The organism is Mesorhizobium sp. M1169, from assembly GCF_040318345.1.
Taxonomy (GTDB): domain Bacteria; phylum Pseudomonadota; class Alphaproteobacteria; order Rhizobiales; family Rhizobiaceae; genus Mesorhizobium.
The window spans coordinates 1-56603 of sequence record NZ_JAMYME010000023.1 but is presented as its reverse complement, the minus strand read 5'-3'; the positions used below and the strand labels follow the sequence as shown (position 1 = coordinate 56603).

Sequence of the window (56603 nt, the reverse complement as noted above, 5' to 3'; positions counted from 1 at the left end):
CCAGTGCCAGGCGCACCGGGTTGATGTCGGTGATGACCACTTTTCGCGCGCCGACGCACTGCGCCACCAGTGCACCCATGATGCCGATCGGCCCGGCGCCGGTGACCAGCACGTCCTCGCCGACCAGATCGAAAGACAAGGCCGTGTGGACGGCATTGCCCAGGGGATCGAAGATGGCGGCGATCTCGTCCGGCACATCGTCGGGGATGGGCACGACATTGTGCTGCGGGATCGCAAGGTATTCGCCAAAGGCGCCCGGCCGGTTGACGCCGACGCCGAGCGTGTTGCGGCACAGATGCCCCCTGCCCGCCCGGCAGTTGCGGCAATGGCCGCAGACGATATGGCCTTCTCCGGAAACCCGCTGGCCGAGTTTGTACTCGGTCACCGCCGTGCCGAAATCGGCGACGGTTCCGACAAATTCATGGCCGGTTACCATCGGCACCGGCACGGTCTTTTGCGCCCACTGGTCCCAATTGTAGATGTGTACGTCGGTGCCGCAGATCGCCGTCTTCCTGATCTTGATCAGCACGTCGTTCGGACCGATTTCCGGCACCGGCACTTCTTCCATCCAGATGCCCGGCTCGGCCTTGGCCTTGACCAGCGCCTTCATCATGTTCGACATTCTTTTGTCCCCAGAACCTTAGTCGCTTGAATCTCTTGATCCGGCCGCTCAGGAAATCACGCCGAGTTCGCGACCGACTGCGGCGAACGCCCCAACCGCGCGTTCGATGTCGGCGCCGGAATGGGCGGCCGACATCTGCGTGCGGATGCGCGCCTGGCCCTTCGGCACCACCGGGAACGAGAAGCCGATGACATAGATGCCGCGCTTCAGCATCCGCGCCGCCACTTCCTGCGCCAGCGTCGCGTCGCCCAGCATCACCGGGATGATCGGATGGTCGGCGCCGGCCAGAGTAAAACCGAGCTTGCCCATCTCGGAGCGAAACCGCGCCGCATTGGCATATAGGCGCTGGCGCAACGCATCGCCATTGCGGATCATCTCGAAAACCCGGATCGAAGCGCCAGCGATCGCCGGCATCAGCGTGTTGGAAAACAGATAGGGGCGCGAGCGCTGGCGCAGCCAGTCGACCACCTGCTTCCTGCCCGACGTGTAGCCGCCGGACGCGCCACCCAATGCCTTGCCCAGCGTACCGGTGATGATGTCCACCCTGCCCTCGACGCCGCAATGTTCGGCCGAGCCACGGCCGTTCCTGCCGACGAAGCCAACAGCATGGCTGTCGTCGACCATGACCATCGCATCGTATTTGTCGGCGAGGTCGCAGACGCCTTTCAGATTGGCGATGATGCCATCCATCGAGAACACGCCGTCGGTGGCGATCAGCCGGAACCGACAGTCGCGCGCCTCTTTCAACCGCGCCTCCAGATCGGCCATGTCGTTGTTGGCGTAGCGGAAGCGCTTTGCCTTCGACAGCCGTACCCCGTCGATGATCGAGGCGTGGTTCAGCGCATCGGAGATGACCGCATCCTCCTCGCCGAGCAGCGTCTCGAACAGGCCGCCATTGGCGTCGAAGCAGGAGCCGTAGAGGATGGTGTCCTCCATGCCGAGGAAGTCAGAAATGGTCGCCTCGAGCTGCTTGTGTTCTTCCTGCGTGCCGCAGATGAAGCGCACGGATGCCATGCCGTAGCCGTACCGGTCGAGCGCCTGCTTGGCCGCCTCGCGCAGTTCGGCGCTGTCGGCGAGGCCGAGATAATTGTTGGCGCAGAAATTCAGCACCTTCTCGCCGCCGACCTCGATCTCGGCCGATTGGGTCGAGGTTATCACCCGTTCCGATTTGTAAAGGCCGGCCGATTTCAGTCCTTCAAGCTCGCTGTCGATGTGGGAAAGGAATGCTTCGGTCATGATCAGGCCCTGTTGAGATCGATGAGGACTGTCGCGCCGCGCGGACGAAAAATCCATCGCAAAAGCGACCGCTTCGGTGGCGGCAATGGCACGGCAGAGGCCACGATGTTCAAATGCGGAGGCGCCGCGAAAGATTGCAATAACCACTTTGCGGGTTTCTCGCCACGGTCGCCGCCGCCGGCATGCTGCCGTCCCAAACCTGTTAACACTTTGAAGCCAAAGGTTGTCGCACAAGAATTCGTTGGCGAGAGGGCCGCCTCAGAAAATGTCACAGCAGCCGGTGCACGCCGTTTCGGGCAGGCTCATACTCCTGATCAAATCCGGCTACTGGCTGGCTCTGCTGATCATCGCCGCCATGGTCGTGGCCTCCTTCATCCTGCTGCAGCAGATGATGGCGGCCCAGCAGCACAACCAGGCACTGCTCGATGTGGTCAGCACACAAAAAGCCCTATCGCAGCGCATCGTCTTCCTTGCCGGCGCCACCGGTACCGCCTCACGCGACCAGCAGCCGGCCCTGGTTAGCGCGCTCAAGCAAGCGACGGTGGAGTTCGAGGAGAACTACGATCTGCTGCTCGAACGGACCGCCGCCGATCCGGCGTCGCCGGCAAGGTTCGATCCGAGATCGATCGAGAGCGTACTTTTCGCCAAGCCGTACCATCTCGACTATTTCTCGGTCGGGCTTATCGCCAACGGCGAACGCCTGATCTCGTCATTCGAATCGCGGCTCAACATGGCCGGCAATGGTGGCTACAAAGGCGGAGAGGAGCGCGTCAACCTGAACGCTTCCGTTGCCAACGCAACATTGTCGGGCTATGCCGCACTTGGCCAGCGCATCAGTGCCTTTGCAGACCAGCGATCCGAAACACTTCTCGATCTTAACCGCACATTGTTCTACTCGACCATCGGCGTCATCGTGCTGGTGGCGCTTTTCATTTTCAGGCCAATGTCGAATGCCATCCTGCGCAGGACGCGCGAGCTGGTCGATGCGCGCAATTCCATGGCCTTTATCGCCGTGCATGACGGGCTGACCGGCCTGCACAACCGCACCTTTTTGACCGAGCATTTCGATACGCTGATCAATGCCGCGCGGCGACGGCGTGAACGGGTTGCCGTGGTGCAGTTCGATCTCGACCGGTTCAAGCAGATCAACGACACGTTCGGCCACGCCGCCGGCGATTATGTGCTGGTGGCGGCTGCGCAGCGCATGCGTGATTCGTGCCGTACGTCGGATCTCAACGTGCGGCTCGGCGGCGATGAATTCGTCATGATTCTCAACGGTGCCGGCAGCACCGAGGACATCGATACCGTCGCCCGGCGCATCCTGACCAAGCTCAACAAGCCGATCGTCTTTCGAGGCACGACAATCCATCCGGGCGTAAGTGCCGGGATTGCGGTCTACCCTGTCGACGCCGATAATGCGCAGGATCTGCTCGTCCATGCCGATCTGGCGCTGTATTCCGCCAAGAAGCAGGGCGGCGGCAGCTTGTCGTTCTTCTCCGAGGAGCTGAGGCACGAACTCGATTATCGCAAGCAGCTCGAGCTCGATATCAGGACCGCTATCTCGGAGAAGGCGTTCGAAGTCTATTTCCAGCCGCAAGTCTCGCTGTCGGACGGCGCCATCAGCGGCATCGAGGCTCTGGTTCGCTGGAGACATGCCGAGCGCGGCATGATCGCGCCGGGCGAGTTCATTCCGATCGCGGAAAAATGCGGTCTCATGCCCGAGATCGGCCGCATCGTCATCGCCAAGGCGATCGACGAAGCAGCCGAATGGAACCGCGCAGGCATCGCCTTCGGACGGATCGCCGTCAATGTATCCGGCTCGGAGCTGCGCGAGACAGATTTCGAAGTCTTCCTGTTCGACATGCTGGAGAGGGCTGGCCTGCCAGCGCACAAACTGTCGCTGGAGATCGTCGAATCCGTCATCCTCGACGACGAGAAGACCGGTATCGCGGCAAAGCTGCGGCACATCCGCGCCGCCGGCATCCATCTTGAGCTCGATGATTTCGGCACCGGCTACGCATCGCTCAGCCATGTCAATCCAAACGAGATCGATCGGCTGAAGATCGACCGCCGGTTCGTCCAGAACATCAACGAGAACAGCGGCAACACCAAGATCGTGCGTGCCCTCACCGAGCTCGCCCGCGGTCTCGGCATCTCGATCGTTGCCGAGGGCGCCGAAACCGAAGCCGAGCTCGACTCGCTGATGGCGATCGGCTGCGACCAGGTGCAAGGCTATTCCATCGCTTTCCCGATGCCGCCGGACAGCGTGCGCGAATGGCTGGTGGCGCGAACGCCCAAGAAGGCCAGGCTGACGGTGCTGCAGGGCTGCCGGGCGTAGGAAAGTCGGAACTACTGCAATGGCGGCAGGTTTCTCAGCGGATTGAGCATCGGCACCCCAAGTGGTGCGAAATGACGCTCGTTATCCGTCAGTATCACCAGGCCGTGAAGCTCGGCCGTAGCAGCAATCGCTATATCTTCAAATCCCGGCCGATGAGCCCTTGCGCGATCAAGAATAGAACCCGCGGCATGCGCGGCTCGCAAATCGAAGGGCAGAATCCTTGCCCCGTAAAGGTGCTCGACTGCCTGCCACCAGTCGCGTAGCAGCGCGGCCTTTGTGGTCGCGCCGTCGCGCTCCGCCTTCGCTATCCCCGCCGCGATTTCGGACGCAGTCACAACGGATAGGAACAGGTATTCGCTCGCCATATCGAGCCATGCCATCAGCGCCGCCCGATCAACCTTCCTGGCTGGAGCCATTGCCGAGATGATGTTGGTGTCCAGCAGAAACATCAGGGCTGGTCGCCGCGCTACAACGCAACCTTGCGAGCCGGCTTACGGGAACGAGGCGGAATGTCGTCCTTGTCCCCGGGAAAAGCCGCCAGCAGCCGCCCGAAGCTCGGCACCCGAGACAGCCGCTGATAATCTTCGAACGACAGGATGACGGCCTGCTTCCGACCGTGGCGTGTGATAATGGCAGGCTCTCCTGCAACTGCCTGATCGACGACTGCCGAAAGCGTCGCCTTGGCGTCTTTCAACTGAATTTCGCGCATGTTGCCACCCTCGCATATGACTACCATGGTCATATAACATTGCAGACGGCTTGGAACAAGGGTTGCGGTCCAATCGGTATCAACTGACATTGGCCCGCAACGCGGCCAGCACCTGTGCAAACTCTGCCAGCCTGTCGTCGGACAGTCCTTTCCGCAGCCGCTTGTCGAAGGCTAACGCGGCGGTGCGCAATTGCAGGAACAGCGCTTCTCCGGCTTGGGTCAGCTCCACCTGGTGAACCCGGCGGTTCTCGGGATCGCGGCGGCGCATCAGCAGGCCTTGCGTCTCCATGGCGTTGAGGTGGTGGGTCAGCGTTGCGCCCCGGATGCCGATCATGCCGGCGAGCTCGCGTTGGTTGGCCAGCTCCCGCGACTTGACCGACAGCAACGTGACCCAGACCGGCAGCGTGCCGCCTGCCTCGACCAAGGCAGCGTCGAAAGCCTGCGCAACCAGCTTGGCGGTGCGCGCGAGATTCATCCCGATCGGCGGGCGGTCAAAGGGTGTCATGATCCGACACTAGAACAAGGGCAAAGCCTATGGAACCGGCTCGAGCTTATGCGTTGACATCTAATCATTTGATATCTATCGATATGCCTGGCGGTGGGCAAGAGAGGAAATGCGGTCATGCAATATGTCTACATCATCGTCCTCGGCCTTCACGTCATGGCGGGCGTGTTCTGGGCCGGCACCACCATCGCGGTCGCCCGCGAACCGGAGATCAGGGCGGAACGTTTCTTCCGGCCGCAAATGGGCGCAGCCGGCGTGGTTTTCCTCACCGGCTTGCTGCTGTGGTATTTCTTCCACAACGGCTCTTTCGGCTCGATGGAGAAGGTCTTGGCGCTCGGCATCTTGACGGCGTTAATCGCCGCCGGGGTTCAGGGCGCGCTGGTGGGTTCCGCCAGCAGGCAGTTGGCCGGCGCTGATGCGGCGAAGCAAACCCAGTTGCGCGCCAAGATGACAAAGGGCGAACGCATCGCCGGCGGCCTGCTGGTCATCACCGTGTTCTGCATGGCCACCGCCAGGATGTTTTGAACGTCCTGCCGCAATCGCAAGATCGTACGGTGCCCGGCGATGGCCGGCGGCGTGCGCGGCGCGCAGACCGGACCGACGTACCGTGGTGGCTCTCCGTACGGAGGTTCGGCTGCGCGCCACCAATCAATCCAAAATATTCCTCAGATTCGCAAGCCGAACCTGATGCCGTCATAGATCGCAGCGTGGATATTGCGTGAAGCTACCGCGTCGCCGATGCGAAAGACGACGAAACCGCCTTGCGGATTGCGCGCAGGAAAGATGTCGCCGCCATTGATCAGTTTTTCGTAATCGATCGCGCCGGCGTTCTTCGACAGCGGCTTCAGCGCCAGGTAGAGATCGTCGAGCGGCAGCGTGCCGTGCTCGACCACCACCTGGTCGACCCGCCGCTCGCCGCGCCAGCCATCGGCGAAGTCGGAGGCGAGCTCGGCGATCAGCTGGTTGCCTTCACGCCGCACAGAACGTAGCCGTGTGTTGATGGTCACCGTGACACCCTTTTCCTGGAAGGCGCGCATGTAGGGCACATGATTCATGCCGCCCATTTCCGGGGCGAAGAAGCGCTCTGGTGAAACCAGCTCCAGCCTGGCGCCGCTATTGGCGATCAGTTCGGCGGCACCCATGCCCTGATGGCCGCCATTGTCGTCATAGAGCAGCACGTTCTCGGCCGGCTTGACGCTGCCGGCCATGATGTCCCAGCTCGAGGTGACGAGATCGTCGCCCGCCGTCAGAGGCGGGTTCTGCGGCAGGCCGCCGGTGGCGACCACCACCACGTCCGGCGACAGCGCCAGCACGTCGTCCGTCTCCGCCCATTTGTCGTAGCGGATCTCGACGCCCAGCCGGTCGAGTTCGGCCAGGCGCCAGTCGATGATGCCGATCAATTCCTTGCGGCGCGGGTTTTGCGTTGCCAGCCGCACCTGGCCGCCGGCCTGGCTCGATGCTTCCAGCACCGTCACCTGGTGCCCGCGCTCGGCGGCGACGCGCGCCGCCTCCAGCCCGCCGGCGCCGGCACCGACGACGACCACCTTCCGCTTCGGTCCCTCGGTTTTCGGAATAATATGGGGGATATCAGCCTCGCGGCCCGTCGCCGCATTGTGGATGCACAGCGCCTCGCCGCCCTCATAGATGCGGTCGAGGCAATAGGTGGCGCCGACGCAAGGGCGGATCTCGTGCTCGCGGCCCTCCATCACTTTTTTGACGATATGCGGGTCGGCAATGTGGGCGCGCGTCATGCCGACCATGTCCAGCTTGCCGGTGGCGATGGCGTGACGCGCGGTGGCGACGTCGGAAATCCGCGCCGCATGGAAGGTCGGGAATTTCGTCGCTGCCCTGATCTCGCCGGCAAAGTCGAGATGCGGCGACGACCGCATGCCGGTCACCGGGATGACCTTGGTCAGCGCCGCATCGGTCTCGATCGAGCCACGGATGATGTTGAGGAAATCGACCTTGCCGGAGCCGGCCAGCCGCCTGGCGATTTCGACGCCCTCCTGTTTCGACAGGCCTTTCTCGAAATCCTCGTCGGCGACCATGCGGATGCCGACGACGAACTTTTCGCCGACCGCGGCACGCACCGCGTCGAGCACCATTCCGGTGAAGCGCAGCCGGTTGTCGAGCGAGCCGCCGAAATCGTCGTCGCGCTGGTTGGTGGCCGGCGACCAGAAACCGTCCATCAGATGGCCGTAGGCTTCGAACTCGATGCCGTCGAGGCCGGCAGCCTGGCAGCGCTGCGCGGCCGCCGCATAGTCGGCTACGATGCGCTCGATATCCCAGTCCTCGATAGTCTTGGGAAAGGCGCGATGGGCCGGTTCGCGCACCGGCGAAGCCGACAGCACGGGCAGCCAGTCGGCCTTGTTCCAACCGGTGCGGCGGCCGAGATGGGTGATCTGTATCATCACCTTGCAATCGTGCTCGTGGCAGGCATCGGTAAGCTCGGCGAGCCACGGCACGATGCGGTCGTCATAGACATGCAGATTGCCAAAAGCGGCCGGGCTGTCGCGCGAGACGATCGCCGAACCGGCGGTCATGGTCAGCGCCATGCCGCCCTTGGCCTTTTCGGCATGGTAGAGCCGGTAGCGTTCCTTCGGCATGCCGTCCTCGGAATAGGCCGGCTCATGGCTGGTCGACATCACCCGGTTCTTCAGCATCAGATGCTTGAGCTGATAGGGCTGGAGGAGCGGGTCGTTGCTGGTCATCGTCTTCCTGCTGTTTCAAATTGTGCTAATGAGCGGCAAATTTTGTTTTTACGCATGTCGCTGTCCCAAAATCGCTGCGCAGTTTTGGGCGACATGCAGCAAGGAACCTGCTCATGACCGATACGAAAAACCTCACCCAGCTCGGCACCAACGTCGAGGCGCCACAGAGCCCTGAAGCGGCAGTCCTGGAAACCGTGCCGTTTTCGCGCGGCGACGGCCCGCCGGCCATCGTTCGCTTCACCTGCCCGGAATTCACTTCGCTCTGCCCGGTCACCGGCCAGCCGGACTTCGCCCATATCGTCATCGACTACGCACCCGATGCGCTGCTGGTGGAATCGAAGTCGCTCAAGCTGTTCATGACCTCGTTTCGCAACCATGGCGCCTTCCACGAAGAATGCACCGTCATGATCGGCCGCCGCATCATCGCCGCGACCAAGCCATTGTGGTTGCGCATCGGCGGCTACTGGTATCCGCGCGGTGGCATTCCGATCGACGTGTTCTGGCAAACCGGCGCGCCGCCGGAAGGTGTGTGGCTGCCCGACACCGGCGTCGCCGCCTATCGCGGGCGCGGCTGATCGGACGGAGCGGCTCACCTGATCCCGGTCCGGCACAGGTTGGTCTCCAGGAAAGGCATCACCGCGTCGCGGTACCGCTGTTGGTCATAGCGATGGAGATCAACATGCCGCGCGCCGTCGAACCAGACCAGCTTTGCGTCAGCGCCTGCCGCATCTTTCAACGCCAGTGTCTGGCTGCGAGCGACAAACGGATCCGAATTGCCTGCTAGCAGCAATATCGGCCGATCAATCGCGCCGATGCGATCGACCGGCCTGACATCATCTACCCCGAAGCCAAGGCGGAGCTGCATCTGCGCCAAGAGGATGGTCGCCTGTACGTCGCGCAACATAGGCAAGGGCGCTCGCAACGCCGTGGTTTCCAGCAAAGTCGCGTAGAGCTGCTCCAGGACATAGGCGTCGGCATGCTCCTGCTGAGCGCCAAATACAAAAGCAGCCGCACCGAGCGACGAGCCGATGGCCGCCACCTTGCGACCGGCGAAGCGTTGCCGGGCAAAGGCGAGGATGCGGCTGGCGTCCTGCCGTTCGATGTAACCAAAGCCTCTGATATCGCCGCCGCTTTCGCCATGTCCCGACAGATCGAACAGCACGATCGAGTAGCCGCTTTCGAAAAGCAGCTTCGCTCGTGGAACCATGGCCAGCTTGTTTGAACCACGTCCGTGTAACAGCACGATTGTTCCGCAACTGTCCTGCCGATCCGCCACCCAACCGGCAAGGTCGGGCGCGCCCTCCCGCTTCAGAACGATGCGCTCCACCGGTAACCCCACAGGCAGCGTGAAGCTTTGCTGAGGGACGCGGGCCACCGCGTGGCTTCCTGCCTCCCAGGTGACAGCGCAGGCCAGGACGCAAACCGCCGCGAATAAAGCAACCACGACAGGACCTCTTCTCATCGATCGGTCACGTGCACTTCGCATCAGTTGAGCGGCAGCCGCCGGTAGCGGCTGGGGCTGTTCGGGTCGCTGAAATGGTGCATCGGCCCGTGTTCGGCAAAGTGCGCTGACCAGCGTTTCATTGCCGCCGGATCGAGTTCGACGCCCAGCCCGTCACCCTCCGGCACGCGCACCGTATTGCCCGTCTGGCGGAAAGGACCGTCCTTGATGACATCGCCGATCTGCCAGCGAAACAACGACTGCGACGCCTCGGTGATCCACGGTGTCGCCGCCACGACGTGCAGATAAGCCGATGTCATGATGCCGAGATCGTTCGAATAGCACCAGAACCCCTTGCCCATCGCCTCACAGGCGGCGATGAATTTCAGAGTTTTCGACAATCCGCCGAGTGCTGCGAAATTGCAGACGAAGTAATCCGGCGCACCGAGCGCGACTGCCCGTCTGAGATCCGGGATGTGCGTCGAGAACGGAATGCGCGAATGCTGGCGCAGCGCAGCCATCTCCTCGAAGGTCGCGACCGGATCCTCGTAGTTGCGGATGTTGAACGGCTCGATCTCGCGCAGCACCCAGCGCGCTGTGGTCAGCGACCACTGCATGTTGGAATCGAGTTTGATCTGCGCTTTATCGCCAAGCGCCTCGCGCAGCATGCGCACTGTCCTGATCTCGTGCTCGGGATCGCCCATGATCAGCTTGCCCTCGAAAATCGTCGAGCCGTGCTGTTCTCGCATGCCGAGACAGTAGTCGACGATCGCTTCGGCGGTCATCTCGCCGCCGGCTCCGCCGTGAGCGGGGCGAAAGGCGAAATATTCCGAAAACGGAATGTCCTTGCGCACCGCGCCGCCGAGCAGCTTGTAGAGCGGCATGCCGAAGACCTTGCCTCTTATATCCCACAGCGCCAGTTCGACGGCGCCGAACGCCACCGTGGCTGCATTCTCGCCGGTGTTGGCGGTAATCTGCCAGGGCGGCACGCAGCGCGCCTCGCAGTCGGCGATGTCGAGGGGATCGGCGCCAATCAGCGCCGGCGCGATCTCGGCCTTGATCACCTCGCCGAAATGCCACCATGGCGCCTCGCCCAGTCCGACCACGCCTTCGTCCGTCTCGACCTCGATGATCGATTTCGAGGCGCCGCCGTAGAGACCAGCCGTCCACCAGAACGGAGCATCGAGCGGGACGTTGACGTGGGTGACGCGGATGTTGGTGATCTTCATCGGTTCCGTTCTCACTCACACTGGTATTGGCTTAGCGCCCATTCGCCGGTCACCGAGAGCAGGTCCGATATCTTCCAGTCGCCATCGATCTTTTTGAACTTCCATTCCAGCCGGTGCGGATTGCCGGCGACGACAAAAGCGACGACGACCTTGGCCTCGTCGCCCTTGATCGCTTCGATGGTCTTCAGGCTCTTGTCGATCTCCGCCTTGTCGTATTCGGAATTGTCGAGCGCCATGTTGGGATCGAGGCACTCGCCCTGCCCCGACTTCCGCAGCGCGTCGCTCTTGTCCAGCACCGACTTTGCCGGGTCGGTGAAATGGCCCCGCTGAGCCGGATCGACCTCGAGCCCGGCATGCTCGTAGAACGGCTTCACCACCGCGGTCGGCGAGCCCGGCTGCACGGCTGCGGCCGGCGCGTTTTCTGCCGGCGGCGAAACTGCCGGCGGAGGTGCCGCACTGTCGGCCGGCGCGTTTGCGGGCGGCGCGCCGAACAGGTCCTGAGCGGCGGCGCTGCTCAATCCGGCCAGCAGGCACGCAGTCGCCAAAATCCAGGGACGGCAGCGAAGCACGGCATCACTCCGGCGACTGCCCGGCCAGGCATTCGAGCGCACTCAGGGTCCAGCCGCTGGTCTTCGAGGTAATGTCGGCGACCTTCCACTGGCCGTCGATCTTCTTCAACGACCAGACCATTTCGCGTTTGGAACCATCGCCTTCCGGAAAAAGGTTGAACGTCGCCGTCACCTCGGCGCTGTCGCCATCCAGCGTTTCGGCCAGCGTCAGCGTCTTGGCCACGGTCTTCTCGTCATAGTCCTGCGCATCGAGACCAGGGGCGAAGTCGATGCAGGGAACTTCATCCGGATGGTTCTTTGCCGCATTGTCGTTCAGTTCGAACAGTTTCGTCACCGGTTCGGTGAAGCGGTCGCGATATTGCGCATCGGCCTCGAACTTGACCGACGGGACATAAAAGAACTTCACGGCGTTGGCAGCAGGGCCGGCAAACGCGGCCGCCGGCACGGCCATCGAAAGCGCGGCAACAAAAAGTGGCAGTTTCATGGGTGTCCCCGATTGTTCACTGACGGAAGCTATCAGTACCACGCATCTTGCCCGTCGGCCTTCTTGCGGTCCATGAAATCCTGCAACGCGTCCTCTGCTGGCAACTCAGGCGTTCAGCCAGACGTTCTGGAGATCCATCTCGAAGGTTTGGTGGACACCGTAGTTCTTCACCTTCTCGTTCATGTGGCTGAACAGCTTCTGCCAAAACGGCTGAATGATGACGCCCGAATCTTGCAGGATCTGCTCGATGTCCTTCATGACCTCGCGGCGCTTCTCGACGTCGATGAGCGAAAGAGCCTGCTTGAGCTTGGCGTCGAAATCAGGGTTCGAGTAGCCGGTTTCGTTCCAGGCCTCGCCGGTGCGATAGCCGAGCGCCAGCACCTGTACGCCAAGCGGGCGCATGTACCAGATGGTCATCGAATAGGGGTATTTCGTCCAGTCGTTCCAGAATGTCGATCCCGGCAGCACGGTGCGCTTCACCTTGATCCCGGCATCGCGCAGCTGGCCGGCAATAGCGTCGCCGGTGTTCTTCTGCCAATCGTCCTCGACGGTGATCAGTTCATGCTCGAAGTCGTCCTGCCCGGCATCGGCCATAAGCTTCTTCGCGCCCGCGGCGTCGCGTGTCTTCTTGGGCAGCGCGTAGTATTCCGGATGAATCGGGCTGACGTGGTGGTTTTCACCAACAGTGCCTCGCCCGGCGTAGCCAAGTTCGAGCACCGCTTTGTTGTCGACGGCCATCTGGAGGGCGTTGCGAACCCGCTTGTCGTCATAGGGCTTGTTCGTGATGTTGGTCCGGGCGACGAGCGTGGTCGCTGTCGCGACCTCCGATTTGACCAGCCCCATCTTGTCGAGAATGTCTATGAAGTCGGCCGGCGTCTCGAAATTGAGGTCGATTTCGCCGGAGTCGAATGCATTTATCGAGGCGTTGAAATCGGTTCCGTAGTCGATGAATTCGACGCCGTCGAGAAGCGCTTCACCGCCCCACCATTTGCCATTCTCACGACGCTTGACGACCGCTTTCTGGCCGACCGCATAAGACACCAGTTCGAACGGCCCGGTGCCAATCGGCTTCTCGATCGGATTGGCGCCGTCGGCGTCGAAGTTGCGATGGACCACCAGCGCCGGATAGTCGGTGAAGTTCGGGATCAGCGAGACGTCCGGCTCGTTCAGCTTCAGCTTCACCGTGTTGTCGTCGACCTTGGTGATCGCCCCTTCCCTGGCCTTGCCGGTCTTTGCATCGATCAGCGCACCGACGCGCGCGGCCATCGAATTGCCGGCGGCAGCCTTCTCGCACCAGCGCGTCAGATTGTAGGCCACGTCATCGGCGTTGAAAGCATCGCCGTTGTTCCAGGCGATGCCCTTGCGCACATGCAGCACGTATTCGGTGGCGTCGTCGTTGACCTCCCAGCTTTCGAGCAGAACCGGCTCGAATGTGAACTGGCGGGTGTAGCGTACGAGCGGCTCGAGCCAGCAGCGTGAAATGTTCGCAAGTTCCACCCAGTCGTAGGTGCGCGTGTCCTTTTGCGCCTTCACCGACATCGAAACGTGCAGCGTTCCGCCTTTCTTCGGCTCTTCAGCCAAAGCCCGCTCCGGCACGGCAAGTCCAATCATGCCGTAGGCAAGGGCCGTCGATGCGCCGAAAGCGCTTGCCAGGGCCAGAAACTCCCGCCGGTCGACGCGACCGGCGCGCGCCTCGCTGGCCATTGCTTCGATGGCGCTCGGTACGCTATCGCCGTTGCTTCTGAAGAGTGTCATTTTTTCCTCCCTTATGGTTCGCATCGGGTCTTCGCCCGTGATCAACTAACGCTGTCCGGCAGTTTCTCCTCGCGCCGCGCAATCAAATCTTTGAGACCATCGGCGATGCCCTCATCGAGCTTCGGCTCCTCATAATCGGCGAGCATGTTGCGCGCTTTCTCGCGGCCGCGGGTGTCGTGGTCCTTTGCTCCTTCCGCCTTCCACTGTTCGAATGAATTGAAGTCCATGATGCTCGGTATGAAGAAGGCGGACTCGAAATGTTCAAGCGTGTGCTGGGTGCCGAGGAAATGGCCCTGCGGTCCGACCTCGCGGATAGCCGCCATAGCCTCCTTGAAATCGTCGAATGGCAGCCCGCCAGCATATTTATACCAGCCGACAAGCTGCTCGCAGTCGGTGGCAAATTTCGAATAGCCGCAGGTCAGGCCGGCTTCGAGCCAACCGGCGGAGTGCCAGATGTAGTTGGCGCCGGCAAGGATGGCGGCATGCATCAGCATGTTCGCCTCGTAGCCCGCCTGGGCGTCGTTCAGCTTCGAGCCGACATGGAAACCGGACGTGCGCCACGGCAGACGATACTTCCGCGCCAGGGCGCCCATGAGATACATCATCTGGGCCGCCTCCGGCGTGCCGCCCATGGGAGCGCCGGTCTTCATGTCGACCGTCACCATGAACTGTCCGTAGATCTGCGGCGAACCCGGACGCAGGAGCTGTGTGAACGCGACGCCCGCCAGCGCTTCGGCATTGACCTGCGCGACCGCACCGACGGCAGAGGCCGAAGTCGAGGCGCCGCAAAGGGCGAAGGGGGCGAGGATCAGCGGCTGGTTGTGGCGCGCATAGACTTTCATCGCGTCCAGCATGGTGGCGTCCCACACCAGCGGCGAATTGCAGTTGGTGATCGACACCAGAACCGGGTTGTCGCGGACAAAATCCTCGCCGAACACGATGCCTGCCATCGCCATCGTGTCTTCGGCTCGATCCCTGGAGGTCACGATGCCCATGAACGGCTTGTCGGAGTGCTTCAGCGCCGAATGGATGATGTGGAGGTGACGTTTCGGCACCGCGATTTCCATCGGCTCGCAGATGATCGAGCTCGACGAGTGCAGCGCCGGCGCCATGTAGGCGAGCTTGTGGAAATTGTTGAGGTCGGCGAGTGTGCCGTAGCGCCGGTTGTTGTCGAGGTCGCGCACGTAAGGCGCTCCGTACATCGGCACGAAGATGGAGTTGTTTCCACCCACACGTACGGAACGCTGGGGGTTCCTCGCATTGAGCGTGAACTCCGACGGGACCTTCGAGATGAGCTCCATCAGCAGGGCGCGGTCGATCCGGACCCTTGTCTCCGAGACATCGGCGCCCGCCGCCTTCCACATTGCGATCGCCTCGTCGTCGCGGAACTCGCATCCGACTTCTTCGAGGATGGAGAGTGACTCCTGGTGGATCAGCTCAACCGCCTCGTCCGGGACCATCTGATAGACGGGAATCTGACGGACCAGGGTTGGAAACGACGCTATGGGTGCGCCCCGCAGCGCCTTGCGCCCCAGGCGGCCGCCGCTGCGGCGGTTGGTGTGTTCGCTCACTTCAACGGCCGGTGCGTTCATGAAGGCTCCATCTTCCTGTCTCGACCAATCTAGCCAGACAAAATGCGGCTGTGACGCTGGAAAATCCTGATCTCTTGTATAAGCTCAGCTTATGCGAAGCTTGCGCCACCTGCTGCCGTCGGCCGGCAGCCTGATCGTTTTCGAGGCCGCGGGGCGGCTGTCGAGCTTTACCGCCGCCGGGCGCGAGCTCGGCATGACGCAGGCTGCCGTCTCCTATGCGATCCGTGGGCTCGAAGAGCAGCTCGGCGCCAAACTCTTCCAGCGCCGCCACCGGCAAGTCAGCCTGACCGAGGCCGGCGACCGCTTCCATGCCGACGTCTCGCTCGGCCTGTCGCACATTCGCAAGTCGGCGGAGGATCTGCGCCAGATCGCCGTCGGCGCGCATGTGACACTCGCCGCCTCGACCGCCTTTGCCTCGTTCTGGATGATGCCGCGCCTGCAGCAGTTTCGCGACGAATTGCCGGGCATCGACCTGCGCATCCAGACCGCCGACCGCGATCTCGACATCATCGCCGAAGACATCCCGCTCGGCGTCCGCGGCGGCGAGCCCAGGGAATGGCCGGATTATCATTCGCTGCCGCTGGCCGATGAGGTGATATTCCCCGTTGCCGGTGTTAGTTATGTGGCACGGTTCGGGCTGCCGGAGGGTGTCGCGGACCTTCAATCGCACCGCCTTATCCATCTTGAAGAGCCGTTTCGCGAGGCCGCGAGCTGGGACGAATGGTTCGCCTCGGCCGGTGTCGACATCGCCGATGCCGGACGCGGCTTGCGCATCAACGACTATGCGCTGGTGATCCAGGCAGTCATGGAAGGGCAAGGCATCGCGCTCGGCTGGGGTCACCTCGCGGAGCGGCTGCTGGCATCAGGGCTGCTGGTGCGCGTCACCGGCCACACGATGACGACCGGCAAGGGCTTTCATGTCATCTGGTCGAAGAACCGCGAACTCAGCGACAACGCCCGCAAGGTGCGGGACTGGCTGGCGGCGCAGGCGTGAGGCCGATAAATGCCCGGTCAAACGGTCACGACGATCTTGCCGAATTGCTCGTTCGATTCGAGATAGCGGTGCGCCTCGACGATCTGGTCGAACGGAAAGGTTCTGGCGATTGCCGGCTTCAGCGAACCCGAGCTCAGTCCGTCGAGGATGAACGCCTTGGCGGCCTGCAGCCGGACCGGATCGCGCACGATCTCATGGACGAGATAACCGCGCAGCGTCAGTGTCTTTGCCAGCACTGCAGGTAGCGGAAAGGGTGTCGGGTCGAGGCTCAAGCCGCCATATTCGATGAGAATGCCACCCGGTGCCATCGCTGCCGTCAGAGGCTTGAAAATCGGGCCGCCGACGGCATCGAACACCACGCGCACGCCGTCCGGGCCGGCGATTCGCTTCAACCTGGCTTCCAGGTCCTCCTCTGCCGAGGCGATGACGTGGGCCGCGCCGAACTCAAGCAAAGCCCGCTTCTTGGCGGACGTCCGTGTGACCGCGATCGGGGTCGCGCCAATCATGTTGGCGATCTGGATCGCGGCAAGTCCGACGCTGCTCGAGGCCGCAGTGATGACGACAACGTTCTGCCTGCCAAGTTTGGCAATGTCGATCAGCGCACCGTAGGCGGTGAGATATTGCATCCACGCTGCGGCGGCTTCTTCCCAGCTCAGCGATGGTGGATGCTTGACGACGAGCTCGGCGGGATATGTGGCAATCTCACCATAGGCAGGCCAGCGGGCCATCGATAATGGCGGCACGATGCTGACGGCATCGCCAGGCGCAAACCCGTCCACGCCTTGGCCGACCATCTCGACGATACCCGCCGCCTCGAGCCCAAGACCGGAAGGCAACGGCGCGGTCTGGATGTAGGTCCCCGAACGCAGCAGCGCCTCGGCGCGGTTTATGCCCAACGCCTTGACGCGGATCTGAATCTCACCGCTCGCGGGCGCAGGCGTGTCAACATTCTCGATGCGCAGGACCTCGGGACCACCGAGCTCATGAAAGCGAACGACACGTGCCATCGGTCAAACTCCAAAATATTTGAACTGAATCAGCTATGCCAGCGCTCATCAGGCGGATAAATGGCCGCTTGAGTAGATCAGCAGAAACTGTAGGTTTTGAATATGGATCGCCTTACGAGCATGGCCGTGTTCGTCAAAGCCGTCGACCTGGGCTCGTTCGCAGCCGCGGCGGCGGCTCTCGATCTGTCCGGGCCGATGGTCGGCAAGCATGTCCGGTTTCTCGAGGAGCGCCTGAGCGTGCGCCTCATCAACCGGACCACGCGCCGCCAAAGCCTGACCGATTTCGGGCGCGCCTACTATGAACGCTGCCGGCTGGTGCTTGCCGAAGCGGAGGCCGCGGATGCACTCGCCGCCGATCAGCTTGCCGAACCGCGCGGAAAGCTGCGTGTCCTCATGCCGGTGCATTTCGGCCGGCGCTGCGTTGCCCCGATCCTGTTCGGGTTTGCGCAGCAATATCCGGCGCTGGAACTTGACCTGTCGTTCAGCGATGCCATCGCCGACCTCGCCGAGGACGGCTGCGATCTTGCCATCCGAACGGGCGATCTGGAGGACCAGGCCGGGGTGATGGCGCGTCGCATCGCGCGCCAGCACATGGTCGTCTGCGCGTCGCCGTCCTATCTCGACCGGCACGCCGAGCCACATGAAATAGATGACCTCGGCAGCCATCACGCGATCATCTACCGCCGTTCCGGGCGTGCCGTTCAGCCGTGGCTGTTTCCGCGCAACGGCCACCCCGCGATTGAGGTCAGGCCCATCAGCAGATTGCGGCTCGACGATCTCGATGCCATCGCCGATGCCGCGGCCGCCGGCATGGGGCTCGCCTGGCTGCCATACTGGCTGGTTCGCCAGCGCATCCAGGCGGGCGCGCTTGTCCTGCTATTGCCGGAACAATCCCGGTTTCTCTACGACGTTCATGCCCTGTGGTTGCAGACGCCTCATCTGCCGATGAAAGTCCGCCTTGCCGTCGATGCACTGGCGGCAGCGCTGCCCAAGCTCATGAGTTGAAGTGCACGAGCGGCCAGTCGCGATCAGCTGCGTGGATTTCCTCAATTCCGCCCTCCCGCATCGACCACGAATCCGCCTATAGTGCCCCATGCCGATCCGCCAGCTTTCCGAAACGATGATCAACCAGATCGCCGCCGGCGAAGTCATCGAGCGTCCGGCAAGCGTGGTCAAGGAACTGGTCGAGAACGCGCTCGATGCCGGTGCTGCGAGAGTCGAGATCGTCACCGCCGGCGGCGGGCTGAACCTGATCCGCGTCAGCGACGACGGCTCGGGCATTCCGGAAAAAGAACTGGCGCTGGCGGTTGCGCGCCATTGCACCTCCAAGCTCGCCGACGACATTCACGACATCCGCTCGCTCGGCTTTCGCGGCGAGGCTTTGCCGTCAATCGGCTCGGTGGCGCGGCTGTCGATCCGCTCGCGCACCGCGTCCAGTGAAAACGCCGCCGAGATCGGCATCGACGGCGGCCGCGTCTCCGCGGTCCGGCCGGCGGCGGCCAATCGCGGAACCACGGTCGAGGTGCGCGACCTGTTCTTCGCCACGCCCGCAAGGCTCAAATTCATGAAGGGCGAGCGCGCCGAAAGCTCGGCCATCGGCGACGTGGTCAAGCGCATCGCCATCGCCTTTCCCGCAGTGCGCTTCACCCTGGCCGGCCCGGACCGCTCGACGCTGGAACTGCCGGCGACCGACAACAGCCCGGAAGGCCGGCTGCGCCGGGTGGCGCAGGTGATGGGCGCCGACTTTCCGAACAATGCGATCGCCATCGACGCGATGCGGGACGGCGTGCATCTCGCCGGCCATGTCTCGGTCCCCTCCTTCACCCGCGCCAACGCGCTGCAGCAATACGCTTATGTCAACGGCCGCCCGGTGCGTGACAAACTGATCGCCGGCGCCATTCGTGGCGCCTTCGCCGACGTGCTGCCGCGCGACCGCCATGCCGTCACCGTGCTGTTCCTGACGCTCGATCCGGCGATCGTCGACGTCAACGTCCATCCGGCCAAGGCAGACGTGCGCTTCCGCGACCCGGGGCTGGTGCGCGGGCTGATCGTCGGCGCTATCCGCGAAGCGCTGGCCAATGCCGGCATCCGCGCCGCCACCACCGGGGCCGCCGGCATGATGGCGGCGTTCCGGCCAGGCGCCGCATCCTATGCGCATGGCGGCCCGGCCAACGGTCACCGCAGCTACGAGGCCGCCTATCGGGCATCGGGCTTTTCCGGGTTCGATCCTGCCCGTTCGCCGCAGCGGCCGCTCAATATGGGCGACGGGTTCGGCGAGGACGAGCAGGCGGCCTTCGACGCCGGGCCGTTGCACAGCGCCGATGCGCGCGCCGGGCAAAACGAAGCGGCGGAAACGCTGCTCGGCACGGCGCTGGGCGCGGCGCGCGCGCAAGTGCACGAGAATTATATCGTCGCCCAGACCAGGGATTCTCTTGTCATCGTCGACCAGCATGCGGCGCATGAGCGGCTGGTCTACGAGGCCTTGAAGAACGCCCTCCACTCACGCGCGGTGCCGTCGCAGATGCTGCTGCTGCCCGAGATTGTCGATCTGTCGGAAGAGGATGCCGAGCGGCTTGCCAGGCATTCCGAGACGCTGGCCCGCTTCGGCCTCGGCATCGAGCGCTTCGGCCCCGGTGCCGTCGCGGTGCGCGAGACGCCGTCGATGCTCGGCGAGACCAACGTCCAGCAGTTGGTGCGCGATCTCGCCGACGAGATCGCCGACAACGACACGGTCGACACGCTGAAGGAGCGGCTGGACAGAATAGCCGCGACCATGGCCTGCCACGGCTCGGTGCGTTCCGGCCGCCTGCTCAAACCGGAAGAGATGAACGCGCTGCTGCGCCAGATGGAGGCGACGCCCGGCTCCGGCACCTGCAACCACGGCCGCCCGACCTATATCGAGCTCAAGCTGGCGGATATTGAGCGGTTGTTCGGGCGGCGATAAGAAACTCGCAGGGCGCAGCCCCCACCCGCACCTTCGGTCCGACCTCCCCACAAGGGGGAGGTAGGGAGCCTACCCGCCGACGCCTCGCTAGGAGCTTACCCTCCCCCTTGTGGGGAGGGTCGCTGCGAAGCAGCGGGGTGGGGGTACGAAAGAGCCGCTGTACAGCGGCTCTTTTCGAGTCAGGCACAGCCCCAAACCCTTTGCTCATCTCTTCAAATTCACCACGATGACGCCGCCGAGCGCCAGCGCCCCGCCGATGATGCCGAGCAGCGTCGGTACTTCGCCCAGCCAGAAGAAGCCGATCAGCGTCGCCACCGGCGATACCAGATAGAGGAAGTTCGAGGCACGCGCCGCGGGCAGGCGGGAAAGCGCTGTTGCCCAGGCAGCGTAGGCGATCAGGCTGGGTACGATGCCGAGAAAGATGACGGCGCCGAGCCCGGCGGTGTCGGCGACCGCCGCCTGCGCCAGACCGCTCGGCAGGAACGGCGACAGGCAGAGCGCGCCAAGCACCATGTTCGAAGCCGAGATCGTCAGCGGGTGATGGCGGGCAAACAGCGGCTTCTGGACGATGGTGTTGACGGCCGAGCACAGCGCCGAGCCGAGGACAAGCAGCGCACCATTGTTGAAATGCAAGCCTTGCCCCTCGCCCATGGCGATGATCCCGATACCGGCGAAGGACAGGAACGTGCCGGCCCAGGCCAGGCCCGAGAACCGTTCGCCGAGCAGCGCCATGGCCATGATGGCGGTGAAGATCGGGCTGACATTGATGATGAAGCCGGCCGCACCGGCCGAAACGGTCAGCTCGCCGAAATTGAGCATCACCGTGTAGAGCGCGACGAAGACGGCACCACCGAAGACAAAGCGCCAGAGTTCATCGAGCCTGGGCAGCGCCGGCCGCTTGACCGCGAGGAAGATCGCCGCCGGAACCGCGGCGATGGCAAAGCGCAGCGCGCCAAGTTCCAGCGGCCCGAAAGCGGCAAGGCCGGCGCGGATCGCCGGAAAGGCGGAGGCCCAGCCGACCACCGTCAGCGCCACCGCGATGGCAGCCGTGGCATCCATGCGCTGTGTCGTATTCAACGTGCCGGTGTAAGCGCTCATCTGGTTGTCCTCGCGATCCAATGCCATGAAGTAGAGAAACGCTATTGCGGGTCGGTTGACAAACGAACAAATCGAGGATCACCTGTGACTATGGATCACAGCTTAGACCCGATGCTGCCGCTCGAAACGCTGCGCGCCTTCGACGCCGCGGCTCGGACCGGCAGCTTTTCGGCGGCGGCCGAGAAGCTCAACATCACTCACGGCGCCGTCAGCCGGCAGATCGCCAAGCTCGAGGGTTGGCTCGGGCTGAAAGTCTTCGATCGCGGCGCGCGCGGCGTCTCGCTGACCATCGAGGGCAACCGGCTGCATCTGCGCACCACCGAAGCCTTTGCCCTGATCGCCAGCAATTCGGATCGCTGGGTCGAGCCGCGCGGCACGGCGGTGGTGCGGCTGACCTCGATCCCTTCGGTCAGCGGGCTGTGGCTGATGCCGCGTATGGCGGCGCTGGAGAACCACCCGTCGAAGCTGCGTATAGTGCTCGACGTCGACATCCGCCAGGGCGATCTTGCCGACGAGGGCATCGACCTGTCGATCCGCTGCGGGCGCGGTCGCATTCCGGGCCGGATCTCGGTGCAGCTTTTCGAAGAATATGTGTTCCCGGTCGCCTCGCCGGAATTGGCCAGGGAGATCGGCCGCGGAGATCCTGCCCGGCTGCTCGAATTTCCGCTGATCAACGATTCCGACGCTTCGGCCTGGCGCGCCTGGTTTGCGGCGCAGGAGATGGACTATCGGCCGCGGCCGCACGACCGCCGTTTCGAGGACTACAATCTGGTGCTCGACGCCGCCGCGCACGGGCTCGGTATTGCGCTGGCACGTCCGCCGTTGACGGTGGACCAATTGAAATCGGGCCGCATCGTCGCCGTCGACGAACGCAGTGCGCTGAGCCCGATATCCTACTGGCTCGACCGGCCGCTGGGGCGCCCGCGCGCCGCCGCCGCCGAACTCGCCCGGCGCATCGCCGTCCAGGCCGGGCTGCCAGCGAAGAAGATCGAGCAGTTTATCACCGCCGAGGAATGAGAAGCGCGTCGCGTTCGACCGGCCTCATGCGACGCGCTTCAGGTTCTTGTGTTTATGCATGTCGCGCAAAACCGCTGCACACTTTTGCGCGACATGCATTGGCATCCGCTTTGCCGGCTTGTTCGAGCAAGTGTCACCAGAAACAGAACCAGGCGAGGCCAACCGAGCTTGACCTCGCCGCAATTTGTGGCGATGACATCGTCATGAATTTCGGCACCACCCCATGATGAACCGTTTCGAAGGACCCGGCGGCAAGGAAGCCCGCATCCGCTATCTCGACGGCGACTTCCAGGTGACCAGCCCCGGCGCCTTCGTGCGCTGTGCGGTGACCGGCGAGAGCATCCCGCTCGACGAGCTCAAATACTGGAGTGTCGCCAGGCAGGAACCCTATGTGAACGCCGCCGCCTCGCTGCGCCGCGAGATCGAAGCGCATCCGGAACTGCGCCGCCGACGCTAGTCCAGCGCAAATGGAAGCCGCCCCGTTGCGATCCTGCGCCCTCTGCCGCGGCGTCAGGCCGGCAACACCGAAACCTTAGAGGCTATCTTGAAATAAAAACCCGCCTCGAGGGCGGGTCACCAGCGAATCATCACCATACCCAAATTACTAGCATAGCTGCCGGCACAAAGCAAGAACAAAATACGTTCGACCGGCGGAAAGCTGCAAATTCCAGTCCCGCATTGCCTCGGTGCTCAAGCTTCTGGTCAGCCTTTAAGCCGGCGCTGCCGCCAGGCGTCCAGCGTCTCGTCGATGATGCGTTGCGGCACATGGTCGAGCTCGAAGACGGTGTCGATCTCCAGCACATCGAGCCCGTCGAGGAATTCCGGCGGCGCCGCGCCGTGACGCAGGCGGGCAGCGTCCTTGGCGGTGGTAATGAGGCCAAGCCCGGCTTTACGCGCCGTCGCCGCCAATTCGGCAAGTTCGTCCTCCCCATAGAAATGATGGTCAGGAAACGATTTGGTCAGCGCAAGCTCGCCGCCGGCCTCGCGGGCAGTGTCGAAAAACCTGTCGGGATGGCCAATGCCGGCGAACGCCAGGAAACGCCTGCCGGCCAGCGTCACCTTGCTGCTCGGGGCAGTGTGCGCCTCGAAGATCGGCCTGCCGGCGCGCGCTGCCTGGCGCACGACCGTGTCGGCCGCGGTGCCCTCGCCCATCTTCAGCAAGGCGCTGGTGAAGACCAATTGGTCGACGATCTTTGCCCGCAGCGGCCCGCCGGGGATGACGCGGCCATTGCCGATGCCATGTCGCGCGTCGACGACGACGAGCGCATAGTCGATGTGGATGCGCGCGCTCTGAAAACCGTCATCCATGATCAGGAAATCGCAGCCGAGCTTCTCCAGCAGAAGCCTGGCGCCGGCGGCCCGGTTCGGCGTCACCGCGACCGGGGCGTGTTCGGCCAGAAGCAGCGGCTCGTCGCCGACATGCTTGGCGGCATCGTGGTGCGGATCGACGATATGCGGCTGCGCGAAGGAGCCGCCATGGCCACGCGACAGGAAACCCGGATTAAGCTGCATGCGCCTGGCCTGCTCGGCCAGCGCGATCGCCACCGGCGTCTTGCCGGTGCCGCCGACGGTGAAGTTGCCGACGCAGAGCACCGGCGCCTCGACCTTTTCACGCGGCGCGTGCCGCATGCGGCGACCGGCGACAAGCGCATAGACGGCGGAGAGCGGCGACAGCGCCGTGACCCGCCAGTCCGGCTCTTCCCACCAGAAGGGCGGCGCTTCCGAGGTCACGTCAGCGCCCGTTCGCGCCCTTCAGGCGCGACTTGACGACCAGCGGCTGGATATAGGGCTCGAGCGACCTGAGCGTATGCGCCAGCGCACCGCGCATCTCGTCGACCGTCGCCGCACCCGCCGCCATCATCTCATGGCGGGCCGCCTCGTTGGTCAAAAGGAAATTAACGGCGCCGGCCAGCATATCGCGGTCGCGCACCAGCTTGGCGCCGCCGCTATCGAGCAGGCGCTGATAGGCCTCGCGAAAATTCTGGACGTTGCGGCCGGCAAGCACCGCGGTCTCCAGCATGGCTGGTTCCAGCGGGTTCTGGCCGCCCTCGGAAGTCAGCGAACGGCCGACAAAGGCAATTTCCGTCAGCCTCAGATAAAGCCCCATCTCGCCGATCGTGTCGCCGAGCAGAATATCGGTGTCGGCGGTGATCCTGTCGCCCTTGCTGCGCTGCGCCAGCTTCAGGCCCATGCCGGAAATCTGGGCGGCCAGCTGCCCGGCGCGATCGGGATGGCGCGGCACGATGATCGTTAAAAGCCCGTGGTGGCGCTTGTGCAGCATGGCGTGAACTTCGGCGGCGACCGCCTCTTCGCCGTCATGGGTCGAGATCGCCGCCCAGGTCGGGCGGCCGCCGATCTGGCGTTTCAGCGCCGCCAACGCCCGCTCGTCGGCCGGCGGCGGCGCGGTGTCGACCTTGAGATTGCCGGATACAGTGACCGGCCTGGCGCCGAGCGAAAGGAAGCGCTCGCCATCGAGGTCCGACTGGGCAACGACATGGGCGAGATTTTCGAACAATGCTTCGGCAATGTTGGCGCGCTTCTTCCACGACTTGAAGGAGCGGTCGGACAGCCTGCCGTTGACCAGAACCTGCGGCACGCGGCGGGCGCCGAGTTCCAGGATGGTCATCGGCCAGATCTCCGATTCGGCGATGATCGCCAGGTCCGGCTGCCAATGGTCGAGGAAGCGGCTGACCGCCGGCTTGAGGTCGAGCGGCACATATTGGTGGATGATGCGGTCGCCCAGCCGTTCTTCGGCGACCTGCGCCGAGGTGACCGTGCCCGTCGTCAGCACGATGTTGACGCCGTAATCGAGAATGCTCTCGACCAGCGGCACGACGGCGATGGTCTCGCCGACGCTGGCTGCATGGATCCAGATCACCGGGCCTTCGGGGCGCTCGCGTCCGGCGACGCCGTAGCGTTCGCGCCGGCGAATGCGATCCTCCTTGCCTCTGGAAGTACGCCAGGCGACATAAGGCCCGGCCAACGGGTAGGCGGCCGCCCCCGCGAAACGGTATGCGGTCAGGAAGGCGCGCGCCCAGCGCACACTCATTTCGAACCGTCCACAAGGCGATAGGCCTCGGCGGTCGCGGCATTAAGCGAGGCCGTGACCTCCTGGCGCTTGCGTTCCATTTCGGGGGCGTCGGCGTTGGCCGGCACGAAGACAGGCGTGCCGACGACGATCGAGGAGCGGCCGAAGGGCAGGTTGATCGTCGTCTTGTCCCAGCTGCCCTCGATCACCTTGCGGCGGCTGGTGGCTATCGCGGCAGGCAGGATCGGCCGGCCGGACAGCCGCGCCAGAAGGACGACGCCGAGCCCCGCATCGCGCGGCGTGCCGTGGGGAATATCAGCAATCATGGCGACATTCTTGCCGGTGGCGAGCGACTTTTTGAGGGCGATGAGCGCCTTGGCCCCGCCCTTGTCGAGATGCCTTGCGCTTTCGCGCCCGCCAGAGCCGCGCACCGCCTCGATGCCGAATTTCTCGACCATCAGCGCGTTGAGCTCGGCATCGGCGCTGCGCGATACCATGGCAACCAGCGGCCGTCCCTTGGGATAGTAGGCCGGGGTCAGCAGGTGCTGGCCGTGCCAGAGCGCGATGATGCCAGGCTCGAGCTGCGCATAGGCGCCGCCGGAAAACTTGGCCGATCCGTCGACCATGCGGTTGGTCAAGCGGACAAGGCGGACGAAATACGCAAACAGCGCGGCAAGCGCATTCTTGACGAATCGCGACTGCGCCAGCGGTTCGCGGATCTTGCGCCAGAACGTCTTCGGCTTGCGACGTCTGACCGCCGACCGCGGGGCTGATCGCTTGACCGCTTCATGGTTCATCGATGTCAACCGACAGCCTTGTTTTCGGGGTCGAGGAGGCGGTGCAGGTGAACGACGAAATAGCGCATATGGGCGTTGTCGACGCTAGCTTGCGCCTTGGCCTTCCAGACGGCGTGCGCCGATTGGTAGTCCGGATAGATGCCGACAATATCGAGCGCGTCGAGATCGCGGAATTCGGTGCCGCCCAGCTTCTTGAGTTCGCCGCCGAACACCAGGTGCAAAAGCTGCTTCTTTCCGTCTTCAGCGGCCATGTCGATCCTTCACATATCGTGAGTTTGGGACAGGTCTAGACCAAAGCCGCCGACTTTGGAACTATTGATAGTGGTCAATTGTCCAGCCCGGCGATGACGCCGGCGAGCACGGCGAGGAGTTCGCCGCTGCCGGCGGCAAGCGGTCCGTGACGGATCACTTCGCCGGCATAGAGCGGCGCGCGGCCATGCCGATCGAGCAAGGCGCCGCCTGCCTCGCGCAGGATGAGATCGGCCGCGGCGATGTCCCAGTCATGTGCGTTGGCCTTGACGAAGGTGGCATCGAGCTGGCCGCCGGCGATCATCGCCAGCCGGTAGGCGAGCGAAGGAATATAGGGCACGCGCTTCAGCCGTTTGTGCCATTTCGCCGGCATCAGGTCGATCATCGCCTTCGGTCCGGCGATTTCGGCCGTTTCCGCCGGCGGACGCACGCTGATGCGCCTGCCGTTCAGGAACGCGCCCTCGCCCGGCAGCGCCCAATAGATTTCGCCCTTCGCCGGGCAGTCGAGTACACCGGCAAGCGTTCGACCGTTCTCGACCACCGCGACGCTGACGCACCATGTGGGCAGGCCCTCGAGGAAGCCGCGCGTGCCGTCGATCGGATCGACGACGAAGGTGCGGCGCGCGACAAGCCTTACCGGGTCGTCGACGGTTTCCTCCGACAGCCAGCCATAATCCGGCCGGGCCGCCAGCAAGGTCTCGCGCAGATATTTGTCGGCGGCGTGATCGGCTTCGCTGACCGGCGAGGTGCCGCCCTTCATCCACACTTTTGGATTGTTGTTGAAGTATTGCATGGCGATGAGCCCCGCCTCGCAGGCGGCATCGCGCAACAGCTGCAGGTCTTCAGTAGCGCCGGCCGAGACGGCCGGGTCAAGCTCCGGCAAGGGTCATTCCTTCGATCAAAAGCGTGGGCGCGGCGGTGCCGAAATTGCGGTCGAGATCGCTCGCCGGAACCATGTTGAGGAACATCGTCTTCAGATTGGAGGCGATGGTCACCTCGGCGACGGGATAGGCCAGCTCGCCATTTTCGATCCAGAAGCCGGAAGCGCCGCGGCTATATTCGCCGGTCACCATGTCGACGCCCTGGCCGAACACTTCGGTGACGTAGAAGCCGGTCTTGAGCGACTTGATCAACTCTTCCGGCGTATTTTCCCCGGGCTCGATGGCGAGATTGGTCGACGACGGCGAGACCGACGAGCCGCTGCGCGAGCCGCGCCCATTGGTGACGAGGCCGAGTTCCCGAGCCGCCGAAGTCGACAGGAACCAGTGGTTGAGCACGCCCTTGTCGACCATGAACAGTTTTTCGCCCTCGACGCCTTCGCCGTCGAACGGGCGCGAGGCCTGTCCACGGCGCCGGAGCGGCTCGTCGGTGACGGTGATTGCGGCCGAAGCCACCTTCTTGCCCATCATGTCGCGGAGAAAGCTGGTCTTGCGCGCCACCGCGGCGCCATTGATGGCACCGGCAACGTGGCCGGCAATGCCGCGCGCCACACGCGGATCGAACACCACGTCGACAGGCCCGGTCGCCGCCTTGCGCGCGCCAATGCGGCGTACAGCGCGCTCACCGGCCTTGCGGCCGATGTCTTCCGGCGCGTCGAGATCGGAAAAATGCTGGCGCGAGGAGAATTCGTAGTCGCGCTCCATGCCGGTGCCCTCGCCGGCGATCACGCTGGTCGAGCGCGAAAAACGCGAGGCGACGTAATGGCCGACGAAGCCGTGCGAGGTGGCGAGCACCAGGCCGCCAAGCCCGGCACTGGCGCCACTGCCGGCCGAATTGGTGACGCCCTTGACGGCAAGCGCCGCCGCTTCGGCGGCAAGCGCTGCTTCCTTCAACTGGTCCGCCGACACCTCGGTGGCGTCGAACAGATCGAGGTCGCGCGGTTTCTTGACCAGCAAGGCCGAGTCGGCGAGGCCCTGATAGGGATCCTCGGGGGACACCTTGGCCATGGCGACCGCGCGCTCGGCCAGCATATTGGGGTCGGATGCCGCTGTTGCCGAAACGCTGGCTACCCGCTTGCCGACGAAGACGCGCAGCGAGACGTCCTCGCTCTCGGACGCCTCTGTGCCTTCGATCTTGCCAAGCCGCACCGACACGCCGGTCGAGCGGCCGCGTACCGCAACGGCATCGGCGGCATCGGCGCCGGCCCGTTTGGCAGCCTCGACCAGGGCCGCGACGCGATCGGTCAGTTTCGCTGCGTCGAGCGTATCGGTCATGCGCATGATCCTGTTATTTCCGGCCGGCTGAAGGGCAGCCGCTGCTGCACCATCTATTGTCCCGATGCCGCTTCTGCAATGGGAGAAGCGGACAATCAGGAGGCATCTAGCCCCAGGTCGGCGCGACCGATCCAGAGATGGTGCGTCCTTCCAGACGCACAAAGGACGGCTTAGATCCGAGGTGGCCGTGACCGAAAGCCGCGACGGCGGCACCGCTGCCGGCGACGAGTCGAAGATGCGGCGCGTGCGACCGTCAGCCTGTAGAGTTGGGATCGGCTGGATCCACCCACGGGCGGCCCAACCGTGTCACCATCGCCGCGTACCCGACGGCACCTGCCGCCCAAAGGAAGATGCCAAGCTCTTTGACAGCGTCTTCCGCGATGTCGACCGCCGAACCCGGGCTAGGAAACAGCTCTCCCAGCTGGTCGATCGCTGCTGACATCGCGAGTAGGAAGCCTGCGGCCACAAATACGATCGAGCCGTCGAATGTCTTCCGTCGCAGCCGAAAGAACCAGAACAACCCGGCGACGGCGTAGGCAATCATCGTAACAATCTCTGGTATCGCGACAAACGGCAGCACGTCCTCATGGATCAACAACAGGTCATCGAGGCCCATGACCAAGGTAAGGCCGCCGAGAAACGTGCAATCCCATCGGTGCGTGAGCAGACCGGCAAACAGGGTCGCCGCGCCGGTGCCGATCCACAGTGAAGCACCTAGGGACGAAATCCACCCCGTATAGAAGCCGACATCCGCGGCTGCAGATGGATCTCGATAGAAGATTGTAGCGTCCAGACCAAGAGTTTGCGCGACGAACAGCGCGGCCAAGAGCATCACAACATTAATCGCCACGGCCGCAAGTATGACCAGGCGCCAGGACATTGTCCATTCGCTGCTATGTTTTGCGTTCAGCGCGTTTTTGTCTGGCATTGTGCCGAAGGCCATTCTGAGTACGACGGCCGATAGCTCCGCGGCGCCGAGAACCCCGCCAGCACTATGCCGGCCCACCATGATCGTGGCAACACACGGAACGGTTGCAGCGTCTCGCACATGACGAGGTCGTCGCGGTGCAGTTCCTGGCCAGCGCCAACCAACGCACCATGCCGCTCGAAATGTTCATCGGCTTGCGCGAAAAGCTCTCCCCGGCAATAGCGCCGCCGCCACGCTGATGATGGGGCTGTCGATAATCCTCCTGGTCGTCGCCAATCTTCTGGCTCGACGGAGCCGGCGGCGGCCTGGACCGACCATCTGATCCTGGCTTTCAAGCCGGGCGAGATCGGCTTGTCCAACCTTCCTCAGGGACCAGCCACCGGCGTCCAGATCACGTCGTCGATCCTGAGCGCGCCGGTGGCGAGCATCACCAGCCGGTCGAAGCCGAGCGCCGCGCCGCTCGCCTGCGGCATGATGGCGAGCGCGGCGAGGAAATCCTCGTCGATCGGGTAGCGTTCGCCATAGACGCGCTGCTTCTCATCCATTTCGGCGGCAAAGCGTCGGCGCTGCTCGGCCGGATCGGTCAATTCGCCAAAGGCGTTGGCGAGTTCGATGCCGCAGCAATAGAGCTCGAAACGCTCGGCGGTGCGTGGATCGTCGGCGCTCGGCCGGGCCAATGCCGCCTCCGAGATCGGATATCCGAAAAGAATGGTAGCGCGCCCCTGCCCCAGCGCTGGCTCGATTTTTTCGACCATCACCCGGCTGAACAGGTCGGCCCAATTATCGTCGGGCGCGGTCCGCAATCCGGCCTGGACCAGGGCGGCATGCAACCCCGCGCGGTCGGTGTTGCCATCGGCCGCAACCGTCGCCAGCAGATCGATGCCGGCATGGCGCATGAAGGCTTCGGCGACGCTCAACCGTTCCGGCCCGGCGAACGGATCGGCCTCACGGCCGCGGAAGCTAAAACGCTTCGCTGCGGCCCGTTCGGCCGCCAGCGCTACGAGCTCGGCGCAATCGCGCATCAGGCTCTCATAGGTCTCGCCGACACGGTACCATTCGAGCATGGTGAACTCAGGATGGTGCAAGGGGCCGCGCTCGCGGTTGCGCCAGACAGCCCCGAGGCTGAAGATGCGCTCCTCGCCGGCGGCAAGCAGCTTCTTGCAGGCGAATTCCGGCGACGTGTGGAGGTAGAGCGGCTGGCGCTGCCCGTCCGGCCCGATCGCCTCGGTGGCAAAGGCCGACAGGTGCGCTTCATTGCCGGGCGAGACCTGCAGGGCCGATGTATCCACCTCGACGAAGTCGCGGCGGGCGAACCAGTCGCGCATCCCGGCGGCAATGGCATTGCGCAGGATCAGCCGCGGCCGGCGGTCGGCGTGGACATGCGGCGTCCACCACGGCGAGGCGGCGGTCATCGGCTTCAGGGGAATTGCACAGAGGGCTGGCGATTGCGGCCAAGATGCGCTAGGCCGCACGCAACGGCCTCTCCAGCCGATTTGCGCCAACAAATTTTATCAGGATGGAAACCCGTGAAGGTCATCGCCAGCTCCTTACGCAAAGGCAACGTCGTCGAAAAGGACGGCAAGCTTTATGTGATCCTCTTTGCCGAAAACATTCATCCTGGCAAGGGTACGCCGGTCACCCAGCTCGACATGCGGCGTATCTCCGACGGGGTAAAGGTTTCCGAGCGTTACCGCACCACCGAGCAGGTCGAGCGCGCCTATGTCGAGGAGCGCGAGCACACGTTCCTATACCGTGACGGCGAAGGCTTTCACTTCATGAATCCGGAGACTTACGACCAGGTCGCGGTGCCGGAAAGCGTGGTCGGCGACATGGCGCCCTATCTGGTGGAAGGCATGCCGGTGCAGATCTCGCAATACAACAACATCGCCATCTCGCTGGTACTGCCGCAGCGCGCCACTTTCGAGGTGGTCGAGACCGAGCCGGTGACCAAGGGCCAGACGGCGTCCTCGTCCTACAAGCCGGCAACGCTGTCCAACGGCGTGCGTACCCTGGTGCCGCCACACATCAGTGCCGGCACCCGCGTGGTGGTGATGACCGCCGATGGCGCCTATGTCGAGCGCGCGAAAGATTAAGGCGCGAAGTCTGACACGCCTCGCCGAAGGCGTCGCGGCGGCCGGTCATCGTCTACCGCTTTGTGCCAGGGGCTTTCGAGCATTGGGACGCTGCACGCGGACCGAAGCGTCAACGCCCTGCCAGTTCTTTCCTATTGCACGACGCCAGCGGGCAATCTCTGAGCCTCGAGCAACGCCGACCGTCCCTTTCGCCAGGTGCCAGGTGGAATGCCGACGAACTTTTTGAAGGCGCGATTGAAGGCGGCTTCCGACTCGTAGCCGACCTCGGCACCCGCTTGCGCGATGCTCATTTCGGGGCGTTCGAGCAAGCGTCCTGCCAGTTGTAGACGCCAGCGAGCAAGATAGTGCATGGGCGAGACCTCGACATAGTGGGTAAAGCGGCTCGCAAACGCCGTGCGCGAGAGCCCTACTTCGCGGGCGAGCCGGTCCAATGTCCATTCCTCCCTGGGGCGAGCGTGGATGAGCCGGAGCGCCTCGCCGACATGTGGATCCCGTAGGCCTGACAGCCAGCCGCGCGAATCGTCGGGCAGGGTCTCGAGATGGCGGCGGATGATCTCGACAAACATCAGCTCGCTCAGCTTGGCGAGGATCGTCTCACAGCCCGCCCGCCCACTGCCACCTTCGGCCAGCGCCAGCCGAAAAAGGTCGATAACCCAACTGCTTCCATCGGCGGGCTTGCGGGCACACAGGATGGCCGGCAATGCGGCCAGGAGAGGATTGAAGGGACGTGCATCGCAGCCAAGATACCCGCAAATGAACCGGGTCCGCTCGTCTCCGCCGCCACCATGGATCACCGCGAACGGCAGGCTCTCGTCTATCGGCCGATAATACATCGCCATATTGGGTTCGCCCCGCGCCCCCGGCGAGGAGCTCAACACGTTCGGAACACCACCGGGGAAGACAACGACATCACCGGCGTTCACGAGCACCGGGGGCACCGAATCGTCTCCCAGCGCGGCCCAGCACGAGCCCGACATCACGGCATGAAAAGAAATGATGTGCTCTGCCTCCGGCATGATGGCGGCGGCAATGTCGGCCGTGCCCGGCGACTCGCCGACCCAGGGAGAGCTGGCGTCAACGTCGAAATAGATCGCACCGGTGAGGCGAACGGCTCGGAGCACATCGGAAAGGACATCCATCGCTACACCTCCGGAAACGATCGGCTACTCCCTTTGACAACGAGTTTTTCCGCCAGGCATCTCGAACTATCCGGCAATATGGCCGCCCGAGCAACTATCCATCCGGTCTAATCCTACTCTGAACGATCGGGCAACAGAAATGGACGATGTGACATTTGCGGGAACAGCGGACGGGATTAGCGTTTCATCGGCGGCCGACAGGTCCAATAACAGGGAGGAATGTCATGAACGATGAAGACATCACCAAATTCGCAGCAAGCCTGCGAGGCGAAGTCATCCGCGCCGGCGACGCCCGCTATGACGAGGCCCGCAAGCTCTACAACGGCATGATCGACAAGCGGCCGCTGATCATCGCCCGCTGTGTCGACGTCGCCGACGTAATCACAGCGGTGAATTTCGGCCGCGACAACAATTTGCTGGTTGCGGTACGTGGCGGCGGCCATAATGGACCAGGATTGGGGAGCTGCGACGACGGTCTGGTGATCGACCTGTCGGCGATGAACGGCGTGCGCGTCGATCCGGATGCCCGCACGGCGCGGGTAGGCCCGGGCTGCACTCAGGGCGACCTCGACCATGCCACCCATGCCTTTGGCCTGGCCGTACCGGCGGGCATCATCTCGACCACCGGGGTCGCCGGACTGACGCTGAGCGGCGGCCATGGCTATCTGACGCGCAAATATGGCCTGACCATCGATAACCTGGTCGAGGCCGATGTCGTGCTTGCCGACGGAAGCTTCGTCACCGCCAGCAAGGAGCGGAACCCCAACCTGTTCTGGGCACTTCGCGGCGGCGGCGGCAATTTCGGCATCGTCACCAGCTTTGTGTTCAGGCTCCACCGGGTCAGCATGGTCTTTGCGGGGCCGATCGCATGGGATCAGCGCCACGCCCGCACCATCATGCAGCATTATCGCGAGTTCCTGCCGAACGCGCCCGAAGAACTCGGGATCTTTCTCGGGCTCAAGACCGTCCTCTCGAGCGCACCCTTCCCGGAAGAGTTTTGGGGAAAGCGGATGTGTCTGCTGATGTGCTGCTACAACGGCCCGGAGGAAAAGGGCAGAGAGGCGCTGGCCCCGCTGCTCGATGCGCTGCCCGCGCCCTGGTTCAACTGGATGGGAACGATGCCCTATCCCGCGGTGCAGAGCATGTTCGATGGGCTCTACCCGAAGGGAATGCAGTGGTACTGGCGGGGCGATTTCGTCAAGACGCTGTCCGACGAGGCGATCGACGCCCATCTCGAGCAGGCGGCGAAGACGCCGAGCGAGCTATCGCTCATGCATCTCTACCCGATCGATGGTGCGGTCCATCGCGTCGGCAAAGACGAGACACCCTGGAATTACCGTGATGCGACCTGGTCGATGGTCATCGCCGGGATCGATCCGGACCCACAGAAAGCGGGGCCGGTGACGCGCTGGACCAAGGCCTACTGGGAGGCCGTGCATCCGTTCGATCTGGGTGGCGCCTACCTGAACTTCATGATGGATGACGAGGGCGATGCAAGGCTCAAGGCGGCTTATGGCGACAACTATGAGCGCCTGGCTACGCTGAAGAAGAAATACGACCCTAACAACCTCTTCCGGGTGAACCAAAACATTCGACCGGCTGCTTGACGGCGCCTCTCGTCAGGCCGGCAAGCGTACCGGCCGGCCCAGCTAAGGCTCGGCCGGTACGATAGCTTGCCGGTCAGGACGCTCTGATCCAGACCAGCATCTCGCCGGAATCGTGGTGTCCCGGGCGAAATACGGCATGGTGACTTTTGCTGCCTCGACCGCCGGTGATTTTTCAAACGCCTCTTTCCTGTCAACAGCCGACAGCGTGACGACGCCGCGGGGCACGTTCGAGAGCTGACTACATTTGAAACCAGGCCAGACGACCGCCGAATGGCGTCCAATGAGCCATGCCGGCTGCTTTTCAGGCTACCCCGCGTTTCTGATCGTGGTGGGCCGCGTACTGTCCATGCACAAGTCCGGACCTGTTTGGCGACACCATCATTGACTTGATCGTTCGCACATGATCGACAAAATGACCCGGAAATGACCGAGATACAAAGCTTTCCTTCAGTTGTGCATCAATAAGCCGCGACAATTTTTTAGCAATCTTTAGGCAAATTCTCAGGTTTATCGACAAACAGCAGACAATTCGGCAGCAGACAATTCGACACAACGGTCTTTACTGGATTTATGTGGATGGCAATGCATCCCTACTTGACACCGGGACAAGCTGAAGAGCTATGCTGAACATCGGTCGCAAGTTTGCGCGGAGGGAATCTGTTCATGGATTTCATCGAGAGTTGGTTTGGTATTTCCCCTGACGGCGGCGACGGATCGACCGAAGCTCTCTACATACTTGCCGTTGTCGCAATATTGGCGCTCGCATTCCACAAGCACATCGTGCAGTTCGCGCGCGGTTTCTTCGCGCGGAAATAGCCCGCGTACCGTTCGAGCCCAGCTTTATTCGTCTGACCAGAGTACAAACGGCACCAGTCGTCTGACACTCCAATACACTGTTGCCGCGCGAATCCCGTTGTTATCAGAGCGTTGCCCTGCGTTAGCTTCAGAGGGGAAGTCGATGCGAGGAATAGCGGCAATCCTGCGAGCACTGTTCTCCGCCTGGATTCCGGCACTGATCGAGATGGCTCGCCGTTTCTGTCGCCGGTGGCGGCTAGGGGGCGACCGCCGGGTCGACCAGAAAGGGTCCCGGGCGCATTGCGTACCGATCGATCACCCTGCTTTCTGCCGGCCTGACCCGCTGATCTACGATCAGTATTACCTGACCGGCCTTGGTCTCGCGGTCACCTGGGATAATCCCGATATCGAGCTACGCCAGGGTGGTGTGCCCGTTCCCGCCGGCAGGTTGCAGGCGGATACCGACTACGAGGTGCGGGTTCGCGTCTGGAACGCCTCCCCGGATGCCGTCGTCGTCAAGATGCCGGTCCATCTGTCCTATCTGTCGTTTGGCATCGGAACCGTGTCGAATCCGATAGCCACCAGGCCGGTCTCGGTCGGGGTGATCGGATCCGCCAGCCAGCCTGGGTTCGTCTCCTTCGACTGGCATACGCCGCGGCAAGCAGGTCACTATTGCCTGCAAGCTTTGCTCGACCCGGCCGATGACGCCAACTTCGCCAACAATCTCGGGCAAGAAAATACCGATGTCGGACTGGCCCAGTCGCCAGCAACATTTCAGTTCGAGTTGCGCAACGCTACCCGTCGGCCGCAGCGGTACCGGTTCACCGTCGATGCCTACACCATTCCGCCGCTCGGCCCCTGTCGCGACGACCGGCAGCCAACGGAAGAGACCGCCAAGGCGGAGCAAAAGCGCCGGTTGGCGGCACACTTGCCGTCAGCTCATCCCCTGCCGCCGGGCTGGAAGGTCGAGATTTCGCCTGACCTGCCGTCGCTGGCGCCGGGCGAACAGGTGACGATCACGGCGGTCGCTACGCCGCCGGACGGCTGGACCGGCCGGCAGGCCCTCAATCTGAATGCGTTTGACGAGGGTGACCGCGCCAGCGGCGGCGTCACCTTGACCGTCCTCAGCAGCTTGGAGCCGTGATGGCCACCGACGACAAATCCTGGACCAAGTGCACGACCGCCGACGAGGTGATTTCGGTCAACCAGTACATCAGCGCGGCGATTACCAGCGGCATATTCGCAGCCGTGATGGTCGTGGTGGTGGTCGCGATGGGCGAGCCGTGGTGCATACCGATCGCGCTGGTGGTGACTGAGATTGTGTGGATTCTCGCTTATTGCGACTGGTGGCTCAACAAACGGCTGGTTTGCCTGGGCGAGCCGGTGAGTATCGTCGGCATGGTCATCAGCATCGAGCCGCCGTCGGAAAAGACCTGGCCAGGAAGCCTGGACTCCGACTACAGCCTCAATTTGCTGCTGCCGAACAACCCGGTGGGCGTCTCCCAGGCCGTTGCCGCCGCCAGTGCCCCGTTCGGCTATCTGATGGCCGAAAACGCAATCACCTCCTCGCACGGCTTTCTGTTCCCGGGGAACCCGGCGGAGGACAAGGTGACCGGAGTAAAGTCAGAGGCGCTGCATGTGGAGTTAGAAGGGGCATCGATCCATGACCTGCAGACCGTCAACATCCTCGCCCTAGCCGCGGCATTGATTGCGCTGGCGGTATGCATGTCGGGCGTCGGCGCGGTCGTCGCCTACGTATTGGCGCTTCTCGCCTTGCTCGCTTCGCTGCTCGGCGCGGCCTTCAGCAGTTCGGACACCGCCAGTCCGAGCGATGCCGGCCTGCCGAGCATCGAGACCAACAAGGGCGACGGAACCGGAGCGACAATCCTGGGGGTGACCGGCCGGTGGGTCTATGATGCCGGACACATCCACGACAGCTTTCATGAAGGCCACAACGAACTGCATCCGGTCCAGCAGGCCCAGATTCTGGGACGGCCATGGGACGGCGACTGGCCCGACGATATCGACGAAATCGTTCGGGGCTACCAGGACGGCTACGCGCAGTCTCAGGATCCGCTCACCAAGGCGCAACAGGCCCGGCCCGGCTCCCGGTGGTCGGTCCATCCCTATGTTGACGGCTGCAACGACACCGTCCGGCCAGATCAGCCTCCGCACTAAGCCAGTCAGGCTGTTGGACACGATAGTTCGAATCCCGATACCGCGCTGGTTTACTCGGCCCTTGAGAATCCTTCAGCCTTCGGCAACATGGCGGCGAGGCTGAGAGCATGAGGATGAGCAAGGTCATTTCCGCCGCATCACGGCGTTCGCCGCGCAAGACACCGATGGCGCTGACCGAGGCGCTGGTCGCCCGCACCTTGCGTGCGGTCGAGGATGCCGGGCCGACGCCGGGCATGGTCTACATGACCGATGCCGATTACGCGCGCATTCGCGACGAGGTGCTGGCCGGCGCGCCGGGCGGGCCGGTGAAGCTGTTCGCCTATGGCTCGCTGCTGTGGAAGCCGGCCGGCGAGGTCAGGGGTGGCGAACGGGCCGTGGCGACGGGCTGGCACCGTTCGTTCTGTTTTACAGTGCAGCGCTTCAGGGGCACGATCGAGCAGCCCGGCCTGATGATGGCGCTCGACCGCGGCGGCCAATGCCAGGGCATGGTGTTCGAGATCGCCGAGCCGGTAGCGGCCAATCTCGAAACGCTGCTGCGCCGCGAGATGACCATCCTGCCGGCCGTCAACGTGCCGCGCTGGCTGCAGGTCAGGACGGGCGACGGCACGGGCCAAGCGCTTGGTTTCGTTGTCGATCCCGGCAATCCGCGCTATGCCGGCAAGCTCGAAAAGCGAGCGATAGCGGCGACCCTGGCCACGGCCGTCGGCCATTGGGGTTCGGGCGCCGAATATCTGTTCGAGACCATTCGCCATCTCGACGCCTGCGGCATCCGCGACCGCAATCTCTGGCAGTTGCAGGAACTTGTGGCCGAGGAGATCGGTCGGGCGCTGCCGTCGGGCTTCATTCGTCCCTGAGCCAGACCAGCACTCGTCGGGCTCCCAGGCGAAATCGATGTTGTGCAGGTCGACGAGATGTCCCGCGCGCTCGCCGATGGCAGTATCGAGCATCGTGTGTCCTTCCTTCGGTTCTATGCCAGTGTGTTCGTCCATGCGCCGACAAAGGGCGGCAGCATGATGCACGTCTGCTGCTCGACAGCCTCGTTGCGCAGCCGCTCGGCGAGGGTATCGACTTCCACCTCGGCGGCGGTTGCGGTACCGACTGCCTCGGCCATCGGCAACAGGCTGCGCAACGTGCCGGCAATGTAGTCGTAGATCGGCGAGTCGGGTCCACTGCCGGCGAGGCCGGCGGAGTTCATCCGCGGCGCCGGCAGCCCTGCGCCGGCGAACACCATGGGCAGCCTGCCACCCATGTCGACCTCGAAACCCGCGCGCTCGATCGTGTCGATGATCCAGCCGCGGCATTTGCCGAACAGCGGCGCCTCTGGAAAACTGCGGGTGAGCGGCATCGCCATTTCCTGGACGGCGACGATGCCGCCAGGCCGCAGGAAACCGGCAAGCCTGCGCAGGGTTGCGGCCGGGTCGGGCAGATACATCAGGACAAGCCTGCCGATCACCGCATCGAAGCTCCCGTCGGGCGAGAATGTATCAAGCTCGGCCGTCGTGAAACGTGTCCAGTAACACTGGCCGGATTCAGTGGCGCGCCGCTCGGCAATGTCCACAGCCTCTGCCGAGCGATCGATACCAAGCACCCTTCCCGCCGGTCCGACCAGCCTTCCGGCCAGCAAGGAGACATCGCCTACGCCGCAGCCAATGTCGAGCACGCGCATGCCGGGTCCTATGCCCGCACTGCGCAGGACATGCTCGGTAAGGTCGTGAATGAGCGCTCCCTGCAGCTCCAGGCGCTTGAATTCGCTTTGCGTGTAACCCAACGCATAGGGACGCGGATCCATGGGGCTCTGATCACGGTCGGTCTTCGGCGCATGTTCGGCAAGCAGATTGTACATGTTTGACTCCATGATCGATTTATCCGGGATTTGTGACCGCTGGGCAGCCTGATGACCGCCCGGGGCCCGACCGTCACGATCGGAGATCGGTGCTACAACGTGATTTCCGGAATCGGGAATTGCGTTACGACTGAAACAGGCGCCCGTGCCTGGGGTACCACGCAAGCGGAGAACCACCCTGCGCCCGGCGTTCGGACGCCACTATGATTTCGGCGCCCGCGGAACGAACACGATATGCGGCGTCTTCGGCGGACGACCGGGCGGCACATAGTCCGGAACCGGCGTATCGTCTGCCGGGAGCGAAAGCACATATCGGTGGATGGCGCGCAGGTCGGGCTCGCTCATGGCACGCAGGTTGAACCATGGCATGGGCGGGCGCGTCTCGATCGTGCGCGCGAACTGTACCCAGTCGTCCTCGTCCATGGTCCGCAAAAATTGGCGAAGATTGGTCGGGTAAGTCGTACCCCACGGCCCGTTGAAGCCGAGCGAATCGCCGATCAGCCATCGATCCTGCGGAACGTTGCCGGCCTTCTCCAGGTACCCTGGCGTGTGGCAGTCGTTGCAGCCGCCGATTTTCACCAGGTATCGACCGTGCTCGATCGAAGCGGTCGCGGAGGGCGTGCCGACCTCACCCTGGTTGAGCGTTGCGGCGGTGAATGCCGCGGCCAGGCCGAGGGCGGCAATTGCGATGAGAGCTCTTCGTGTCATCAGCTTCTCCGCTGCTATTTGATGCCGACGATCATCGAGTGAGGCCCGGCGAGATGCTCGCAGCGGACCTCCGCAAAGCCCGCCTGCCGCATCCAGCCCATGCCGTCGGCGCGCGTGTAGTCGAACCCGCCATTGGTGTTGACCAGCATGTTGAGGCTCATCAGCAGACCCGCAGCGTTGTCCCGTCGCTCGTCATCGATGATCTGGTCGTAGACGATGAGCACGCCTTGCTTCGGCAGCGCGGAATGGGCCTTTGCCAGCAGCGCGCGCTTCACCTCCAGGTTCCAGTCGTGCAGGATATGACCCATCACCAGCACGTCGGCAGAAGGCAGCGGCTCGGCAAGGAAGTCGCCGGGATAAAACCGAAGCCGGTCTGCAAGTGCGCGCCGCTCCACATAGGCCTCGAACACCGGCCGCATCGGCGGCAGGTCGAAACCGCCGCCGGTGAGATGCGGATGGGCGCGGCCGACCTCGACCGGAAGCCTGCCTTCGGCTGTGCCGATATCGATGAAGGTACAATAGTCCGCCCAGGGAAAATGCCGGGCGAGCGCCTCCGCCACCTGGAGGCTGCCGCCGGTCATCGCCTGCGCGAACATCTTTACCTTGTCCGGGTCCGAAAACAGCATGTCGAACAGATCTTCGCCGTCCTGGGTGCCGTTTTGCGGTTTGCCCGTCCTGAGCGCGTCGGTAAGCGAGCCCCAGTTCGCGTAAAGCAGCTGACCGGCCCTGGCGAGCATCCCGCCAACATAGGTCGACTTGTTGCGGTCAAGGTAGCGGTCAGTCACGGGCGTGTTGCAGTAGACGTTGCCCTCGCGCTCAAGCATGCGCAGCGCAACCAGCGCGTCGAAGAAATCCTGCGCTCCACGCTCATGCAGTCCGAGCCGGTTTCTCAGTGTTTCCCCTTCGAGGGGTCCGGCCGCCAACTCCGTGAAAAGGTCAAGTTCGACGGCGCTCAGCAACGTCTTCGATGCCCAGAAGCCGAGGCCGAGTTGCATAAGGCTTTCGGGCGACAGTTCTGCGACGTCATTCGCCTGTTTCGTTACCTCGGTGATGTTTGCGTCCATAAGATTTCTCCTTCCTCAAGAGACCATGACCTCCCAAAAAACCGGTTCCCGGTTTTTCGGGATCATGGTCTGGGCGCGGGAGGACCATCGACTGGCCCGGCTACGGGTCGATTTCAGCCAGCTGGGATTTTGGTTACGGTTGTAACGAAGAAATCCGGCCGGCCGTGATCAGCCTGAATGCAGATGGCGGGCAAGACATTGTGCGACGGCGGCCGACAGCAGCGGCTTCTTGATGACTTCGCTTATGCCGGCCGCCGTCAGTTGGCGCGACCGCAGCTGACGGCCGTAACCGGTCATCAGCACGACCGGAAGGTCGGGCCGGATCTTGTGCAACCGGCCGGAGAATTCGATCCCTGTGATGTCGGGCATGACCTCGTCCGTCAGCACCAGGTCGAAGCGTTCCGGATCGGCGCGGAATGCGCTGAGAGCCGCGGGGCTGCGGTCGAACCCGACCGGCTCGTAGCCGAGCGCGGCGAGCATTTCCTCCGCAAGTTGCATCAGCGGCGTGTCGTCGTCGACGACGAGGATCGTCTCGCCGTTGCCATGCTTGACCGGCACCTCGGCGGCGTCGCTCTCGTCCTCGTTCTGGGTTGCTTCGGCGGCCTCGATCCGCGGAAAATAGATCTCGAAGGTCGTGCCTTCGCCGGGCTTGCTGTTCACGTCGACCGCGCCTCTGTGCGCTATGACGATGCCGTGCACCGTCGACAGGCCGAGCCCGGTGCCTTGCCCTGCCGGCTTGGTCGTGAAGAACGGCTCGAAGATACGCTCGAGCGTCGCCTGATCCATGCCGCTGCCGGTGTCCCTGACGGCAAGGCGGAGGTAGCGCCCGGCAGGCAGGTTGCCGTGCGATAGCATCCGCGCCTCGACGAATTCCGTCGTGTCGAGACCGATTTCCAATGCGCCGCGGTTGTTCATCGCCTGCGCCGCGTTGGTGCCGAGGTTCATCACCACCTGCTGAAGCTCGGTCGGATCGCCCATCATCGCCGCATCCGCGGCTGCAAGACGCGTCTGCACTGAAAGCGTGGCGGGGAACGAGGCGCGCAGCAGGTCGATCGCTTCGGCAACCACGGCTTCCGCCCGCAGCGCGTGATGCTGCCGCTCGTGACGACGGCCGAAGGCGAGGATCTGCTCGGTGACGTCCTGCGCCCGCCTGCCGGCCTGCATGATCTGCTGGACGTAGCGCCGCGCGCGCGACTCCTTCAGCAGCACCGCCAGCGCCATCTCGCTGTAACCAAGGACGGCACCGAGGATGTTGTTGAACTCGTGCGCTATGCCGCCGGCGAGCGTCCCGATCGCTTCCAGCCGTTGCGACTGATTGAGCCGCGCCTGCAGTGCCTCACGCTCGCGTTCGTTGTGCTCGCGCACGATGGCATTGGCGAAAATCTCGGCCGCGGTGCGCAGCAGTGCAATGTCGTCGTCGGCCCAATGCTTTTCGTGCGTGACGGTATCGAGAGCCAGAAAACCCAACCGCTCGCCGGCATGCCACATCGGTATGCACAGCCACGATCGAAACTGGTGTGCCTGCAGCGATGCCTTCTCCCGCCCCTCGGGAAGCTCGCCGACGCGGGGAACGTCGATGCAGCCCTGCCGCTCGTGGTCGGCCAGCGCCCAGCGTGAAGCCAGCTCGATCATGTCCCTCGACAGGCGGGCCGGCCTGCTCCCGCCCGGACGGCGATAGAAGTAGCCGCCGGAAGGATCGGCGATGTGGCTGACGAAAATCTGGGCGCCGTCGAGCCCGGCATGTTCGACCAGGCGCGCGAGGCCCTTGCTGATGCCGGCGCGGATGCGGTCACGCGGCAGATTGATGAACTGCGTGGAGATCGAGGCGATCAGGCCCTCGAATTCCAGCCGCTCGCGCAGGATCCGCGCGTTGCGGCGCAGGCGGGCGAACAGGTAGGCGACATAGCCGACGAGGCCCAACGCGGCGACATAAAGCAGCGTCTGGAACAGTTCGGCCCGCGCCGCGGCCCGCCCATGCGCACCGAGATAGACGTCCTGCAGCGCGCGAGCCCGCTCGCTCGTCGGCGCGGTCTGCAGGCGGGCGACGAGATCGTCGACCGCCGGAAGCCTGGTGACGATAAGCCGGCCGTGGGAGACGAGCGAGAGTACATCGCTTGCAGGCACGGCATCGACGGAGGGCCTTGCCAGCCGGTCGAGTGCGGCGGTTACGGCTTTTGCCGCATCCGGCTGGGGATCGCTGATAAACCGCGACATTGCGACCATCAGGGCTCCTATCTCGACCGCTCGAAGGCCGTCACCCTCGCTCGTGAGACGACCGCTCATATAGTTGAAAAAGTTCAGCGAGTTCTGCAGCAGCGCGTTATCGGACTTGAACCTCTCGACGAGCGCTTCCTCGTCGCGGATCGCGGCGATGACTTCGGCGATCCGCTTGTCGATGTCCGCCCGTGTTTCGCCGCTTGCTGCGTCGCGGGCAGCCGGCAGCGTCTGCGTCGCCTCATCCAGGTTCTCGATCGACCGCACAAGCGGATCGTAGCTGCGCAGCAGCCCCGCGCGTGCCCGCAACACATCGCGCTGCAGCGCGGCGTTATAGAGGATGACGGTCCTGAGCGCATCGAGCGTGCGCTCGTGGCGCGCCGCATCGGGAGCCGTGCCCTGCACCAGGAGGTAGGTCAGGGCGATGAGCAGGCAGGCAACGATCGGCGCCAGGATGCGTAGCGACTTCATTGCTGCAGACGATCGGCTGCGCTGGTCAACGGCCGGCCGCGATACTCGCCCGTCAGTGTCCCGAGGAATTCGACGATGAGATCGGCATCGCGCTGGTCGAGCTCCCGGCCGAGTTGGTTGCGCGCCATGATCTTCACCGCGTCTGCGAGCGATGCGGTGCGGCCATCGTGAAAATACGGCGCTGTCACCGCGACGTTGCGCAGGCTGGGAACACGGAACACATGGCGGTCGCTCTCGGCGCCGGTAACGGCGAAGCGGCCGAGATCCGCCTTGGTCAGGGTCTTCTGGCGAGCGAAGGGATCCTGGAAGATGCCGAATTTCTGAAACAGATTGCCGCCTACGTTGGCGCCCTGGTGGCAGGCGACGCAGCCATACGCTTTGAACAGTTGATAGCCGTGCTCTTCGTCGGTCGTGATGGCGTCGCGTTCGCCCTTGAGATAGCGGTCGAAACGGGCATCGGGCGTGATCAGCGACCGTTGAAAGACAACAAGCGCATCGAGCACGTTTGTCCGGTCGGGAATGGCGCCGTAGACCCTCGCGAACCGCTGCGAATACTCAGCATTCGAGCGAAGCTTGGTCAGCAATTCCTCCCAACTCGTATTCATCAGCCTGTCATCGAGCAGGGCCGCCTCGTTCTGCTCCTCGAACGTGCGGAAATTGCCGCGCCAGTTCAGCCGGAAATCGAGCGCCGCGTTGAAGACGGTCGGCGTGTTGAAATCGAGCGGCTTGCCATCCGCCGCCACGGAACGGGCCAGACCGTCGTCGCCGCTGAGATCGAGCCTGTGACAGGAACTGCAGGCGACGACATCGCCATGCGACAGGCGGGCATCGTTGAACAGGCTCTCGCCAAGCGCGATCTTCGCCCGCTCGGAGGGGCCGCTGGCCGTGATCGGTGCAATCGGCTCGCCCATCGGCGGGGCCGGCTGATTGCTCTGGGCCAACGCAAAAGGTGCCGCTATTGCCAGGCAAAGCGGAACAAAAAGCCCCGCCCGAACCTTACCAATCTGCTGATGTGCCATCGAGCGAGCCTGTGGCAGGGTGTGCGATCACGTAGATCATCGGCGTTCACCAATAAATCGCCGAAAATCGACGTTTAAATAAAGCAACGGCTCGGTCATGAGTTCCATGCTTGCGACGGTGCGAGATGTCAGCCGAACAAAACATTCGCCACGAACAGCAGTCGAGAGGCAGTATCGAGCAGCCAGCGGCGCCGAAGCATATCCTTGTCGTCGACGACGACCCCGAAATTCGCGATATGCTCACCAATTACCTGGAGAGCCAAAACTTCAGGGTTAGCGCGGTCGCCGACAGCCGGGCCATGTCGCGCGTCCTCAATGAAAAGCCCGTAGACCTGATGATCCTCGACATGCGGCTTGCCGACGAGGACGGGTTCGACATCATGCGGCAACTCGGCAGTCCGCCGGAAGCGCCCATCATCATCATCACCGGCCACAGGTGCGACGAGGTGGATCGCGTCGTCGGCCTGGAACTCGGCGCCGACGACTACATCACCAAGCCCTTCGGCCTCAGGGAGCTGCTGGCGCGCATTCGCGCCGTGCTGCGGCGATCGCGGTCGACGCAGCCGCATCCGCGCGGCAAGAAACCCATACGCTATCGTTTTGCCGGCTGGGAGCTCGACATGCGGATGCGGCGCCTGAGGTCGGCGGCGGGCGAGGCAACGCCGCTGACCGCCGGCGAGTTCAACCTGCTGACGGCGTTCCTGAAATCGCCGCAGCAGATCCTGAGCCGCGAGCAGCTTCTCGCTGCCAGCCGCGTGCACGACGAAGAGGTGTTCGACCGCAGCATCGACGTGCAGATATTGCGGCTGCGCCGCAAGCTCGAGGTCAATCCGAGCGAGCCGAAGCTCATTGTTACGGAGCGTGGCGCCGGCTACATATTCGCGACTGCGGTCGAGGTACTTTGAGCCGCTGCCGCGCCCAGCCTACTCCGCGCTTCTCAGCCAGACCAGCATCTCGCCGGGATCGCGGTTGTCCCAGGCAAAGTACGGCACGGCGGTGATTTTCGCGCCCTCGAGCGCCGGCGGTTCGGTGCGGTAGAGCCCCTCTTCCCAGTTTTCGAAAGCCTCCTTTTTGGCAATCGCCGAAAGTGTCACAACGCCGCCCAGAAGGTTCGGCTGCTGATGCGCCTCGATGTCGGCCGTGCGCGGCAGAGCGATGCGGTGCAGCTGGCTGGAATTGTCGGTCTCCTCGACGCAATAGATCAGCGGTCCGCGCGCCAGCGCGACACGGCCGATATCCTGCCGCACCTGCGGGTTGGCGTAGAGGCGGTCGACGGCCATTTCGAGGTCGAGCTCGACGCGGTCGCCTTTGCTCCATTCGCGGCGGATCGCGGCATAGCCGTCGCTGGTGATCGCCTCCAGATCGACATCGGCGCCGTTGACCTTGAGCGCTGCCTTGCGGCACCAGGCCGGCAGGCGCAGGTGCAAAGTGAACGCGGTCGGAGCTTCCGGTTCGACAGAGATCGAGACCGCGCCGTCCCAGGGATAATTGCTGGTCTGGGTGAGCTCTATCTGCGTCCCAGAAATATCGAAACGAGCCGTGCCGTTTCCATATAGATGGACGGCGAGTGCGTCGTCCGACAGGCCGTAGAAATAGCTGCCGATCGAGGCGACCATGCGCCCGACATTGGGCGGGCAGCACGGGCAGCGATGCCACTTCCAGCGGTGGTGGGCGCCGCGGCTTTCGAGCGGATTCTCGTAGAAGAACAGCGAGCCGTCGAGCGACAAGCCGGAGATCGAGCCGTTGTAGAGCGCCCGCTCCATGATGTCGGCGTAGCGCGCATTGGGACCCATGCCGAGCATGCGGCTTGCCCAGAACACCAGGCCGACCGAAGCACAGGTTTCGGCATAGGCGGTGTCGTTGGGCAGGTCGTAATCGGCGGTGAAACCCTCATTGTGCGACGACGGCCCGAGGCCGCCGGTGACGTAGAGGTTCTTGGTCATGAGGTCGTCCCACAGCCGGTCGAGCGCCACCCGCAGCGTGTCGTCGCCATATTCGGTGGCGATGTCGGCCATGCCCGAATAGAGGTACATCGCCCGCACCGCATGGCCGACGACTTTGTCCTGTTCGCGCACCGGCTTGTGCGACTGGTTGTATTCGTAAGTCTTGAAATGATAGGCCTTGGGGTCGGCGCCGCGGGCCCGCGCCTCCTCGTCGAAATAATGCGGCTGCTGGCCGCGCTGATCGATAAAATATTTGGCAAGCTCCATGTATTTGCGCTCGCCGGTCACCCGTGCCAGCTTGACCAGCGCCAGCTCGATCTCCTCATGGCCGCAATAGCCCTTCTTCTTGCCGGGCTCGGGACCGAACGTCTCGGCGATGTGATCGACATAGCGGCACATGATGTCGAGCAGCTTGCGTTTTCCGGTGGCCTGGTAGTAGGCGACCGCGCCTTCGATCAGATGGCCGGCGCAATAGAGCTCGTGGCAATCGCGCAGATTGGTCCAGCGCAGGCCCGGCTGGATGCGCTGGTACCAGCTCGACAGATAGCCGTCGGGCTGCTGCAGCTTGCCATACATGTCGATGACGGCATCGATCTTCTTCTCGAGCTCGTCGTTGCGGCGGCGATAGAGCGAATAGGCGGCGGTCTCGATGGTCTTGCCCCAATCGGAGTCCCAGAACATCTGCGTCGTCACCGTCGATCCGGTGAACTCGTTGCCGGCGGTGGCCGCCTCGTCCGGCGAGGGTGAGTGGAACGGGATGACGACGCCGGGCGACGGCCGGTCCGGGTCGATCTGCTCGAGCATGCGCGCCTCGACGCAGCGGTCGTAGAGGATGCCGGCGGTCTTCGAGGCGACGGCATCGACGCGGTCGCCCCAGAAGCCGCGCACATCGACCTGCGGCACCGGCAGCGGGCGGAAGGCGAGTTTCGGCTTGGCGCCCTGACTGGCGGATTGCGATGCGGTCATCAATTTACTCCGGTTCGGTTCGATTGGTCACTTCACGGCCCCTGCCATCAGGCCGCGGATGTAGAAGCGCTGCAGCAGCAGGAAGAGCACCAGGCACGGCACCATCATGACGGTGACGCCGGCCTGCACGGCGCCCCAGTCGATGGCGCCGAAGCGGCCGGACTGCAGCGCGGTCATCATGATCGGCAGCGTGAATTTCGACTGGTCTGTCATCAGCACCAGCGCCGCCAGAAACTCGTTCCAGGCGCCAAGGAAGGCGAACAGCGCGATGGTGACGATGCCCGGCCAGACCAGCGGCAGCATCACCCTCAACAGCATGGTGACGTTGTTGGCGCCGTCCATGCGCGCGGCCTCCTCGATCTCGCGCGGCACCGCGTCGAAGGCGTTGCGCATCATGAAGATCGAGAACGGCAGCTGCAGCGTGACGTAGACGCAGACCAGCCCGGTCAGCGTGTTGTGCAGGCCGATCTTGGTCAGCACCAGGAAGATCGGCGTCAGGATCGACTGGAACGGGATCATGATCGTCGACAGGATGACGACGAAGAGCAGGTTCTTCAGCGGAAAACGGAAGCGCGAGAAACCGTAGCCGGCGAGCACGCTGACGATCACCGACAGCACCACTGTCATGACCGAGACGTAGATGCTGTTTTGCGCCGGCAGCCAGAGGCCGTCGCCGAAGGTGTTGAGCGTCGCGTAGTTCTCGAGCGAGATGCCGCTGGTCGGCCATGGCGGCAGCGGCGGCTGGCGCGCCTCCTGCGCCGGCTTGAAGGCCGAAAGCACCGTCCAGGCGATCGGCGCCAGGAACAGTATGGACGCGATGATGCCGGTCGAGTGCTCGGCGATCTGCATGCCGATGCGGCGTTTGCGGGTGCGAGCCTGCGCCATCAATCGACCCCTTCCGGATTGCGCAGCAGCCGCAACTGGATCAGGCTGAGCGCCACCAGGATGACCAGCAGGACCATCGAAAGTGCCGCGCCATAGCCGAGCTTGAACGACACGAAGGACTGGTTGAAGATCCAGTAGACGGCGGTTAGCGTCTGGTTGCGCGGGCCGCCGCGCAGGATGATGTAGAACTGGTCGAAGGCGAGGATCGAGCCGGCGACCGACAGGATCAGCGCCAGCGCCAGCGTGCGGCGCATCAAGGGCAAGGTAATCGCCCGGAACCGCGCGAATGGCCCTGCCCCGTCGATCATCGCCGCCTCCTGCAGGTCCGGCGGGATCGACTGCAGGCCGGTCATCAGGATGATCATGGTGAAGCCCGCCACCTTCCACACCACCATGGCGATGATCGACCAGAAGGCCGGCTGGAAGGTCGCCAGCAGGTTGAATTTCTTCTCGGTCAGGCCAAGCTCGAAGGCGGCCGGGCTGAACAGGCCGGAATCGACATTGAGCAGCCACGACCACAAAAGGCTCGCCGAGGCGAAGCCGATGACCGCCGGCATGAAGAAGGACGTGCGGTAGAAGCCGGTCAGCTGCCGCGGCCTTTCGATGAACAGCGCCAGCGGAAAGGCGACGGCGAAGATCGCGATCGTGACCACCACCGTGTAGTAGCCGGTGAACTTCAGCGCGTTCCAGAAACGGGTGTCGCGCAGGATCGCCCAGTAATTGTCGAGGCCGATAAAGCTATGCGCGCCCATCAGCGGCCAGTTGTGCAGCGACATCCAGGCGGTCATGCAAAGCGGCACGATGAAGAAGACGACGACCAGGGCAACGGCGGGCGCGACATAGAGCAGGCCGATCCACTGCCGGCGGCCGGCGCCGACCAGTTTGTATGCGCGCGCTGGCGCGGCGGTGGTTGCTGTGATGGTGGTCATGCCGTGGTCTTCCGTTAGCGCTACGTCCCCCTCCCCCTTGAGGGGAGGGTCCGGTCGAAGGCCGGGGGTGGGGTCCTCCGCGAAGCGCGCCGACATCAAAAGAGCGTCGAGCACTGCCGCGATGACCCCACCCGGACCTTCGGTCCGACCTCCCCTCGAGGGGAGGTTAAGGGGCTGCGGGGGTGGGGTCGTCTGCGAAGTGCGCCGACAGAAACGTCGAGTACTGCCGCAACGACCCCACCCGGACCTTTGGTCCGACCTCCCCTCGAGGGGGAGGTGGGCGCCGGCGCTTACTTCTGCGGCGCCGAATCGATGATCGACTGCATCGTTTCCTGCGCGTTGGCGATGGCGCCGTCGACGTCTTCGCCGAAGAAGACCTCGTTCATCATCTGGTTCCACGGACCGTTGGCCGAGTTGATCAGGTCGTTGAACACCACCGAATAGGGCGTGCGGCCCTTGGCCATTGCTTCGGCGGCGACCTTGTAGCGCGGGTCGAGGTCTTTCAGCGCCTCATTGGCGATGTCGCCGCGCACCGGCAGACTGCCGTATTTCGCCAGGATGGTCTGGCCCTCGAGCGAATAGGCGAAATCGAGGAACTCCTTCACCACCGCGACCTTGGTGGTGCCCTTGGTGACGACGAAATTGTCGCCGCCGGCAAACGACGACCAGCTGCCATCCTTGCCGGGCAGGAAGGTGATGCCGTAGTCGATATCGGGATATTGCGTGTTGAGCGCGCCGATGGCAAAGGCGCCGGACGGCGAGATGCCGATATTGCCGGTGGCGAAGGCGGCAAAGAAGTTGGAGCCGGTGTCGGTCTGCGCGCCTGAAGGCACCAGGTCCTTCTTGACCATCGAACGGTAGAGGTCGATGGCGCCGCGCATCTGCGGCGTGTCCAGCGTCGCCTTGGAGCCGTCCTCGGTCAGGATGTCGCCGCCCGAGGCCCAGATCAGCGGCGTGAAGGTGAAGATGTTGCAGCCGCCGCAATTGCCGGAGAAGTAGAAGCCCTTGATGTCGCCGCCGAGCGCGTTGATCTTTTCCGCGTCGGCTTCGATCTCGGCCCAGTTGGTCGGGCCCTTTTCCGGGTCGAGGCCGGCCTGCTTGAACAGCTTCTTGTTCCAGATCAGCACCGAGGAATCCGCCGAGAACGGCAGCCCGTAGATGCGGCCCTTATAGGTGCCGGTCTTGACATGCGCCGGCGACAGGCTGGCGAAATAAGGCAGCGATTTCGCCCAGTCGGTGATGTCTTCGAGCTGGCCGGCGGCGGCGAAGGACGGCGTGTAGATCAGGTCGAGCGACAGCGCGTCGGGTGCCGTGCCGCCGGCAGCGGCCGCGCCGTATTTCGGGATGATTTCGGCGTTGGGGATGATGTCGAGCTTGATCTGGTTCTGATGCCCCTTGTTGAAGGCATCGACGATGCGCGGCATGAAGTTCGAGCCGTCGGCGCGAACCCAGATGTTGGCGGTGTCGGCGGCGGCCGGGCCGACCGTTGCCAGCGTGCCCAAAATGCTCGCGGCGATGGCGAGCCCGGTAATGGTGGTTCTCATGCTTCTCCTCCACATGGTTTTAATTTAGCGTCTTAATTTAGCCGCGCCCCAAGCGGGTGACTATCGACACGGCCCGTTTCGTTCAGCCGTCCGGCGGACGGCCGCATGACTGACGCACCACCAGCCGGCACGGCAGTTTTCTGATGCCCGGCTCGGCGGGTTCGCCGCCGACGAGCGAAAGCAGGGCAAGGCCGGCCTCGCGCCCGAGCGCGGCCAGGTTCATGTCGACGGAGGTCAGCGGCGGGCGGGTTGCCTCGGCGACGATCTGCCAGTTGTCGAAGCCGATGACGCCGACCTCGTCCGGCACGCCGATACCGCGCTCGCGCAAGGCGTCGATGACGCCGCGCGCGATCTGGTCGTTGCCGCAAAACACCGCATCGGGCTTTTCGCGCGTACCGTCGAAACCCTCGCCGTCGAACAGCTTCTTGACCGCCTCGTGGCCCCAGGCCTCCGACCACGGGCCGAGCAGCGGCTCCATGACCGGCAGGCCGTTCTCGGCCAGCACCGCGCGATAAGCCTCGGCGCGGGCATGCACCACGGCAAAGCTCGCCGGCCCGCTGACATGGGCGATGCGCCGCCGCCCGAGCCGGCAAAAATGCTCGACCGCCAGCCGCGCGCCGCCGGCATCGTCGGAGACGAACGCGATGGCGCCGGGATCGGGCTCGGTGAATGCGTAGATCGCCGGAATGCCGAGATTGGCGAGGTCGACCGGCAGGTGGCGGTCGATGCGCTTGCCGGTGGCGATGATGCCGTCGACGCGCTTGTCGAGCATGGCATCGACATGCAGCTGGGCAAGGCGCGGGTCGTCCTCGACATTGCACAGGAACACCGAGACGCCGGCATCGACCAGCGCATCGGAAACGCCGGCCATCAGCGGCAGCGAAAAGCGGCCATAGGTGTCGTTGGTCAAAAGCCCGACGGTAAAGGAGCGCCGCCTGAGCAGGCTCTGCGCCAGGCTGTTCGGGCGAAAGCCAAGCCGCTGCGCCGTCTCGCGAATACGGGTCCGCGTCTCGGCCGTCATCCGCCCCTGCCCGTTCAGCGCCTTTGAGGCCGTGGCCACGCTGACGCCGGCGAGCGCCGCCACCTCACGCAGGGTGACGGGCTGCTTGGCAGAAACAGGCGTTGGCTGCGCGTCGGACGCCATGATTTGGATATCGATCCTCCCATTTGAGAAAAGCTTTTCTCTTACCGGCCTGCGAGGCGCTGAATGGTGAAGTCAGCGGATGCCGGCAGAGTTGGGAAAAGGTTTTCTCAAAAGGAAGATTAGGGGAAGGATGCAAGGATGGCAAGAGGGAATGGCCTGGTTACAGGCATGTTCGGCAGTCAACTACGACTCGCTGCCCTGGGTCCAGGATCTGCCATGGCGGCCCGAAGGAAAGAGGGCGAGCACCTTTGGCGTGCATTGCCGTTCAGCGGGCACCGCGATGGAATAATCGCGGTGCCGCAGTCTACCCGCAGAGCTAGCAGTTCTCAGTCTGTGGATCGCACGCCTTGTTTTTCTGTTTCTGTGGCTTGGGCTTGACCGCCTGCTCGGGCTCGGCCTGCTGCTGCTCGGCCGCTGGCTGCTCCTTGGCCTTCCGCTTCTCAGGCTTGGCAGCCTGCTCCGGCTCAGCCTGCTGCTGCTCGGCAGCGGGCTGCTTCTTGGCCTTCCGCTTCTCAGGCTTGGCCGTCTGTTCGGGCTCGGCCTGCTGCTGCTCGGCGGCGGGCTGCTTCTTGATCTTCGGTTTCTTAGGCTTGGCCGTCTGTTCGGGCTCGGCCTGCTGCTGCTCGGCGGCGGGCTGCTTCTTGGTCTTCGGCTTCTCAGGCTTGGCCGTCTGTTCGGGCTCAGCCTGCTGCTGCTCGGCGGCGGGCTGCTCCCCGGCCTTCGGCTTCTCAGGCTTGGCCGCCTTGCCGGGCTCGGCCTGCTGCTGCTCGGTGGCCGGCTGCTCCTTGGCCTTCGGCTTCTCAGGCTTGGCGGTTTCTTCGGGCTTGGCCTGCTCGGTCGTTGCAGCGCCTTCGGTCGGCTTCGATTTCCGGCCAGCCTGAACCTGCTTCACCTCCTCGATGTCTTTGAGCTTAGCTGGTTTGGCCTTAGGGTCGGCTTTCACCTCGCCCTCAAAGACAGCGACCGTATCGTTTTCCAGTTTGCCGGACTGCTCGGGCGCGTCGGTCTTGCTGACCTTGACGGCAGTCACCTTCTGGTTCGTCTCCTTTTCGATCACATCGACATCAATGACTTTGTTGATCACCAAATTGTTCTGGATCGTCACGTCGCCGGCCGGTTCGGCCGCCTCGACAATGCGCACAAACTCCGGCTCATCACGAATAACGACCACAGAAATGTCCGCGGCAAGGAATTCGCGGGTGGGGACCACAACCCAGTAATAATCCGGCGTCGTGTCGAAGATCACCTCGATTGAAATCAAATCCGGATCGCGGCGGGGCGGCAGCGGCGCCCAAATGATGTGCTCCCTGTCACGACGCCAACTCACCCATGCTGGCGCCCAGCGGGTGCCCGGAACCCAGTACCAGCCGATATCGTCGGCATAGCCCCACCGGCCGTAATGGTACGTCGCCCAGCCGAATGGCTCGTCGGACACCCAGAGCCAGCCATACTGCTCGGTATAGACCCAGTGTCCAAGCGTATACGGACGCCAATCGTCAGGCACATCAACCGGCACGAAAACGGTCGCTCCGTGATACGAGACCCAATCACCATAGGAAGACAGGTCTTCGTAGAACGTGCTGATCGAAACGGTGGTGGCAGCCCTTGCCTCGGACACAAGCGACAATGGCGCAATTGAGTTGGGAATCTCGACGACCGTGAGCAGGCAGGCGGTTACGCCGCCGAGCATCAGTCGCACCGCATGTTGGGCAAGGACGCGTTTCATCGTAATCTTCCTCCGAAACAGATCGCCCTTCATCGTACAAACCCGCCGGCTGCCGGATTGTTCCACTTTGCTGACGTTACCCAGTCCCCTCCCGCAACGGCTTGGCATCGCACGATGATATTTGGGATCAGAGTTGCTTCATGAAGGCGGTGACCGTCACAAATGCGCGCCGAAGGCGCGGTGATAAGTGGTTGGTCAGCGGGCCCGACAGTAAAGGAGCCGCCGCAACAGGCTCTGCGCCAAGCTGTTCGGGCTAATGGCTTCGATGCAGAACGCGCAGTGGCCTATCAGATGCAACGACGCGATGTCGAAGAAGCGGCATGGCTCATTTTCCTGATGACGCAATAGCTCGCGCCCTGAAACATAATGTCCTAGCGTTGGCGCTTGGGAATAGGGAATGCTTGGATTTGCTGGATGATGCCCTGCCCGAAGCGGTTCCGCAGCGTCGTGATAAACTCAGGTTCGACGCTATTCACGAAACCTAGCATGCCCTTCAAGTTTGCTAGCTCATCTCCGTCCAGCCTACCCTTGCTAGCTCTGTACACGGCGGTATGAAGCTCGCGTTTTCGCGTGTGCCCTACTGACACGGCTCCGTCATTTGTCAACGTGAGCCCCGTCACGCGCCGCCCGTATTTCGTTGTCACGCGGGTTGTCTTGCCCTCATTGATGACAAGCTTCGGCAGCTCAATCAGCTTGATCACCTTTCGGACGGCCTTCTCGACATTGACGAGATACCCGGTTCGTGGAGCGGAGAAGGTGAGGTCGTCGGCGTAACGGGTGTATGTCACCTTATCTTTCGCAACCTCGTGGCTAATAGCCTCGTCGAATTCCCACAGCAGGGCATTGGAGACAGTCGGCGAGGAGGGAGCCCCAATAGCCAATCGCAAGACCGAGCTTCCCTTTAGCCTTTGGAAAATCAGCTGCGAGGTCAGGTGGATATCTGTGAATGAGGTAAGGGCGCCCGTCAGCTCGCAATAGCGGGACCAGTCAGCGGCCTTAATCGACGGGAAAAAGTCAGCGAAATCCATCTTCAGGATTGGTCGATGTCCAGCATGGCGCTGCGCGTTCTCCTTTATGGATATACCTTCACGATAGGCAGTCGCCGCGTCATGAATTGGAAGCTTGCTGACAAGCACATCGACCAACGCCCTCTGCAATATCTTCACTTCCTTGGCGGGCTGGGAGATAATTCGAAAACCTCCAGAGCGCTTCGGTATTTGGTAGGTCTTATACCTAACAGGGGCGGTGCGCATGATGCGCTCCACCAGGTTGGTATCCATACCAGTCTCAACGGCTAATATGTCGACGATGCCACTCATCCCAGAGCGCTTTTTAAAGCAGCTTGGATGCTGCTAAACCTAACGGGTTCCTTACTCTTCCAATACTCGATTACCCTTGCGCGCCAACGATCCCGATCTTTCTCCTCCGGCGGCAAATCTTTTCGAAGCCGGTAAGTGACCGCCTCTTCCATGTCAGGCAACGCGCAGTAGTACTCATTAATTCCGCGCTTATCTCTGACGATCCAGCCGGCATTGATCGCACAGCTTAAGTATTCAGCAATCTTATAAAATGGAACCGTCAAATCCATAACGTATAGGAGGGTATCAATCTCCTCTTCGGTCAGCGCCCCGTAATGTTGTATTAAGCCGACTACCAGTTTGATGACATGACCGGCTCGCCCAGGATTGAATGTCGTGTGTTCTTTGTACTCAGCTTTCCGCTTTTCAATCGCGGGAATCAGCGCTTCCGCCAAACGGTCGAGATTCACCTCCGAAACGCTGTTTACGCTACTAATATTTAAGTCGTTGCGATTTAGCACGCACACAGCAGACTTCCCGTGATTTTCCTGTAGGAAGAGAAGTGGACCCAGCTTGATGAAAGACGAATCGCCGTAGTTCTTGTCGTCAATGACAACGAGCAGGCGGGTGGCGATCTCCTCAACCACAGAAAACGCGCCTAGTTCAGCAACACTTCCATAGCTTTCTGAAAACAGAACGACCAAGTCGACTATCTGTGCGAATTCTCTCTCGAAACTCAGCCAGTCTTTGTAGGGCCCATCGGGCGCGAAGATTCTAAAATCCTCAGGCGTCACCGTCGAATATGATTTCAGGCCGGGCCGCCCGTAAATTTGGGTGTAAGCATCCCGCAACGAGTTTGGCTTAGCCGTTTTGACGTCGATCTGCCCGCCACACAGCAGGATGATTGGGGTGGGTGCGCGCACATGCAAAGTCGAGGCGTCGATGCGCTCGACTAAATCGGCTATGTCACCTCCGACTATCACTTACCCTTGGAGGTGTGGAAGAACATGGGGTTTACCGAGCGGAGCGGCCACTTGTGGCGGTATAACCACAGGTTGTTCCACACCGGATAAAACCTAACAATCGAATGAGGTCTGACGGAACGCCGGACCAAGCACGCAAGGTGCTTCTCGCGTAAGCTAAGCACTATCTCCCACCCCCACAGTCAGCTGTCAAGCAGTGTGACCGTGTCTGCTGTGGCAATCAATAGGCGCGCTTGGCCCCGACGCTGTAATCGACAGTTATTGGCGTTTTCCTAGCAATATTTTCATAATTATTTTTCGCGGCTTTTGAGCCCGAAAAGTCTAGAAGCTTCTGCCAGGAACGCTTCGCCGCCTGCAGCGCGGTGACGCCTGGCCGAACGTCCCGCACAGCAGCCAGGTGACAAGGCCGCGCTCATTGTGGACGCGCAGGCCGACCTGCGTTTCTTAATGTCTGCTTTAGCGCAAGCAGACCTACTCTCCTGAGATTTTCGATGTCTGCAACGGGTCGATAGTGTTGAAAAAGTCCGGGTTGCAGCAGTCCTGAAGCACTGATTCAATCTTCGTCGTAAGAGGAGATTGAGTCGATGA

At 63.2% G+C, this 56603-nt stretch carries 53 protein-coding genes (1 of these 53 running past the window's edge); 17 read left to right on the top strand and 36 right to left on the bottom strand.

Annotated elements, in window-relative coordinates; genetic code table 11:
• Positions 1-622, bottom strand: the 5' portion of a protein-coding gene (gene tdh / locus NKH41_RS21340) for an L-threonine 3-dehydrogenase (RefSeq protein ID WP_352452270.1). Its footprint begins 413 nt before the window's first position; the window shows 622 of its 1035 coding nt (coding positions 1-622); its start codon is at positions 620-622; its stop codon lies beyond the left edge, outside the window.
• A gap of 48 nt (positions 623-670) precedes the next feature.
• The gene (locus NKH41_RS21335) at positions 671-1858 is read right to left on the bottom strand and encodes a glycine C-acetyltransferase (protein WP_352774953.1); all 1188 of its coding nucleotides are present in this window, start codon (positions 1856-1858) and stop codon (positions 671-673) included.
• A 265-nt stretch (positions 1859-2123) separates the two neighbouring features.
• On the opposite strand from NKH41_RS21335, the gene NKH41_RS21330 reads away from it, so the two are divergent.
• The gene (locus NKH41_RS21330; protein WP_352473631.1) at positions 2124-4196 is read left to right on the top strand and encodes a putative bifunctional diguanylate cyclase/phosphodiesterase; all 2073 of its coding nucleotides are present in this window, start codon (positions 2124-2126) and stop codon (positions 4194-4196) included.
• Positions 4197-4207: 11 nt separating this feature from the next.
• Here the strand turns inward: NKH41_RS21330 and NKH41_RS21325 are convergent, their stop codons facing one another.
• The 3 genes from NKH41_RS21325 to NKH41_RS21315 form a co-directional block, all read right to left on the bottom strand.
• Positions 4208-4645: a type II toxin-antitoxin system VapC family toxin gene (locus tag NKH41_RS21325; RefSeq protein WP_352774950.1), complete on the bottom strand. Its 438-nt coding sequence runs from the start codon at positions 4643-4645 to the stop codon at positions 4208-4210.
• Between the two features lie 17 nt (positions 4646-4662).
• Positions 4663-4905, bottom strand: coding sequence for a type II toxin-antitoxin system Phd/YefM family antitoxin (locus NKH41_RS21320; RefSeq protein ID WP_352473667.1), 243 nt, complete (start codon positions 4903-4905; stop codon positions 4663-4665).
• 79 nt (positions 4906-4984) lie between these two features.
• Positions 4985-5410 carry a MarR family winged helix-turn-helix transcriptional regulator gene (locus NKH41_RS21315; protein WP_352473629.1) on the bottom strand — a complete coding sequence of 142 codons (426 nt, stop codon included), beginning with the start codon at positions 5408-5410 and terminating at the stop codon, positions 4985-4987.
• Positions 5411-5527: 117 nt separating this feature from the next.
• Between NKH41_RS21315 and NKH41_RS21310 the strand changes: the two genes are divergently transcribed.
• On the top strand, positions 5528-5935 hold the full coding sequence (locus tag NKH41_RS21310) for a hypothetical protein (protein ID WP_023674396.1): 408 nt from the start codon (positions 5528-5530) through the stop codon (positions 5933-5935).
• A 140-nt stretch (positions 5936-6075) separates the two neighbouring features.
• Here NKH41_RS21310 and NKH41_RS21305 read toward each other — a convergent pair whose 3' ends face one another.
• The gene (locus NKH41_RS21305; protein WP_352473628.1) at positions 6076-8121 is read right to left on the bottom strand and encodes an oxidoreductase; all 2046 of its coding nucleotides are present in this window, start codon (positions 8119-8121) and stop codon (positions 6076-6078) included.
• A gap of 113 nt (positions 8122-8234) precedes the next feature.
• Between NKH41_RS21305 and queF the strand changes: the two genes are divergently transcribed.
• Positions 8235-8696: a preQ(1) synthase gene (gene queF / locus NKH41_RS21300; RefSeq protein ID WP_352933792.1), complete on the top strand. Its 462-nt coding sequence runs from the start codon at positions 8235-8237 to the stop codon at positions 8694-8696.
• A gap of 14 nt (positions 8697-8710) precedes the next feature.
• Here the strand turns inward: queF and NKH41_RS21295 are convergent, their stop codons facing one another.
• The 6 genes from NKH41_RS21295 to NKH41_RS21270 form a co-directional block, all read right to left on the bottom strand.
• A complete protein-coding gene (locus NKH41_RS21295) occupies positions 8711-9496 on the bottom strand; it encodes an alpha/beta hydrolase (protein WP_352933790.1) in 786 nt (261 codons plus the stop codon).
• A 110-nt stretch (positions 9497-9606) separates the two neighbouring features.
• Positions 9607-10791 carry a mandelate racemase/muconate lactonizing enzyme family protein gene (locus tag NKH41_RS21290; protein WP_352820514.1) on the bottom strand — a complete coding sequence of 395 codons (1185 nt, stop codon included), beginning with the start codon at positions 10789-10791 and terminating at the stop codon, positions 9607-9609.
• An 11-nt stretch (positions 10792-10802) separates the two neighbouring features.
• Positions 10803-11360, bottom strand: a complete 558-nt coding sequence (locus NKH41_RS21285; RefSeq protein WP_352820513.1) for a hypothetical protein — start codon at positions 11358-11360, stop codon at positions 10803-10805.
• 4 nt (positions 11361-11364) lie between these two features.
• The gene (locus tag NKH41_RS21280) at positions 11365-11844 is read right to left on the bottom strand and encodes a DUF3828 domain-containing protein (protein WP_352820512.1); all 480 of its coding nucleotides are present in this window, start codon (positions 11842-11844) and stop codon (positions 11365-11367) included.
• A gap of 105 nt (positions 11845-11949) precedes the next feature.
• Entirely contained in the window at positions 11950-13599 is a 1650-nt protein-coding gene (locus NKH41_RS21275) for an ABC transporter substrate-binding protein (RefSeq protein WP_352771549.1), read from the bottom strand.
• A 41-nt stretch (positions 13600-13640) separates the two neighbouring features.
• Entirely contained in the window at positions 13641-15191 is a 1551-nt protein-coding gene (locus NKH41_RS21270) for a trimethylamine methyltransferase family protein (protein WP_352569798.1), read from the bottom strand.
• 91 nt (positions 15192-15282) lie between these two features.
• Between NKH41_RS21270 and NKH41_RS21265 the strand changes: the two genes are divergently transcribed.
• On the top strand, positions 15283-16185 hold the full coding sequence (locus tag NKH41_RS21265) for a LysR substrate-binding domain-containing protein (RefSeq protein ID WP_352542340.1): 903 nt from the start codon (positions 15283-15285) through the stop codon (positions 16183-16185).
• Between the two features lie 17 nt (positions 16186-16202).
• Here NKH41_RS21265 and NKH41_RS21260 read toward each other — a convergent pair whose 3' ends face one another.
• Positions 16203-17192, bottom strand: a complete 990-nt coding sequence (locus NKH41_RS21260; protein ID WP_352933786.1) for a zinc-dependent alcohol dehydrogenase family protein — start codon at positions 17190-17192, stop codon at positions 16203-16205.
• Positions 17193-17294: 102 nt separating this feature from the next.
• Here NKH41_RS21260 and NKH41_RS21255 point away from each other — a divergent pair, with 102 nt between their 5' ends.
• Positions 17295-18197, top strand: coding sequence for a LysR family transcriptional regulator (locus NKH41_RS21255; RefSeq protein ID WP_352933784.1), 903 nt, complete (start codon positions 17295-17297; stop codon positions 18195-18197).
• A gap of 88 nt (positions 18198-18285) precedes the next feature.
• Complete coding sequence (gene mutL / locus NKH41_RS21250; RefSeq protein WP_352933781.1) at positions 18286-20136, top strand: DNA mismatch repair endonuclease MutL; 1851 nt, start codon at positions 18286-18288, stop codon at positions 20134-20136.
• 204 nt (positions 20137-20340) lie between these two features.
• On the opposite strand, the gene NKH41_RS21245 is transcribed toward mutL, so the two are convergent.
• Positions 20341-21234: a DMT family transporter gene (locus NKH41_RS21245; RefSeq protein ID WP_352771558.1), complete on the bottom strand. Its 894-nt coding sequence runs from the start codon at positions 21232-21234 to the stop codon at positions 20341-20343.
• Positions 21235-21324: 90 nt separating this feature from the next.
• Between NKH41_RS21245 and NKH41_RS21240 the strand changes: the two genes are divergently transcribed.
• Both NKH41_RS21240 and NKH41_RS21235 read left to right on the top strand, forming a co-directional pair.
• Positions 21325-22251 (top strand): LysR substrate-binding domain-containing protein, encoded by a 927-nt coding sequence (locus tag NKH41_RS21240; protein ID WP_352699095.1) that lies wholly within the window; start codon positions 21325-21327, stop codon positions 22249-22251.
• 223 nt (positions 22252-22474) lie between these two features.
• Complete coding sequence (locus tag NKH41_RS21235; RefSeq protein ID WP_031211156.1) at positions 22475-22708, top strand: DUF2093 domain-containing protein; 234 nt, start codon at positions 22475-22477, stop codon at positions 22706-22708.
• A 245-nt stretch (positions 22709-22953) separates the two neighbouring features.
• Here NKH41_RS21235 and lpxK read toward each other — a convergent pair whose 3' ends face one another.
• The 7 genes from lpxK to NKH41_RS21200 all read right to left on the bottom strand — a co-directional run bounded on the left by lpxK (position 22954) and on the right by NKH41_RS21200 (position 29481).
• Entirely contained in the window at positions 22954-23982 is a 1029-nt protein-coding gene (lpxK, locus tag NKH41_RS21230) for a tetraacyldisaccharide 4'-kinase (RefSeq protein ID WP_352933778.1), read from the bottom strand.
• Position 23983: 1 nt separating this feature from the next.
• Positions 23984-25300, bottom strand: coding sequence for a lipid IV(A) 3-deoxy-D-manno-octulosonic acid transferase (waaA, locus tag NKH41_RS21225; RefSeq protein ID WP_352474386.1), 1317 nt, complete (start codon positions 25298-25300; stop codon positions 23984-23986).
• Positions 25297-26076 carry a lysophospholipid acyltransferase family protein gene (locus NKH41_RS21220; RefSeq protein WP_352933775.1) on the bottom strand — a complete coding sequence of 260 codons (780 nt, stop codon included), beginning with the start codon at positions 26074-26076 and terminating at the stop codon, positions 25297-25299. The genes waaA and NKH41_RS21220 overlap by 4 nt, the downstream gene beginning before the upstream one ends.
• A 5-nt stretch (positions 26077-26081) precedes the next feature.
• On the bottom strand, positions 26082-26327 hold the full coding sequence (locus tag NKH41_RS21215; protein ID WP_023674378.1) for a DUF4170 domain-containing protein: 246 nt from the start codon (positions 26325-26327) through the stop codon (positions 26082-26084).
• 74 nt (positions 26328-26401) lie between these two features.
• Positions 26402-27208 carry a 3'(2'),5'-bisphosphate nucleotidase CysQ gene (locus tag NKH41_RS21210; RefSeq protein WP_352771562.1) on the bottom strand — a complete coding sequence of 269 codons (807 nt, stop codon included), beginning with the start codon at positions 27206-27208 and terminating at the stop codon, positions 26402-26404.
• The gene (locus NKH41_RS21205; RefSeq protein WP_352933772.1) at positions 27195-28538 is read right to left on the bottom strand and encodes a TldD/PmbA family protein; all 1344 of its coding nucleotides are present in this window, start codon (positions 28536-28538) and stop codon (positions 27195-27197) included. The genes NKH41_RS21210 and NKH41_RS21205 overlap by 14 nt, the downstream gene beginning before the upstream one ends.
• A gap of 253 nt (positions 28539-28791) precedes the next feature.
• Positions 28792-29481 carry a DUF8692 domain-containing protein gene (locus NKH41_RS21200; RefSeq protein WP_352685493.1) on the bottom strand — a complete coding sequence of 230 codons (690 nt, stop codon included), beginning with the start codon at positions 29479-29481 and terminating at the stop codon, positions 28792-28794.
• A gap of 89 nt (positions 29482-29570) precedes the next feature.
• Here NKH41_RS21200 and NKH41_RS21195 point away from each other — a divergent pair, with 89 nt between their 5' ends.
• Complete coding sequence (locus tag NKH41_RS21195) at positions 29571-29705, top strand: hypothetical protein (RefSeq protein WP_352474393.1); 135 nt, start codon at positions 29571-29573, stop codon at positions 29703-29705.
• Positions 29706-29831: 126 nt separating this feature from the next.
• Here the strand turns inward: NKH41_RS21195 and epmA are convergent, their stop codons facing one another.
• The gene (gene epmA / locus NKH41_RS21190) at positions 29832-30878 is read right to left on the bottom strand and encodes an EF-P lysine aminoacylase EpmA (RefSeq protein ID WP_352933770.1); all 1047 of its coding nucleotides are present in this window, start codon (positions 30876-30878) and stop codon (positions 29832-29834) included.
• A gap of 114 nt (positions 30879-30992) precedes the next feature.
• Here epmA and efp point away from each other — a divergent pair, with 114 nt between their 5' ends.
• Positions 30993-31559 (top strand): elongation factor P, encoded by a 567-nt coding sequence (efp, locus tag NKH41_RS21185; protein WP_023674374.1) that lies wholly within the window; start codon positions 30993-30995, stop codon positions 31557-31559.
• A gap of 131 nt (positions 31560-31690) precedes the next feature.
• Here efp and NKH41_RS21180 read toward each other — a convergent pair whose 3' ends face one another.
• Entirely contained in the window at positions 31691-32698 is a 1008-nt protein-coding gene (locus NKH41_RS21180; RefSeq protein ID WP_352685496.1) for an AraC family transcriptional regulator, read from the bottom strand.
• 224 nt (positions 32699-32922) lie between these two features.
• Here NKH41_RS21180 and NKH41_RS21175 point away from each other — a divergent pair, with 224 nt between their 5' ends.
• From NKH41_RS21175 to NKH41_RS21155, 5 genes are all read left to right on the top strand, one after another.
• Positions 32923-34305, top strand: coding sequence for an FAD-binding oxidoreductase (locus tag NKH41_RS21175; RefSeq protein ID WP_352541563.1), 1383 nt, complete (start codon positions 32923-32925; stop codon positions 34303-34305).
• A gap of 663 nt (positions 34306-34968) precedes the next feature.
• A complete protein-coding gene (locus NKH41_RS21170; RefSeq protein ID WP_352474399.1) occupies positions 34969-35121 on the top strand; it encodes a hypothetical protein in 153 nt (50 codons plus the stop codon).
• Positions 35122-35263: 142 nt separating this feature from the next.
• Positions 35264-36244: a hypothetical protein gene (locus NKH41_RS21165; RefSeq protein ID WP_352771568.1), complete on the top strand. Its 981-nt coding sequence runs from the start codon at positions 35264-35266 to the stop codon at positions 36242-36244.
• The gene (locus NKH41_RS21160) at positions 36244-37278 is read left to right on the top strand and encodes a hypothetical protein (RefSeq protein ID WP_352771569.1); all 1035 of its coding nucleotides are present in this window, start codon (positions 36244-36246) and stop codon (positions 37276-37278) included. Before NKH41_RS21165 ends, NKH41_RS21160 begins: the two co-directional genes overlap by 1 nt.
• Positions 37279-37391: 113 nt before the next feature.
• Positions 37392-38132, top strand: coding sequence for a gamma-glutamylcyclotransferase (locus tag NKH41_RS21155; protein ID WP_352771571.1), 741 nt, complete (start codon positions 37392-37394; stop codon positions 38130-38132).
• Positions 38133-38245: 113 nt separating this feature from the next.
• Here the strand turns inward: NKH41_RS21155 and NKH41_RS21150 are convergent, their stop codons facing one another.
• The 5 genes from NKH41_RS21150 to NKH41_RS21130 all read right to left on the bottom strand — a co-directional run bounded on the left by NKH41_RS21150 (position 38246) and on the right by NKH41_RS21130 (position 44489).
• On the bottom strand, positions 38246-39133 hold the full coding sequence (locus tag NKH41_RS21150) for a class I SAM-dependent methyltransferase (protein ID WP_352771573.1): 888 nt from the start codon (positions 39131-39133) through the stop codon (positions 38246-38248).
• A gap of 189 nt (positions 39134-39322) precedes the next feature.
• Positions 39323-39829, bottom strand: coding sequence for a hypothetical protein (locus NKH41_RS21145; protein WP_352771575.1), 507 nt, complete (start codon positions 39827-39829; stop codon positions 39323-39325).
• A gap of 14 nt (positions 39830-39843) precedes the next feature.
• Positions 39844-40893 carry a methyltransferase gene (locus tag NKH41_RS21140; protein ID WP_352771577.1) on the bottom strand — a complete coding sequence of 350 codons (1050 nt, stop codon included), beginning with the start codon at positions 40891-40893 and terminating at the stop codon, positions 39844-39846.
• Positions 40894-41061: 168 nt separating this feature from the next.
• Entirely contained in the window at positions 41062-43578 is a 2517-nt protein-coding gene (locus NKH41_RS21135) for a two-component system VirA-like sensor kinase (protein WP_352771579.1), read from the bottom strand.
• Positions 43575-44489, bottom strand: coding sequence for a cytochrome-c peroxidase (locus NKH41_RS21130; protein WP_352771581.1), 915 nt, complete (start codon positions 44487-44489; stop codon positions 43575-43577). The genes NKH41_RS21135 and NKH41_RS21130 overlap by 4 nt, the downstream gene beginning before the upstream one ends.
• Before the next feature lie 233 nt (positions 44490-44722).
• Here NKH41_RS21130 and NKH41_RS21125 point away from each other — a divergent pair, with 233 nt between their 5' ends.
• On the top strand, positions 44723-45502 hold the full coding sequence (locus NKH41_RS21125; RefSeq protein ID WP_352771583.1) for a response regulator: 780 nt from the start codon (positions 44723-44725) through the stop codon (positions 45500-45502).
• 18 nt (positions 45503-45520) lie between these two features.
• Here the strand turns inward: NKH41_RS21125 and NKH41_RS21120 are convergent, their stop codons facing one another.
• The 6 genes from NKH41_RS21120 to NKH41_RS21095 form a co-directional block, all read right to left on the bottom strand.
• The gene (locus tag NKH41_RS21120; protein WP_352771585.1) at positions 45521-47506 is read right to left on the bottom strand and encodes a glycoside hydrolase family 127 protein; all 1986 of its coding nucleotides are present in this window, start codon (positions 47504-47506) and stop codon (positions 45521-45523) included.
• Positions 47507-47533: 27 nt separating this feature from the next.
• Positions 47534-48391 carry a carbohydrate ABC transporter permease gene (locus NKH41_RS21115; protein ID WP_023674366.1) on the bottom strand — a complete coding sequence of 286 codons (858 nt, stop codon included), beginning with the start codon at positions 48389-48391 and terminating at the stop codon, positions 47534-47536.
• Positions 48391-49320, bottom strand: coding sequence for a carbohydrate ABC transporter permease (locus NKH41_RS21110; RefSeq protein ID WP_352452309.1), 930 nt, complete (start codon positions 49318-49320; stop codon positions 48391-48393). Before NKH41_RS21110 ends, NKH41_RS21115 begins: the two co-directional genes overlap by 1 nt.
• A gap of 290 nt (positions 49321-49610) precedes the next feature.
• Positions 49611-50864, bottom strand: a complete 1254-nt coding sequence (locus NKH41_RS21105) for an ABC transporter substrate-binding protein (RefSeq protein ID WP_352771587.1) — start codon at positions 50862-50864, stop codon at positions 49611-49613.
• Between the two features lie 82 nt (positions 50865-50946).
• Positions 50947-52008, bottom strand: coding sequence for a LacI family DNA-binding transcriptional regulator (locus NKH41_RS21100; RefSeq protein WP_352746968.1), 1062 nt, complete (start codon positions 52006-52008; stop codon positions 50947-50949).
• Between the two features lie 316 nt (positions 52009-52324).
• On the bottom strand, positions 52325-53734 hold the full coding sequence (locus NKH41_RS21095; RefSeq protein ID WP_352771589.1) for a DUF6600 domain-containing protein: 1410 nt from the start codon (positions 53732-53734) through the stop codon (positions 52325-52327).
• A gap of 162 nt (positions 53735-53896) precedes the next feature.
• Here NKH41_RS21095 and NKH41_RS21090 point away from each other — a divergent pair, with 162 nt between their 5' ends.
• On the top strand, positions 53897-54082 hold the full coding sequence (locus NKH41_RS21090; RefSeq protein ID WP_352771591.1) for an alpha-glutamyl/putrescinyl thymine pyrophosphorylase clade 3 protein: 186 nt from the start codon (positions 53897-53899) through the stop codon (positions 54080-54082).
• 23 nt (positions 54083-54105) lie between these two features.
• Here NKH41_RS21090 and NKH41_RS21085 read toward each other — a convergent pair whose 3' ends face one another.
• Together NKH41_RS21085 and NKH41_RS21080 are read right to left on the bottom strand one after the other, a co-directional pair.
• Positions 54106-55053, bottom strand: coding sequence for a retron St85 family RNA-directed DNA polymerase (locus NKH41_RS21085; protein ID WP_352746962.1), 948 nt, complete (start codon positions 55051-55053; stop codon positions 54106-54108).
• Positions 55050-55955, bottom strand: coding sequence for a retron St85 family effector protein (locus tag NKH41_RS21080; protein ID WP_352746960.1), 906 nt, complete (start codon positions 55953-55955; stop codon positions 55050-55052). Before NKH41_RS21080 ends, NKH41_RS21085 begins: the two co-directional genes overlap by 4 nt.
• Positions 55956-56603 lie beyond the last annotated feature (648 nt).

Bases quoted from the DNA above. Each gene is read 5' to 3' on its own strand.
- NKH41_RS21265 (WP_352542340.1), top strand. From the start codon at position 15,283: ATGCGAAGCTTGCGCCACCTGCTGCCGTCGGCCGGCAGCCTGATCGTT.
- NKH41_RS21140 (WP_352771577.1), bottom strand. From the start codon at position 40,893: ATGGACGCAAACATCACCGAGGTAACGAAACAGGCGAATGACGTCGCA.
- NKH41_RS21240 (WP_352699095.1), top strand. From the start codon at position 21,325: ATGGATCACAGCTTAGACCCGATGCTGCCGCTCGAAACGCTGCGCGCC.
- NKH41_RS21115 (WP_023674366.1), bottom strand. From the start codon at position 48,391: ATGGCGCAGGCTCGCACCCGCAAACGCCGCATCGGCATGCAGATCGCC.
- NKH41_RS21150 (WP_352771573.1), bottom strand. From the start codon at position 39,133: ATGGAGTCAAACATGTACAATCTGCTTGCCGAACATGCGCCGAAGACC.
- NKH41_RS21105 (WP_352771587.1), bottom strand. From the start codon at position 50,864: ATGAGAACCACCATTACCGGGCTCGCCATCGCCGCGAGCATTTTGGGC.
- NKH41_RS21170 (WP_352474399.1), top strand. From the start codon at position 34,969: ATGGATTTCATCGAGAGTTGGTTTGGTATTTCCCCTGACGGCGGCGAC.
- NKH41_RS21235 (WP_031211156.1), top strand. From the start codon at position 22,475: ATGATGAACCGTTTCGAAGGACCCGGCGGCAAGGAAGCCCGCATCCGC.
- NKH41_RS21275 (WP_352771549.1), bottom strand. From the start codon at position 13,599: ATGACACTCTTCAGAAGCAACGGCGATAGCGTACCGAGCGCCATCGAA.
- NKH41_RS21290 (WP_352820514.1), bottom strand. From the start codon at position 10,791: ATGAAGATCACCAACATCCGCGTCACCCACGTCAACGTCCCGCTCGAT.
- NKH41_RS21095 (WP_352771589.1), bottom strand. From the start codon at position 53,734: ATGAAACGCGTCCTTGCCCAACATGCGGTGCGACTGATGCTCGGCGGC.
- NKH41_RS21165 (WP_352771568.1), top strand. From the start codon at position 35,264: ATGCGAGGAATAGCGGCAATCCTGCGAGCACTGTTCTCCGCCTGGATT.
- NKH41_RS21200 (WP_352685493.1), bottom strand. From the start codon at position 29,481: ATGGCCTTCGGCACAATGCCAGACAAAAACGCGCTGAACGCAAAACAT.
- NKH41_RS21180 (WP_352685496.1), bottom strand. From the start codon at position 32,698: ATGGATGTCCTTTCCGATGTGCTCCGAGCCGTTCGCCTCACCGGTGCG.
- waaA (WP_352474386.1), bottom strand. From the start codon at position 25,300: ATGAGTGTGCGCTGGGCGCGCGCCTTCCTGACCGCATACCGTTTCGCG.
- NKH41_RS21120 (WP_352771585.1), bottom strand. From the start codon at position 47,506: ATGACCGCATCGCAATCCGCCAGTCAGGGCGCCAAGCCGAAACTCGCC.
- NKH41_RS21305 (WP_352473628.1), bottom strand. From the start codon at position 8,121: ATGACCAGCAACGACCCGCTCCTCCAGCCCTATCAGCTCAAGCATCTG.
- NKH41_RS21335 (WP_352774953.1), bottom strand. From the start codon at position 1,858: ATGACCGAAGCATTCCTTTCCCACATCGACAGCGAGCTTGAAGGACTG.
- NKH41_RS21255 (WP_352933784.1), top strand. From the start codon at position 17,295: ATGGATCGCCTTACGAGCATGGCCGTGTTCGTCAAAGCCGTCGACCTG.
- NKH41_RS21270 (WP_352569798.1), bottom strand. From the start codon at position 15,191: ATGAACGCACCGGCCGTTGAAGTGAGCGAACACACCAACCGCCGCAGC.
- NKH41_RS21260 (WP_352933786.1), bottom strand. From the start codon at position 17,192: ATGGCACGTGTCGTTCGCTTTCATGAGCTCGGTGGTCCCGAGGTCCTG.
- NKH41_RS21110 (WP_352452309.1), bottom strand. From the start codon at position 49,320: ATGACCACCATCACAGCAACCACCGCCGCGCCAGCGCGCGCATACAAA.
- NKH41_RS21280 (WP_352820512.1), bottom strand. From the start codon at position 11,844: ATGAAACTGCCACTTTTTGTTGCCGCGCTTTCGATGGCCGTGCCGGCG.
- NKH41_RS21175 (WP_352541563.1), top strand. From the start codon at position 32,923: ATGAACGATGAAGACATCACCAAATTCGCAGCAAGCCTGCGAGGCGAA.
- NKH41_RS21245 (WP_352771558.1), bottom strand. From the start codon at position 21,234: ATGAGCGCTTACACCGGCACGTTGAATACGACACAGCGCATGGATGCC.
- NKH41_RS21220 (WP_352933775.1), bottom strand. From the start codon at position 26,076: ATGAACCATGAAGCGGTCAAGCGATCAGCCCCGCGGTCGGCGGTCAGA.
- NKH41_RS21310 (WP_023674396.1), top strand. From the start codon at position 5,528: ATGCAATATGTCTACATCATCGTCCTCGGCCTTCACGTCATGGCGGGC.
- NKH41_RS21155 (WP_352771571.1), top strand. From the start codon at position 37,392: ATGAGCAAGGTCATTTCCGCCGCATCACGGCGTTCGCCGCGCAAGACA.
- NKH41_RS21315 (WP_352473629.1), bottom strand. From the start codon at position 5,410: ATGACACCCTTTGACCGCCCGCCGATCGGGATGAATCTCGCGCGCACC.
- NKH41_RS21090 (WP_352771591.1), top strand. From the start codon at position 53,897: ATGCGCGCCGAAGGCGCGGTGATAAGTGGTTGGTCAGCGGGCCCGACA.
- NKH41_RS21320 (WP_352473667.1), bottom strand. From the start codon at position 4,905: ATGCGCGAAATTCAGTTGAAAGACGCCAAGGCGACGCTTTCGGCAGTC.
- queF (WP_352933792.1), top strand. From the start codon at position 8,235: ATGACCGATACGAAAAACCTCACCCAGCTCGGCACCAACGTCGAGGCG.
- NKH41_RS21135 (WP_352771579.1), bottom strand. From the start codon at position 43,578: ATGAAGTCGCTACGCATCCTGGCGCCGATCGTTGCCTGCCTGCTCATC.
- NKH41_RS21125 (WP_352771583.1), top strand. From the start codon at position 44,723: ATGTCAGCCGAACAAAACATTCGCCACGAACAGCAGTCGAGAGGCAGT.
- NKH41_RS21145 (WP_352771575.1), bottom strand. From the start codon at position 39,829: ATGACACGAAGAGCTCTCATCGCAATTGCCGCCCTCGGCCTGGCCGCG.
- NKH41_RS21160 (WP_352771569.1), top strand. From the start codon at position 36,244: ATGGCCACCGACGACAAATCCTGGACCAAGTGCACGACCGCCGACGAG.
- NKH41_RS21205 (WP_352933772.1), bottom strand. From the start codon at position 28,538: ATGACCGATACGCTCGACGCAGCGAAACTGACCGATCGCGTCGCGGCC.
- NKH41_RS21130 (WP_352771581.1), bottom strand. From the start codon at position 44,489: ATGGGCGAGCCGATTGCACCGATCACGGCCAGCGGCCCCTCCGAGCGG.
- mutL (WP_352933781.1), top strand. From the start codon at position 18,286: ATGCCGATCCGCCAGCTTTCCGAAACGATGATCAACCAGATCGCCGCC.
- NKH41_RS21325 (WP_352774950.1), bottom strand. From the start codon at position 4,645: ATGTTTCTGCTGGACACCAACATCATCTCGGCAATGGCTCCAGCCAGG.
- NKH41_RS21085 (WP_352746962.1), bottom strand. From the start codon at position 55,053: ATGAGTGGCATCGTCGACATATTAGCCGTTGAGACTGGTATGGATACC.
- NKH41_RS21100 (WP_352746968.1), bottom strand. From the start codon at position 52,008: ATGGCGTCCGACGCGCAGCCAACGCCTGTTTCTGCCAAGCAGCCCGTC.
- NKH41_RS21330 (WP_352473631.1), top strand. From the start codon at position 2,124: ATGTCACAGCAGCCGGTGCACGCCGTTTCGGGCAGGCTCATACTCCTG.
- NKH41_RS21215 (WP_023674378.1), bottom strand. From the start codon at position 26,327: ATGGCCGCTGAAGACGGAAAGAAGCAGCTTTTGCACCTGGTGTTCGGC.
- epmA (WP_352933770.1), bottom strand. From the start codon at position 30,878: ATGACCGCCGCCTCGCCGTGGTGGACGCCGCATGTCCACGCCGACCGC.